This window comes from Nonomuraea basaltis (genome assembly GCF_005893125.1).
Classification (GTDB): Bacteria; Actinomycetota; Actinomycetes; order Streptosporangiales; family Streptosporangiaceae; genus Nonomuraea; species Nonomuraea basaltis.
In genome coordinates this window covers 1-56,812 of the sequence record NZ_VCJS01000017.1, presented here as the reverse complement: position 1 = coordinate 56,812, position 56,812 = coordinate 1, and the positions used below count along the sequence as shown (strand labels likewise).

The 56,812-nt window shown below is 68.1% G+C and carries 54 protein-coding genes, 1 tRNA gene and 1 pseudogene (1 of these 56 cut by a window edge); 30 read left to right on the top strand and 26 right to left on the bottom strand.

Annotated features, from left to right (window positions below; all coding sequences use genetic code 11):
• Positions 1-317, top strand: the final stretch of a protein-coding gene (locus EJK15_RS10815; RefSeq protein ID WP_171074227.1) for a maltokinase N-terminal cap-like domain-containing protein. It extends 388 nt beyond the left edge of the window; only the last 317 of its 705 coding nucleotides appear in the window; its start codon lies off the left edge, out of view; the stop codon is at positions 315-317.
• A 593-nt stretch (positions 318-910) separates the two neighbouring features.
• Here EJK15_RS10815 and EJK15_RS10805 read toward each other — a convergent pair.
• Positions 911-1,606, bottom strand: coding sequence for a class I SAM-dependent methyltransferase (locus EJK15_RS10805; RefSeq protein ID WP_138710237.1), 696 nt, complete (start codon positions 1,604-1,606; stop codon positions 911-913).
• Positions 1,607-1,914: 308 nt separating this feature from the next.
• Between EJK15_RS10805 and EJK15_RS10800 the strand changes: the two genes are divergently transcribed.
• The 4 genes from EJK15_RS10800 to EJK15_RS10785 all read left to right on the top strand — a co-directional run bounded on the left by EJK15_RS10800 (position 1,915) and on the right by EJK15_RS10785 (position 5,856).
• A complete protein-coding gene (locus EJK15_RS10800; protein ID WP_171074226.1) occupies positions 1,915-2,304 on the top strand; it encodes a PPOX class F420-dependent oxidoreductase in 390 nt (129 codons plus the stop codon).
• Between the two features lie 190 nt (positions 2,305-2,494).
• Positions 2,495-3,094: a GNAT family N-acetyltransferase gene (locus EJK15_RS10795; RefSeq protein ID WP_206060781.1), complete on the top strand. Its 600-nt coding sequence runs from the start codon at positions 2,495-2,497 to the stop codon at positions 3,092-3,094.
• Between the two features lie 732 nt (positions 3,095-3,826).
• Positions 3,827-4,849, top strand: a complete 1,023-nt coding sequence (locus tag EJK15_RS10790; RefSeq protein ID WP_206060780.1) for a zinc-dependent alcohol dehydrogenase family protein — start codon at positions 3,827-3,829, stop codon at positions 4,847-4,849.
• Between the two features lie 86 nt (positions 4,850-4,935).
• Positions 4,936-5,856, top strand: coding sequence for a helix-turn-helix domain-containing protein (locus tag EJK15_RS10785; protein ID WP_138710236.1), 921 nt, complete (start codon positions 4,936-4,938; stop codon positions 5,854-5,856).
• Between the two features lie 288 nt (positions 5,857-6,144).
• On the opposite strand, the gene EJK15_RS70410 is transcribed toward EJK15_RS10785, so the two are convergent.
• Positions 6,145-6,486: a hypothetical protein gene (locus EJK15_RS70410; protein ID WP_171074225.1), complete on the bottom strand. Its 342-nt coding sequence runs from the start codon at positions 6,484-6,486 to the stop codon at positions 6,145-6,147.
• Positions 6,487-6,936: 450 nt separating this feature from the next.
• Between EJK15_RS70410 and EJK15_RS10775 the strand changes: the two genes are divergently transcribed.
• Genes EJK15_RS10775 through EJK15_RS10750 form a run of 6 tightly spaced genes read left to right on the top strand, consistent with a single transcriptional unit; the run spans position 6,937 to position 12,314 of the window.
• On the top strand, positions 6,937-8,499 hold the full coding sequence (locus EJK15_RS10775) for an ATP-binding protein (RefSeq protein WP_138710234.1): 1,563 nt from the start codon (positions 6,937-6,939) through the stop codon (positions 8,497-8,499).
• Between the two features lie 55 nt (positions 8,500-8,554).
• Positions 8,555-8,962, top strand: a complete 408-nt coding sequence (locus EJK15_RS10770) for a roadblock/LC7 domain-containing protein (RefSeq protein WP_206060779.1) — start codon at positions 8,555-8,557, stop codon at positions 8,960-8,962.
• Complete coding sequence (locus EJK15_RS10765; protein WP_138710232.1) at positions 8,959-9,309, top strand: DUF742 domain-containing protein; 351 nt, start codon at positions 8,959-8,961, stop codon at positions 9,307-9,309. The genes EJK15_RS10770 and EJK15_RS10765 overlap by 4 nt, the downstream gene beginning before the upstream one ends.
• Positions 9,290-9,868 (top strand): GTP-binding protein, encoded by a 579-nt coding sequence (locus EJK15_RS10760; protein WP_206060778.1) that lies wholly within the window; start codon positions 9,290-9,292, stop codon positions 9,866-9,868. The genes EJK15_RS10765 and EJK15_RS10760 overlap by 20 nt, the downstream gene beginning before the upstream one ends.
• A complete protein-coding gene (locus tag EJK15_RS10755) occupies positions 9,865-11,190 on the top strand; it encodes a cytochrome P450 family protein (protein WP_206060777.1) in 1,326 nt (441 codons plus the stop codon). Before EJK15_RS10760 ends, EJK15_RS10755 begins: the two co-directional genes overlap by 4 nt.
• Complete coding sequence (locus EJK15_RS10750) at positions 11,094-12,314, top strand: cytochrome P450 family protein (RefSeq protein WP_138710231.1); 1,221 nt, start codon at positions 11,094-11,096, stop codon at positions 12,312-12,314. The genes EJK15_RS10755 and EJK15_RS10750 overlap by 97 nt, the downstream gene beginning before the upstream one ends.
• A gap of 243 nt (positions 12,315-12,557) precedes the next feature.
• Here EJK15_RS10750 and EJK15_RS10745 read toward each other — a convergent pair whose 3' ends face one another.
• Entirely contained in the window at positions 12,558-13,034 is a 477-nt protein-coding gene (locus tag EJK15_RS10745; protein ID WP_206060776.1) for a DUF488 domain-containing protein, read from the bottom strand.
• A gap of 77 nt (positions 13,035-13,111) precedes the next feature.
• On the bottom strand, positions 13,112-13,507 hold the full coding sequence (locus EJK15_RS10740) for a RidA family protein (RefSeq protein ID WP_138710276.1): 396 nt from the start codon (positions 13,505-13,507) through the stop codon (positions 13,112-13,114).
• Positions 13,508-13,643: 136 nt separating this feature from the next.
• Here EJK15_RS10740 and EJK15_RS10735 point away from each other — a divergent pair, with 136 nt between their 5' ends.
• Positions 13,644-14,618 carry a helix-turn-helix transcriptional regulator gene (locus tag EJK15_RS10735; RefSeq protein ID WP_138710229.1) on the top strand — a complete coding sequence of 325 codons (975 nt, stop codon included), beginning with the start codon at positions 13,644-13,646 and terminating at the stop codon, positions 14,616-14,618.
• 297 nt (positions 14,619-14,915) lie between these two features.
• On the opposite strand, the gene EJK15_RS10730 is transcribed toward EJK15_RS10735, so the two are convergent.
• Complete coding sequence (locus EJK15_RS10730) at positions 14,916-15,500, bottom strand: TetR/AcrR family transcriptional regulator (protein ID WP_206060775.1); 585 nt, start codon at positions 15,498-15,500, stop codon at positions 14,916-14,918.
• Between the two features lie 183 nt (positions 15,501-15,683).
• On the opposite strand from EJK15_RS10730, the gene EJK15_RS10725 reads away from it, so the two are divergent.
• The 4 genes from EJK15_RS10725 to EJK15_RS10710 all read left to right on the top strand — a co-directional run bounded on the left by EJK15_RS10725 (position 15,684) and on the right by EJK15_RS10710 (position 18,309).
• Positions 15,684-16,025 (top strand): hypothetical protein, encoded by a 342-nt coding sequence (locus EJK15_RS10725; protein WP_206060774.1) that lies wholly within the window; start codon positions 15,684-15,686, stop codon positions 16,023-16,025.
• Positions 16,026-16,130: 105 nt separating this feature from the next.
• Complete coding sequence (locus tag EJK15_RS10720; protein WP_138710228.1) at positions 16,131-17,132, top strand: NADP-dependent oxidoreductase; 1,002 nt, start codon at positions 16,131-16,133, stop codon at positions 17,130-17,132.
• Between the two features lie 100 nt (positions 17,133-17,232).
• Complete coding sequence (locus EJK15_RS10715) at positions 17,233-17,376, top strand: hypothetical protein (protein WP_206060773.1); 144 nt, start codon at positions 17,233-17,235, stop codon at positions 17,374-17,376.
• Between the two features lie 234 nt (positions 17,377-17,610).
• On the top strand, positions 17,611-18,309 hold the full coding sequence (locus EJK15_RS10710) for an SDR family oxidoreductase (RefSeq protein ID WP_138710227.1): 699 nt from the start codon (positions 17,611-17,613) through the stop codon (positions 18,307-18,309).
• Positions 18,310-18,517: 208 nt separating this feature from the next.
• On the opposite strand, the gene EJK15_RS10705 is transcribed toward EJK15_RS10710, so the two are convergent.
• Positions 18,518-18,919, bottom strand: a complete 402-nt coding sequence (locus EJK15_RS10705) for a hypothetical protein (protein ID WP_138710226.1) — start codon at positions 18,917-18,919, stop codon at positions 18,518-18,520.
• A 68-nt stretch (positions 18,920-18,987) separates the two neighbouring features.
• Here EJK15_RS10705 and EJK15_RS10700 point away from each other — a divergent pair, with 68 nt between their 5' ends.
• Complete coding sequence (locus tag EJK15_RS10700) at positions 18,988-20,970, top strand: WD40 repeat domain-containing protein (RefSeq protein WP_420847036.1); 1,983 nt, start codon at positions 18,988-18,990, stop codon at positions 20,968-20,970.
• A 702-nt stretch (positions 20,971-21,672) separates the two neighbouring features.
• On the opposite strand, the gene EJK15_RS10695 is transcribed toward EJK15_RS10700, so the two are convergent.
• From EJK15_RS10695 to EJK15_RS10685, 4 genes are all read right to left on the bottom strand, one after another.
• Positions 21,673-22,272 carry a TetR/AcrR family transcriptional regulator gene (locus EJK15_RS10695; protein ID WP_138710224.1) on the bottom strand — a complete coding sequence of 200 codons (600 nt, stop codon included), beginning with the start codon at positions 22,270-22,272 and terminating at the stop codon, positions 21,673-21,675.
• A complete protein-coding gene (locus EJK15_RS10690) occupies positions 22,242-23,759 on the bottom strand; it encodes an FAD-dependent monooxygenase (RefSeq protein ID WP_138710223.1) in 1,518 nt (505 codons plus the stop codon). The genes EJK15_RS10695 and EJK15_RS10690 overlap by 31 nt, the downstream gene beginning before the upstream one ends.
• Positions 23,760-23,911: 152 nt before the next feature.
• A complete protein-coding gene (locus EJK15_RS72690) occupies positions 23,912-24,133 on the bottom strand; it encodes a BLUF domain-containing protein (protein WP_206060772.1) in 222 nt (73 codons plus the stop codon).
• A gap of 121 nt (positions 24,134-24,254) precedes the next feature.
• Positions 24,255-24,899, bottom strand: a complete 645-nt coding sequence (locus EJK15_RS10685) for a tyrosine-type recombinase/integrase (RefSeq protein ID WP_206060771.1) — start codon at positions 24,897-24,899, stop codon at positions 24,255-24,257.
• Between the two features lie 88 nt (positions 24,900-24,987).
• On the opposite strand from EJK15_RS10685, the gene EJK15_RS10680 reads away from it, so the two are divergent.
• The gene (locus tag EJK15_RS10680; RefSeq protein ID WP_138710222.1) at positions 24,988-25,236 is read left to right on the top strand and encodes a hypothetical protein; all 249 of its coding nucleotides are present in this window, start codon (positions 24,988-24,990) and stop codon (positions 25,234-25,236) included.
• A 70-nt stretch (positions 25,237-25,306) separates the two neighbouring features.
• On the opposite strand, the gene EJK15_RS10675 is transcribed toward EJK15_RS10680, so the two are convergent.
• On the bottom strand, positions 25,307-25,492 hold the full coding sequence (locus tag EJK15_RS10675; RefSeq protein WP_338089859.1) for an AAA family ATPase: 186 nt from the start codon (positions 25,490-25,492) through the stop codon (positions 25,307-25,309).
• Positions 25,493-26,578: 1,086 nt separating this feature from the next.
• Between EJK15_RS10675 and EJK15_RS10670 the strand changes: the two genes are divergently transcribed.
• Genes EJK15_RS10670 through EJK15_RS10660 form a run of 3 tightly spaced genes read left to right on the top strand, consistent with a single transcriptional unit; the run spans position 26,579 to position 29,515 of the window.
• Positions 26,579-27,112: a hypothetical protein gene (locus tag EJK15_RS10670; protein ID WP_138710221.1), complete on the top strand. Its 534-nt coding sequence runs from the start codon at positions 26,579-26,581 to the stop codon at positions 27,110-27,112.
• A gap of 27 nt (positions 27,113-27,139) precedes the next feature.
• Positions 27,140-28,159 carry a hypothetical protein gene (locus EJK15_RS10665; RefSeq protein WP_138710220.1) on the top strand — a complete coding sequence of 340 codons (1,020 nt, stop codon included), beginning with the start codon at positions 27,140-27,142 and terminating at the stop codon, positions 28,157-28,159.
• Positions 28,160-28,180: 21 nt separating this feature from the next.
• Positions 28,181-29,515 (top strand): Dyp-type peroxidase, encoded by a 1,335-nt coding sequence (locus tag EJK15_RS10660; RefSeq protein WP_138710219.1) that lies wholly within the window; start codon positions 28,181-28,183, stop codon positions 29,513-29,515.
• Between the two features lie 94 nt (positions 29,516-29,609).
• Here the strand turns inward: EJK15_RS10660 and EJK15_RS10655 are convergent, their stop codons facing one another.
• The 5 genes from EJK15_RS10655 to EJK15_RS10635 all read right to left on the bottom strand — a co-directional run bounded on the left by EJK15_RS10655 (position 29,610) and on the right by EJK15_RS10635 (position 35,065).
• Complete coding sequence (locus EJK15_RS10655; RefSeq protein WP_138710218.1) at positions 29,610-31,292, bottom strand: SulP family inorganic anion transporter; 1,683 nt, start codon at positions 31,290-31,292, stop codon at positions 29,610-29,612.
• Between the two features lie 274 nt (positions 31,293-31,566).
• On the bottom strand, positions 31,567-32,580 hold the full coding sequence (locus EJK15_RS10650) for a zinc-dependent alcohol dehydrogenase (protein WP_138710217.1): 1,014 nt from the start codon (positions 32,578-32,580) through the stop codon (positions 31,567-31,569).
• On the bottom strand, positions 32,581-33,429 hold the full coding sequence (locus EJK15_RS10645; protein ID WP_138710216.1) for a fumarylacetoacetate hydrolase family protein: 849 nt from the start codon (positions 33,427-33,429) through the stop codon (positions 32,581-32,583). It lies immediately after the preceding gene.
• Between the two features lie 11 nt (positions 33,430-33,440).
• Positions 33,441-34,298 carry an SMP-30/gluconolactonase/LRE family protein gene (locus EJK15_RS10640; protein ID WP_138710215.1) on the bottom strand — a complete coding sequence of 286 codons (858 nt, stop codon included), beginning with the start codon at positions 34,296-34,298 and terminating at the stop codon, positions 33,441-33,443.
• Positions 34,295-35,065: an IclR family transcriptional regulator gene (locus EJK15_RS10635; protein ID WP_138710214.1), complete on the bottom strand. Its 771-nt coding sequence runs from the start codon at positions 35,063-35,065 to the stop codon at positions 34,295-34,297. The genes EJK15_RS10640 and EJK15_RS10635 overlap by 4 nt, the downstream gene beginning before the upstream one ends.
• A 121-nt stretch (positions 35,066-35,186) precedes the next feature.
• Here EJK15_RS10635 and EJK15_RS10630 point away from each other — a divergent pair, with 121 nt between their 5' ends.
• From EJK15_RS10630 to EJK15_RS72685, 6 genes are all read left to right on the top strand, one after another.
• Entirely contained in the window at positions 35,187-36,920 is a 1,734-nt protein-coding gene (locus tag EJK15_RS10630) for an IlvD/Edd family dehydratase (protein WP_240776888.1), read from the top strand.
• A gap of 10 nt (positions 36,921-36,930) precedes the next feature.
• Positions 36,931-37,614 (top strand): SDR family oxidoreductase, encoded by a 684-nt coding sequence (locus tag EJK15_RS10625; protein ID WP_138710213.1) that lies wholly within the window; start codon positions 36,931-36,933, stop codon positions 37,612-37,614.
• A gap of 94 nt (positions 37,615-37,708) precedes the next feature.
• Positions 37,709-38,059: a hypothetical protein gene (locus EJK15_RS10620; protein WP_138710212.1), complete on the top strand. Its 351-nt coding sequence runs from the start codon at positions 37,709-37,711 to the stop codon at positions 38,057-38,059.
• Between the two features lie 4 nt (positions 38,060-38,063).
• Positions 38,064-38,225 (top strand): hypothetical protein, encoded by a 162-nt coding sequence (locus tag EJK15_RS70405; protein ID WP_171074221.1) that lies wholly within the window; start codon positions 38,064-38,066, stop codon positions 38,223-38,225.
• A gap of 17 nt (positions 38,226-38,242) precedes the next feature.
• Positions 38,243-38,827, top strand: a complete 585-nt coding sequence (locus EJK15_RS10615) for a hypothetical protein (RefSeq protein WP_138710211.1) — start codon at positions 38,243-38,245, stop codon at positions 38,825-38,827.
• Positions 38,828-38,932: 105 nt separating this feature from the next.
• Positions 38,933-39,346: a DUF3703 domain-containing protein gene (locus EJK15_RS72685; protein ID WP_240776887.1), complete on the top strand. Its 414-nt coding sequence runs from the start codon at positions 38,933-38,935 to the stop codon at positions 39,344-39,346.
• 108 nt (positions 39,347-39,454) lie between these two features.
• Here EJK15_RS72685 and EJK15_RS10605 read toward each other — a convergent pair whose 3' ends face one another.
• Positions 39,455-42,487, bottom strand: a complete 3,033-nt coding sequence (locus EJK15_RS10605) for a WD40 repeat domain-containing protein (protein ID WP_138710210.1) — start codon at positions 42,485-42,487, stop codon at positions 39,455-39,457.
• Between the two features lie 561 nt (positions 42,488-43,048).
• On the opposite strand from EJK15_RS10605, the gene EJK15_RS10600 reads away from it, so the two are divergent.
• Positions 43,049-43,774, top strand: a complete 726-nt coding sequence (locus tag EJK15_RS10600; RefSeq protein ID WP_138710209.1) for a VOC family protein — start codon at positions 43,049-43,051, stop codon at positions 43,772-43,774.
• Positions 43,775-43,832: 58 nt separating this feature from the next.
• Here EJK15_RS10600 and EJK15_RS10595 read toward each other — a convergent pair whose 3' ends face one another.
• Complete coding sequence (locus EJK15_RS10595) at positions 43,833-44,630, bottom strand: hypothetical protein (protein WP_171074220.1); 798 nt, start codon at positions 44,628-44,630, stop codon at positions 43,833-43,835.
• Positions 44,631-45,445: 815 nt separating this feature from the next.
• Positions 45,446-45,527 (bottom strand) — tRNA-Tyr (locus EJK15_RS10585).
• Positions 45,528-45,843: 316 nt separating this feature from the next.
• Here EJK15_RS10585 and EJK15_RS10580 point away from each other — a divergent pair.
• Together EJK15_RS10580 and EJK15_RS10575 are read left to right on the top strand one after the other, a co-directional pair.
• Positions 45,844-46,335 (top strand): YajQ family cyclic di-GMP-binding protein, encoded by a 492-nt coding sequence (locus tag EJK15_RS10580; RefSeq protein WP_138710207.1) that lies wholly within the window; start codon positions 45,844-45,846, stop codon positions 46,333-46,335.
• 258 nt (positions 46,336-46,593) lie between these two features.
• Positions 46,594-47,064, top strand: a complete 471-nt coding sequence (locus EJK15_RS10575; RefSeq protein ID WP_171074219.1) for an NUDIX hydrolase — start codon at positions 46,594-46,596, stop codon at positions 47,062-47,064.
• Here EJK15_RS10575 and EJK15_RS10570 read toward each other — a convergent pair.
• The 7 genes and pseudogenes from EJK15_RS10570 to EJK15_RS10540 all read right to left on the bottom strand — a co-directional run bounded on the left by EJK15_RS10570 (position 47,039) and on the right by EJK15_RS10540 (position 56,141).
• A complete protein-coding gene (locus tag EJK15_RS10570; RefSeq protein ID WP_240776886.1) occupies positions 47,039-48,358 on the bottom strand; it encodes a hypothetical protein in 1,320 nt (439 codons plus the stop codon). The two genes, EJK15_RS10575 and EJK15_RS10570, sit on opposite strands and share 26 nt — an antisense overlap.
• A 180-nt stretch (positions 48,359-48,538) precedes the next feature.
• Positions 48,539-49,390: a zinc metalloprotease HtpX gene (htpX, locus tag EJK15_RS10565; RefSeq protein ID WP_138710204.1), complete on the bottom strand. Its 852-nt coding sequence runs from the start codon at positions 49,388-49,390 to the stop codon at positions 48,539-48,541.
• A 111-nt stretch (positions 49,391-49,501) separates the two neighbouring features.
• A complete protein-coding gene (locus EJK15_RS10560; RefSeq protein WP_138710203.1) occupies positions 49,502-51,058 on the bottom strand; it encodes an NADH-quinone oxidoreductase subunit N in 1,557 nt (518 codons plus the stop codon).
• A complete protein-coding gene (locus EJK15_RS10555; protein WP_138710273.1) occupies positions 51,055-52,803 on the bottom strand; it encodes a complex I subunit 4 family protein in 1,749 nt (582 codons plus the stop codon). The genes EJK15_RS10560 and EJK15_RS10555 overlap by 4 nt, the downstream gene beginning before the upstream one ends.
• A gap of 76 nt (positions 52,804-52,879) precedes the next feature.
• Positions 52,880-54,898 (bottom strand): NADH-quinone oxidoreductase subunit 5 family protein, encoded by a 2,019-nt coding sequence (locus tag EJK15_RS10550; RefSeq protein WP_240776885.1) that lies wholly within the window; start codon positions 54,896-54,898, stop codon positions 52,880-52,882.
• Positions 54,899-55,188: 290 nt separating this feature from the next.
• Positions 55,189-55,497 (bottom strand): annotated as a pseudogene (nuoK, locus tag EJK15_RS10545) (NADH-quinone oxidoreductase subunit NuoK); the annotation flags it as partial.
• Positions 55,497-56,141, bottom strand: coding sequence for an NADH-quinone oxidoreductase subunit J family protein (locus EJK15_RS10540; protein ID WP_138710202.1), 645 nt, complete (start codon positions 56,139-56,141; stop codon positions 55,497-55,499). The pseudogene nuoK and the gene EJK15_RS10540, both read right to left, overlap by 1 nt.
• Between the last annotated feature and the right edge of the window lie 671 nt (positions 56,142-56,812).

Here is a 56,812-nt window from a genome sequence, read left to right as displayed (position 1 = left end):
GCGACACCCCCGACCGGGAGGTCACCCGCTCCTACATCGGTGACGGCCTCGCCCCCATGGACTTCACCACCGCCACCGCCACCGACGACCAAGAGGGCACTGAGCTGCCTGCACCGCATGGTACGACCCTCCGCTTGCACCGGGTCCTGCGTCCCGCCCCGGACAACGCGCCTCTCCTTCCACCGGAAGCGATTGGCCACGTCGCCGGCTCCTGGCACATGCCGGATGGCACTCGCGCGCGCGGGGGTTGTTCGTTGTCTTGCACACCGGCCCTCGTGCCTAGATCTCAGCGAGGGGCGAGTCCGTGGACCAGATGATGGACGATCGTACCCTCTGCTCCCAGATGGCCCCTTGATCCATTGGGAACGAACGCATGGGGAAACGATCAACCATAGACGGCTGGTGTCCGCCGTAGACGGCCGGACACAAAGCGAGAGGCCCGTCACCGCGTTTCCGCTGGTGACGGGCCTCTCCCCGCCAAGGAAGATCATCCGTGCATATCCCGTAAGGATTGTTGATCTACTCCGGCGTCCTTACGCGTTCTCGCAGTCGGCGTAGACGGCGATCGTACTGCCCTGCGTATGACCCCTCGGCCTTGTCGACCAACCGGACCCGCGGGTCTGAGAAGTGCTCGTAGAGTTCAGCCTCGAACGGATCACTGTCGTACTCGATCAGTCGGGCCAGAGCCTTGCGGTCCTGTTCAACAGAACCTCGACTCCGAATCTGTTCGCGCCACCTTTCCGCGCTCGCCATGGCCTCGTCCACGCCTCTCATTAGGTGCCGTAGTAGAGCGCGAACCCGACTGCTACAGCAACCCGGCCGGAGCTTTCGGTCAGTGTGGTGTTCCGGAGCCGGAGTCCCGCCGGCGGCGATTGTTTCTATGAGGTGAGATGGAGTTCGTACATTGCGATCAAGGACGTTTCAGCTTTACCGCGAGGAAGGACGGCGCTTGGTGAAGCTTGTTGTAGGCGGCTTCGTCGATCTCCCGGAGGCCGGCCGTGGGGCGCGGTTCGATCAGCTGCTCCAGCACGAACCCTGCGGCCAATAGCTCGCGCAGGAAGGTCTCCAAGGGCATGCGCTGGTAGTGGATCGAGAGCTTGCTGTCTCCGAGGGGCAGGTCTCTCCAGTCGTGGCTGAAGTACGAGCCTCCGAAGTGGCGCCAATCGGCTGTGGGATGGGTGGTCGAGACAAGGAGCCATCCACCTGGTCGCAGGACGCGGCGTAGTTCACCCAGCAGTTGCACACGGTTCCTGACGTGCTCGTATACGAGGGCGCAGACCACCCCGTCGAAGGATGCGTCAGCGGCGAAACCGAGTGGCTCTTCCAGATCATGGAGAAGTAGTTCTGCATGGCCGTTCACGCGTGCTCGCGCGTGGCGAAGTAGTGTGACGCTGCCTTCGATTCCGACCACCTGGGCACCGCGGGCCGAAAGCTCGGCCGCGTAATGGCCTGCTCCACAGCCGACATCCAGGATTCTGGCCCCGGAGACATCGCCCGCGAGTTGAAGCATTGCGGGTCTGTCGGTGTAGGCGTTGTAGGGGCTCGTCTCTGCATGTTCGGCGAAGTGATCGCCGAGTGCGTCATGGTAAGCGGTCGCCTTGTGCATCGGGACATCATGGCGTGGCCGCAAGTCCGTCGCCATTGAGTTCCTCCGAGAGGACGGTGTCCGGAGTCCTGGTGAGTCCCTTGCGCGGCCCGTTGGCGGAGCGACCTTTGCGGCGCTCGGTCGGCGAGCTCGGTAGGTATGGCGCGGTGGTGCAACGGCGACGCCCCGCGCGAGAACGGCCTCCAGGCCGCACACGCAGCGCGGCGGCGCTGGCGCGGGGCGTACGGCGGTGCGGCGCGCCGCACCGGGTTGGTGAGCTGCACCCGTGCGTTTGACCGCGCAGGTGTCAAGGTTCCATGCTGGCTCGCATGATCTTCACCCAGGCCGAACTTGACTATCTGACCAGCCAGCACCTCGGTCGCCTGGCCACCATCTCTCCGGCTGGCCAGGTGCAGAACAACCCCGTGAATTTCTTTGTGGACGCCGCCGCCGGCACGATCACGATCGGTGGGGGCGCGCTGGGAGCCTCCAAGAAGTTCAGGAACGTCCAGGAGGGCAGCACCGTGTCGCTCGTCGTGGACGACCTTGCCTCGGTGGACCCGTGGGTGCCGCGCGGCATCGAGATCCGGGGTTCGGCTGTGGCTCTGACGGATCACGAGCCGCCGCTGCCGGGCTTGTCTCGGCAGATCATCACGATCACACCCAGCCAGATCATTTCTTGGGGGCTGGGCGGGCCCAGGGCGAGCCGCAAGGTGTGAAAGCGCGTGGCCCTTCACGAGAGGAGTCGTCTCGTGAAGGGCCACGAACGTTCCGGGTGCGATCGTGCGCCGACCACGAACGTTCGCCGGGTCTGGTGACACCGTACGGCGTGTCCCCGACCCTGCGGACCTAACGACCTGGTGCGTAATTGCCTCGCGCACGAGCCGCCCCGCGATCTACCCTCGCGGCATGACGTCACACGATGCGCCTGAAGGCTCCCGGATCGCTCCCGATGGTGCCGGGCTGGTGATCCGGCAAGAGACCGCTGACGATCACCGAGATGTGCGCGAGGTTCATACGCGCGCCTTCGGTGACAGCGAGCGGGTTCCCGGGCTCGTGGAGGCACTTCGCGTTGCGGAGGCTGCGTTGGCGCCGATGTCCTTCGTCGCTACCGTTGATGACCGGGTTGTGGGGCATGTCCTGCTGAGCGCGACGCGGGTGGACGCTCCGCGCCGGATCGTGGACGTCCTGTCCCTGTCACCGCTGGGCGTGGTGCCGGAGTTCCAGCGTCAGGGGATCGGTACTCAGCTCATCGCGTACGCCCTCGAGGCGGCCGACAGCCAGGGTGTGCCGTTGGTATTCCTGGAGGGTTCGCCACGTTACTACGGCACGCGCGGCTTCGAGGGTGCCAGCGCGGTGGGCTTCCGTTCGCCGTCGCTGCGTATCCCTGAAGCCGCGTTCCAGGTCGCCCGGTTGTCCGCTCACGAGCCGTGGATGACGGGCACCTTCGTCTACTCAGAGGCCTTTTGGGCCTTTGACTGCGTCGGCCTGCGCGACCCCGAGGACTGAGGGGCTACCCGACTGGACCTGATCCCCAGGACTATCACAGTGGCGATGTCCAGCTCGTCGTCGGTTGCGTGCGATCAGCGAGGCGTCGGGCCGTAACGTGAATAGGGCCGTAGGGTTCATTGGATGTCGTCTCAATGGGCGCTTGGTCAGCTCAACGGGAGTCACTCCGTGCGTCCCGCCGGTCCATTGAGGAAAGCTTAGAAAGAGACGTTGGGCTGCGATGTTCCGCAGGCCCGCTCGTCTCCGCCCTACTCTGGAGACACTGTGCCGCTCTTGCCCGAACGTGCGGCGTGGCGAGAGGCACGGTCCGTCAGGCAATCGCCACAGCGGACGAGTTCGGCGTGTCGAAGGGAACCGTCCGCCAGGCATTCCTCATCCTGGCAGCCGCACATCTGATTGCTCGCAACCCTGCGAGAGGCCTGCCGGATGACAGGGCTGGCCAGCCAGGACGCCCGCCTGTCGATTGATCGTGTGCAGCGGCCGGAACAGGTGGGATCGGGCCACAGAAAAGCTTTCTCCTGTCCTCAAGCTGCCTGTGACGGTCCGTGGCGGGGGCAGGAGTGACGTAGCCGACCTGGGTAGTTGGTCCCAGCTGGGGGGTGCTGTCAGACCCTCCCAGTGAGCGCGTTCACCGGGTTCGATGAATCGCGAAAGGCGCGAATGACGCGCCATTGGACGAAGTCGTTGTCGGCCTGCGCGAGTGCCGATGCAAGAGCAGCAAGGAGAACATTCATGCGGGGAGTGGTGATGCACACCGCCGGCGACGTGCGCGTGGAGGAGCGCGAGGATCCGAGGATCATCGAGCCGACGGACGCGATCATCCGGTTGACGGCGACGTGTATCTGCGGGTCGGACCTGTGGCCTTACCGTGGTGTCGAACCGGCCGACCACCAGGTGATGGGGCACGAGTACGTCGGCGTCGTTGAGGAGATCGGCGCGGACGTGAAGAACGTCAAGGTCGGCGATTTCGTGGTCGGGTCGTTCGTCATCTCCGACGACACGTGCGAGATCTGCCGGTCCGGCTACCAGTCCAAGTGCGTGCACGCCTCCTTCGTGGCGCAGACGATCGGTACCCAGTCCGAGAGGGCCCGCATCCCCTACGCGGACGGCACGCTGGTTCCCACACCGGGGCAGCCAGACCCGGAGCTGATCCCGTCGCTGCTGGCCGCGTCCGACGTGCTAGGCACCGGCTGGTTCGGTGCCGTCGCCGCCGAGGCCGGCCCCGGCAAGACTGTTGCGGTCGTGGGTGACGGGGCGGTCGGCCTGATGGGTGTCCTGGCCGCTAAGCAGCTCGGCGCGGAGCGGATCATCGCGATGTCGCGCCACCCCGAACGGCAGGAGCTGGCCCGCTTCTACGGCGCGACCGACATCGTCACCGAGCGGGGCGACGAAGGCGTAGCGAAGATCAAGGAGTTGACGAACGGGCTCGGCGCCCACAGTGTGATCGAGGCGGTCGGCACTCAGGAGTCCACCATGCAGGCGATCGGTGCGACTCGGCCCGGCGGGCACATGGGCTTCGTCGGCGTGAACTACGACGTCGCGATCCCTGGCATCGACTTGTTCTTCGCCGGCATCCACGTCCACGGCGGCCCTGCCCCGGTTCGCCGGTTCCTGCCTGAGCTGATCCAGCTCATCTGGGACCGCAAGATCGATCCCGGCAAGGTCTTCGACCTCACCCTCCCGCTGGAGGACGCCGCGGAGGGCTACAAGGCGATGGACGAGCGTCGCGCTGTCAAGGTCTTGCTGACCGTCTGACGCACCCGCCCCCGCCGCGAGGCGCGGCCGTGGCGGACAGCACCGGAGCGCTGATCAGGTCATCTGGCAGATTTACGGTGGAGGATATGAGCAGGAAGGACGAGGTGCGGGAGTTCTTGATCTCCCGCCGGGCGCACGTGACCCCCGAACAGGCGGGACTACCCGACTTCGGCGGCGAACGGCGCGTGCCCGGCCTACGCCGGGAAGAGGTCGCCATGCTCGCCGGCGTCAGCGTCGACTACTACACCCAGCTCGAACGCGGCAAGATCCGCGGCGCCTCCGAGAGCGTGCTCAATGCCATCGCGCGAGCGCTGCAACTCAACGACGTCGAACGCGAATACCTGTTCGAGCTGGCCCGCACCACCCCGGCGACACCGGCCGCGCGCAGTCGGCGGCGGGCCAAGCCGTCGGTGCGGGTCTCGGTGCAACGGGTCCTGGACAACATGGCCGTGCCTGCTGTCGTGGTCAACGCGCAGCAGGACCTCATCGCCGCGAACCTCATGGGCCGCGCGCTGTTCGCCCCGCACTTCGAGGCCGATAAGCCGAACCTGGCCCGGTTCATCTTCCTCGACCCCCGCGCTCGAGACTTCTACGTCGACTGGCCCCTTGCTCGCAGCATGACCGCCGCGATGCTGCGGCTCGAAGCCGGACGCGACCCGCTCAACAAGGACCTCACCGCACTCATCGGAGAGCTCTCCACGCTCAGCCCACAGTTCCGCACGGATTGGGGCGAGCAGGACGTGCACGAGCACCGCACCGGCCAGAAGGTCTACCGCCACCCCGAAGTCGGCGAGATCGACGTCACCTTCGACGTGTTCGAACTGCCCGGCGAACCAGGCCTGTCCATATGCACATTCAGCGTCGAAGAAGGCTCACCTTCCGCCGACAGGTTCGCCCTCCTCGCCAGCTGGGCAGCCACCCGAGAATTCGGGAGCCGGCATCGCGGCAATGTAGCCCACGGTGAGGAACCAGCAGACAGCGCCCCGCCCACCACGGAAAGCAACTAACACCCGCCCCCGGGCCGCCGCGCATTCCCGAGGCACGCGGTGAGACGATCTTCGCGAAAGTCAGGAGTACTCTGTCCCTGTGTGCACATACGCGGAGGTCACCTACAAGGTCCACTACGTATGCGTTTCCTGCCGTCAGAGCCACAAACTGGCCTGGGACAGCGCAGAGCACCTTTGCACGCGCTGCCGCCGCCCGATGCTCTTCGCCGGCCATGACTTCGCCGCACCACGCAAGACCAAGGACCGCAATTGGGCGGCTGTCGCGGCCGTTCTGGGAGCGGGGCTTCGCTACGAAGGCTTCGAGACCTGCGGCTGCGGGAGGGATCCGAAATACCGTCCGCACACGAGCGCGCAGGTGCGGGTACGGCGCAGGATCGCAGCGCGCAAAGGGCTGACCGATGCCGAAGCACTCGCGCTATGCGACCCTGCCGACGGGTAGCGCCCTTGCAGGCACTCGCACCTACGGTCATCGCGCGCCTCCTCTCGCACGACGCCCATCCGCGTCTGAAAGTCCCGCTTATCGAGATGCGCGCCGTTGCACACCTCGTTCAGCGCGTTGTTGATCGTGCCCGCGCCATCAGGACCAAGCCTGACGGTGATCTGGTCGGCAGTGACCTCGATGATCTCCACAACGAACATTTTTCACGTGGAAACGCATGTGACGCTGAGGTCGTCGATGTGGCGGCGGCCGACGCGGCCTGGAACGAGCAAATATGGGTTCGCAGACAGGACCGGAGATCCCTCAGAGGGTCCATCGATCCGGACAAATCTGACCATATGTTAAGGCCGAACGCACTGACGACCTTACACACAGTTGACTATCGTGACCAAAGGGGAATACTGGGTTTCCCGTTTGGCCGTCGCTCCTTTCCACTGAGACCGAGGATGCCCATGTCGCTTGGCCTCGCCATGCCTCAGGCAGAACCGCAGCAGGCACACAACCGTACCGACGTCGCGGCAGGGCGTGTGCCACGCCGACGTGGTCTTCGCCAGCCGCCGTGCGAGACCGACACGTGCCGTTAGCGGGCTCTTCGGCGGTCGACATCTCCCCGCCAGCTCTTCTCGACACCCAGGACTGTCATGCCGCCAGACTCCTTCATGGTCCCGATAGTGATCGGCGCCGCCGTTCTCGCCCTCGCCCTCGCGGGCGTCCTGATCCTCCACTTCCGCGTACGCAACGACCTCGCCCGAGCCCGTGGGCAGCTGGTTCAGGCCCGTCAGGCGCAGGAGCACCTGACGCGCGAGACCAGCGCCAGGGACCAGCGCCAGGTGCAGGCGGAGCGCCAGGCCCAGGAGAGCGAGGCACTGCTGCGCGAGGTGCGCGCCCAGCAGGACCTCGTGCGCGCCGAGACCGAGCACCTGACCTCGAAGCGGATTCCCGCCCTGCTGTCCCACCTGCGCGCGCCGCATGTGATCGTCCCCGGCGTGCACAACCCGGCGCTCGCCGGCACGGACGTCGACAGGCAGCACCGCGCCATCCTCGACGCGCTCACCCGCGGCGTCCGCGCGGAAGGGGAGCGCATCGACGAGGCGGCCCAGTCGATCATCAGGGGCGCGATGTCCCGCGTGCAGACCCAGGCACTGCGCGCCCAGGACCTGCTCGCCGGCGTGCAGCAGCGCTACATCGGCGACGAGCACACGGCGCTGCTGCGCGAGGTGCTGGGACTCGACATGTTCAACGAACTGATCATCCGTCGTGCGCAGGTCACCGGCATCGCTTGTGGCGCCACGCCCGGCCTGTCGCGTGACGACACCTATCTGGTGGACCTGATGGTGGGCGCGATCTCCCGGGTGGAGAACTTCGAGCAGCGCATCGAGGGCCCGGCCAACCACCTGCGCCGCCGGATCGGGGTCGCCGCCCGCGCCGCCGAGTCGATCCTGTTCATCACCGCCGAGCTGCTGGCCAACGCGGTCCACCACTCCCATGGCACGCTCAAGGTGACCATTGCCGTGCACGAGACCAACAACGGCGCCGCCATCGTCATCGACGACGCCGGTGTCGGCCTCAACGAGGACCAGTACGCCCGCGCGAGCCGCCTGCTGAGTGGCACCCACCCGGTCCGCCTGGTCGATTTGGGCAACCCGCCGCACACCGGCTGGGCCGCGATCGGCCGTCAGGTCGCACACTACGGCATGCAGGTCACGGTCAAGAAGAGCGCATTCGGCGGCGTCCAGGCCGTGCTGAGCATTCCCACCGCCCTGCTGGTGGAGATGCCGGAGGACAGCCGACCGTCGGTGCTGGCACCCGAGCCGGTCCGCGCCACTGTCCCGGCCGCAGCCATAGGCATCCGGCCGGAGCCTGTGGCCGCCGTACCAGCCTCCACCACAGCCATCCACTCGGAGCCTGCGGCAGCGCTCCGTCCGGAACCCGCGACGGCGCCCGAGCAACGGCGTACCTCTGCGGAGCATCTGGCGCCGCTACCGCAGCGCCGCCGCCAGTCGTCGCCTGCCGGGTCCGGCTCTGGGCCCACCGGCGGACCGAGCGGCTCTGGCGGTTCTGGCGGTTCTGCCGACTCGGACGGCAGGTTGCTCACCACCCCGGAGGAGGCCCGGAAGCGGTGGGGAGATTTCCAGGTCGGAGCCGAAGCGGGCCGCCGCGAAGCGCTCCCCCCGCAGCAGCATGACATCACCGAAGGGAATTGACCGCTCCATGGACACTCACAGCGCTTCCGGCCGTGTTCAGGCCAAGGGTCGCCCGTTGTCCCTCGACGTGTCCTGGGTCCTGTCGCCCCTCCTGGCACTGCCTGGTGTCGCCCGCGGCGTGGTGTTGAGCCGTGACGGGCTCATCCTCGGCGGCTCGGCCGACGTGACCGCCGAGAGCGGCGAGCGCGCCGCCGCCATGACGAGCTCCGTGCTGGGGGCCGCCCGCGCCCTGTGTGACGGTCTCAGCAACGGCGTCGACGGCGAGGTGGTGGACATTGTCATCTCCGCCGGCAGCGGCTACTACTACATCGCCCCGGCCGGCGACCGCGCCGCCATCGTCGTCGCCGCCACCGGGGCGGTCAACATCGGCTCGCTGGCCTACGAGGTGCAGCTCCAGGTGCAGAAGCTGATCAAAGCTCTCGACGAGGCCAGTGCGGCCAGGGTGCCGGGCGTCCGGGCATGACCTCCGGACGGCAGCGGCGGCGCGTCGTCCCGGATTACATGGCCGCCGCGAGGTTGACCGTGCCCGAGAACATCAGCGTCGAGCGCACGACCCTGGTCTACATCGCGCCCGACGCCGCCACCAACGGGCTGGACCCTCCGGGATCGTATCTGCTGGCCCTGCTGCGGGATGGGCCATTGTCGGTGTATGAGTGCGCCGCGCACCTGGGCCTGCCGTACTGCGTGGTGCGGTTGCTGGTCGCCGGGCTGGTCGGTGGCGGAACGCTGCTGACCCGCGATCCGCCGGCCGCCGACCTGCCCGACATCGAGATCTTGGAGTTGGTACTCAGTGGCCTCCGCGCTCTCTGACCGCCGTATCAGTACCGAACACATCCCGGTCAAGCTGGTCATCGCCGGGCCGTTCGGCGTGGGCAAGACGACCATCGTGGGCGCGCTCTCGGAGATCAAGCCCCTCAACACCGAGGAGGTGCTCACCCAGGCGGGCACGCTAGTGGACGACCTCACCGGCGTGAACGAGAAGACGACCACGACCACCGCGATCGACTTCGGCCGCCTCACCCTGCCAGGCGTGGTGCTCTACCTGTTCGGAGCGCCGGGCCAGACCCGGTTCCAGGTCCTGTGGAACGAGCTGGTCCGCGGCGCGCTGGGAGTCCTGGTGCTGGCCGACACCCGCCGCATCGACGACAGCTTCGCCGTCCTCGACCTGGTGGAGAACAGCGGCATCCGCTACGCGGTGGCCGTCAACCACTTCCCCGACTCGCCGGATTACCCGCCGGATGCCCTGCGCAAGGCGTTCGACCTGGACCCGCGCACGCCGCTGGTGGTGTGCGACGCCCGCGACCCCGTCTCCGCCCGCACCTCGCTGATCGCGCTGGTGGAGCACATCAGAGAGCTGGTGCTGTCATGACCCTGCGCTATATGCCCGACTCCGGGCGCCTGTACGGGCCGGAGTACGCCAGGGACCCGCAGGCGGTCTATGCGGAGCTGCGCCGTCGGCACGGCGCGGTCGCGCCCGTCGAGATCGCCCCGGGCATCGAGGCCCACCTGGTGATCGCCTACCAGGCCGCCGTGGACGTGCTCACGAACGCCGGCGGCGTCTGGAGCAAGAACCCCACCGCCTGGCAGACGCGGCTCCCCGACACCCCGGAGGCCGCGGGGATGATCGCCATGCTCGGCTACCGGCCCAACGCGCTGTTCTCCGACGGGGCCGAGCACGCCCGCTACCGGAAGGTGATCTCCGACTGCTTCCAGCTGGTCCAGCCGCACAAGCTGCGCCAGATGGTGATCGAGGTGTGCGACTCGCTCATCAGCCAGTTCGCCGCGAAGGGCGAGGCCGACCTGGTCGCCGATTTCGCCAGGGCCATCCCGGCGCGCGTCTTCAACCTGCTCTTCGGGCGGCCCGACTCCGACAGCGCCGGCCTGGCCAAGGCCCTGTCGGACATGATGGAGGCGGACGGCGAGACGGGCGCGCGGGGCAGCGACGCGTTCAGCCGCTACATCGGCGAGCTGATCCAGGGCAAGTACACCCAGCGGGGCGATGACCTGACCTCCTGGTTCATCGACCATCCGGCCGGGTTGGGGAGCGACGAGCTGGCGCAGACCATCGTGCTTGTGGTGGCCGCCAGCTACGAGCCCACGGCCAACCTGATCTCCAATACGATCTCCCGGATGGTCAGCGACGACCGCTACTACAGCTCGCTCAGCAATGGAGCGCTCAGCACGTACGACGCCCTGATGGAAGCCCTGCGCGCCGAGCCCGCCATGGCGAACTACGGCCCGTACTTCGTGCGCCAGCCCGTGCACTTCCACGGCACCTGGATCCAGCCGGCCGAGCTGGTCCTCGTCTCCTATGCCGCGGCCAACACCGAGCCCAGCAACATGCCCGAGGAGATGCGCTCCGACGGCGGCGCGTACCTGGGCTTCGGCGCCGGTCCACACCGCTGCCCGGCCAGCGACCCGGCCGTGCTCATCGCCATGACCGCGATCGAGCGCCTGACCTCTCACCTGTGCGACCTCGAACTGACCGTGCCGCGCGATGGACTGCTGTGGCGGCCCGGCCCGTTCCACCGTGCGCTGGCGCACCTGCCAGTGCGCTTCACCCCCATCCGCCCCGATCAGCCGGGAGAATCCCCTTGGGCAGTACAACCCCCGTCGTCCTCGATCCCTTCGGAGCCGACCTTCCCGGCGAGGTCCGCCGGTTACGTGACCTCGGCCCCCTGGTCCTCGTAGAGCTCGCGGGAGGCATCCCGGCCTGGGCCGTCACCCGGCACGACCTGCTCAAGCAGCTCATCCTCGATCCGCTGGTGAGCAAGGACAAGCGGCACTGGCGGCTGCTGCCTCAGGTGGCCGACAAGCCCGGCTGGACCTGGATCATGACCTGGATCGGCGTGTCCAACATGCTCAGCGCCTACGGCGAGGAGCACCGGCGACTGCGGAAGCTGATCGCCCCGAGCTTCACCGCGCGCCGTACCAAGGCCATGCAGCCGATCGTCGAGGGTCTCGTCGCGGAACTGCTGGACGCCATGACTGCGCTGCCGCCGGGCCAGGTCATCGATCTGCGCAGCGCCTACGCCCACCCGCTGCCGATGCGGGTGATCTGCGAGCTGTTCGGCGTTCCCGAGGACATGCGGGTGGAGATGGCCCAGATGATGGAGGCCATCATGGACACCACCGCCACCCCGGAGCAGGCAACGGCCACGGCGGTCCAGATCGGCACCGTACTGCCCGCCTTGGTCACCTACAAGCGCGAGCACCCGGGCGATGATCTGACCACGGAGCTGATCAACGTCCGCGACAGCGGCGACTCGCTCAGCGACGACGAGCTGCGCGACACCCTGCTCCTCCTTATCGCGGCCGGACACGAGACCACCGTCAACCTGATCGGCAACGCCGTGCACGCCCTGCTCACCCATCCGCACTACCTCCGGCGTGTCCTGCTGGGAGAGATCTCCTGGGAGGCGGTGATCGAGGAGACGCTGCGCTGGGCACCGTCGATCGCCAACCTGCCACTGCGGTTCGCCATCGAGCCGATCGAGATCGGCGGCGTACGCATCGAGGCGGGCGACGCGATCATCGCGAGCTACTTGGCGGCCGGGCACGACCCCGACCAGCACGGCCCGGACGCCGACCGGTTCGACCCGACCAAGGAACGCGACGAGCACCTGGCCTTCGGCATCGGCGTGCACCGCTGCATCGGCGCTCCACTCGCCCGCCAGGAGGCGCTCACCGCCTTGCCTGCGCTGTTCGCCCGGTTCCCGGACCTGCGGCTGGCAGAGGACGAGACCGAGCTGGCGCACGTCCCATCCTTCATCGCGCACGGCTGGAGCAGCCTGCCGCTCCTACTGCACCGCTGACCCTCACCGGCGCCACGCGTTTCCCCGTGAGGGGATGTGGAGGAGGTTCCGGTCGGTGCCGTCACGGCTGACCACAGGGTCGGCATGGCCGCCCGGCCGGACTGGATAGTCCCAGCCGCGGCCCTGACCTCGTAGCAAAACACCAGCTCACAGCACGAAACCGAGTTTGCGAGCGGGACAGGGTGCCCGGTGTGACGATCCGATGCGCCCGAAGCCGGCGTTGAAGAGCTAGGAATTCACGCGTCACAACGGGCGCAGGTGCTCGATCGTGACGTGGTGCTGCTCCGTCAGCCGCTGGGCGATCAACGAGCGGTGGCAGGCCTCGGGGGCGCGCTCGACACAGAGCAGCGCTGCGGTCCCACTGCTCGGCAGCGCCGACACGATCGGCGCGAGGTCGGCGCGGTCGAGGATCTCGGTGGTGTAGCGGCGGGTGTACTCGGCAGCGAGTTCGCGGCGCGAGCGCTTGCCGACCCCTTGGCGGTCATCCTCGGCGTACTGGAGCCGGCGCAACTCGGTGGTTGGGGCGAGCTCACGGTGGTGCTCGTAGGCGATCCCGGCATGGGCGAGGGCCGCCTGCAGCCGGCGTGAGTTCGCCCAGGCGTACTCGGGTCCGCGGACACCGCGGCGCTGGCGTACGTCGAGCAGCAGACGAACGTCCGCGTGCCGCAGTCGTTGCAGGAAGGACTCGCCGCCGAAACCATAGACGCCGATTGTCGCCATCCTGAGCACCGGAAATCACCCACCCGCCTCCTACTCGTGCCGCCTCCGGCAGCCCTGCCGGAGGCGGCGAGGTCGCATCACGCGACGGCGGTCCCCTCAAGCTCGACCATCAGGTCGGGGATCGCCAGCCGTGTCACCCCGAGCATCGTGGTGGACGGTGCCACCCCGGCGGCGCCCAACCGCGACGCCAGCACGCCGTAGTGCTGGAAAAGCAGATCGACGTCGGTGGTGTAGACGTTGAGCCGGACGAGGTTCGCGAGGGACATGCCGGCCTCGCCGAGCACGGCCTCCAGGTTGTCGAGGCTCAGCGCCAACTGCGCCGCCATGTCATCGGTATGCTGGGGCTTGCCGTCGCCGCTCATCGCGGTCTGCCCGGCGCAGTACATGGTCCGGGTGTGCCCGGAGACGATCTCACCCTGGTTGTACCCCATCTCCACCGACCACGCCCACGGGTTGACCGCCGTTCGCTCCATTGCCACATCAGCTCCATTCAATTCGTCGACATCACGTACGTCGATCGGCTCGGTAGCCGCCATCTTTTTGGTCGCGTTGATGAGCCTCCCAACAAATCACGACATCCTGTGTCGTGTATTTCGGTAAAGTTCTCGTATGCGCGCCGACCGGTTGGTCTCGCTGGTGCTGCTGCTGCGGCAGCACGGTCGGCTGTCCGCGGCCGCGCTGGCCCGCGAGTTGGAGGTATCCACCCGCACCGTGCTGCGCGACATCGAGGCGCTGTCCGCAGCCGGCGTCCCGGTCTACGCCGAACGCGGCCGGCACGGCGGTTTCGCGTTGTTGCCCGGTTTCCGGACCGAGCTCACCGGACTCAACCCCGACGAGGCCCTTGCCCTGCTGGTCGCCGGATCGCGGCGCGGCGCGCAGGCATTCGGCCTCGGCTCGGCGCTCGCTTCGGCGATGCTCAAGGTGGTTGACGCGCTACCCGAAAGCTATCGGGACACCGCGGCCGGCGCGGCCGAGCGATTGCTCATCGACCCGGAGACCGACCTGCTCTCGCGTCGGCTGGCCGCTGAGGAGGTGCCTGACGCCATAGCGGCCGAGGTCCTGCGCGCGGTGTTCGCCGGACACAAGCTGCAGATCCACTACGCGGCTGTGGACCAGACCCCGAAGTGGCGCACGGTGGACCCGATCGGCCTGGTCACCATACGTGACCGGGGCTACTTGCTGGCCACGAGGTCTGGCGCGGACCGCACCTACCGGCTGTCCCGGATCTTGGCCGCCAAGGAACTCGCCGAACCCGCACAGCGACCAGACCGGGTCGATCTGGACCGGGCCTGGCAGGAACGCAGCACCCGGTTTCGGACCGGCGGCGACCAAGTCACCGTGCTGGTACGGATGGACCCGGCGCGGCGGGAAGACCTGGTGGGCACCGCGCTGGCCGTCCTCGCCGAAGAAGCCGACTCAGACGGCTGGCTGCGGCTGGAGGTGACCTTCCAAGATCCGAGACACGCCGAATGGGCGCTGTGGCAGCTCACCACGAACGCGGAAGCCCTGGCCCCGCAGTGGTTGCGCAACTCCCTGCGCAACCGCGCCACCGCCATCGCCGCCCGCTACGAAACGTCATCCTGAGAGTTGTCGCCTTCTGCGGGCCACCGCCGACGCGATTCGGACCGCTCCATACTGGTAGGTGCCAAGCGGCGCCGAACGACGCGTGCGCAACGCGCGGCGCTGCCTTGTAGCAGACGGTCATAGTCCATTCGTCCGTCGGCAGCCTTGATCGAGTGGAGCACGTCGAACTTGCCGGCGAGATTGCGCCGGCGACTCTACCCGCCGCGGACGGCGCGGCGGAGCTTCGCGAGGCGCTCGTGCAGGGTGCGTTCCCCGCTGCGGTTCCTCAGGCGTGTCACCGTCTGGTGATGCGGCACGTCAGCTCTGAGGTGTGGCGTCCAGTAGCGTGAGGGCGTTCTGGATGCCCTGCTCGAGGACGGCGTCGGCGAGTTGCCGGTCGGCCAGGGCGCGGGAGAGTTGCATTGTCCCGACCATCCCGGCGTAGATGCTGAGCGTCCTGACGCGCGCCGACTGCGGATCGTGCGGCGCCAGACGCGCGGTGAAGTCGTCGATGATGGCCAGCACGCCGTCGGTGTAGGCCTGCCTGGTCGCGTCCGTGCAGCGGCCGATCTCATCGAGCAGGGCGGCCGACGGGCAGCCTTCGCCGGAGTTGTCGCGGTGCTCGGGCGACAAGTATGCACGCACGATCTGCTCGACTCCGGCGCGGCCGGGCGCCACCTCGCTGAGGTTTTCGCGCTGTTCGCGGAGCTGGTCGGCGACCGTGGTGGCGACCAGCTCCTCCTTGGATGCGAAGTGGGCGTAGAAGGCGCCATTGGTCAGTCCCGCGTCCGCCATGAGCGTGGCAACTCCGGAGCCGTCGATGCCGTCCTTCTTCAGCCGGCGGCCGGCCGTCTCGATGATCCGCTGCCTCGTCGCCTGCTTGTGCTCCTTGCTGTACCGCACCACGCGCTCCTCCTCCCGACGGGGAGGACCCACGTGCCCTCCCCCACACCCCATCTTCATACGATCATAATCTAAATTCAGCGGAACCCTTGCGCCCGGACGGCGTCTCATCCTATGGTCGTATGGTCATAATCTAAAGGCGGTGCACGAGACGCGTGCACCGCACCGAGCAGGGGTGTCACCATGGGCATCAGTCCGCAGGCGCAGCAGTCCGCACAGTTCCTGGGAAGCGTGAGCGCGAAGTCGTCGGCGCCGGGCCTCGATCTGGCGATCGTGCGCGACCTCGTCGAGACGCACCATCTCGCGTCGACCGAGCCGGAAGGCGTCACCTACGCCGAGGTGAACGCAGACGGCGTCCCCGGCATCTGGTGCATCCCCGAGGGCGCCGACCCCGACCGAGCGTTGCTCCACTTCCACTTCGGTGGGTCGGTCACCGCCTCGATGCACTCCGACCGCAAGGCCGCCGGCCACATCGCGAAGGCGGCAGGAGTCCGCTCGCTGGTCGTGGACTTCCGACTGGTCTGACCCGAGGCCCGCTGGCGCATACAAGACTCCCTGCCGCGTCTCGGCACTTGCCTCGGACTCTTCCTTTCATTCTCGTTGAGCAACAAATTGGAGAGAGAAAATATCATGAAAGCATTCATCCTCGACCGTTATGGAAACAACGACAGCGTACGTGCGGGCGTAATGCCGGAGCCTGAGGTACGGGAGAATGACGTACTGGTCCAGATCCACGCCGCAGGTGTGAACCTTCTCGATTCCAAGATCAGGGACGGAGAGTTCAAACTCATTCTGCCCTATCACCTGCCGGTCGTTCTGGGTAATGATGTGGCCGGCGTCGTGGTCCGAGTCGGGTCTCGAGTGCGGCGATTCAAGCCCGGCGACGAGGTCTACGCACGACCAGACCAAGATCGAATCGGTGCTTTCGCGGAACTCATCTCGATAAAAGAAGACGACCTGGCACTGAAGCCAACACAACTCACCATGGAAGAAGCGGCCTCCATCCCACTGGTCGGCTTGACCGCTTGGCAAGCGTTGATCGAAACAGCGAAGCTGAAGAAAGGACAGAAAGTCCTCATCCAAGCAGGTTCCGGCGGCGTAGGTACATTTGCCATCCAGTTGGCCAAGCATGTCGGGGCGACCGTGGCGACCACAACCAGCACGACGAACATCGATCTGGTGAAGCACCTCGGCGCAGATGTCGTGATCGACTACAGGAAAGACGACTTCGAAAAAATCCTGCATGGCTACGATGTGGTCTTGCACAGCCTGGACGACGAGACGCTCAAAAAATCTCTACGAGTGCTGAAACCCGGCGGAAAGCTCATCTCGATCTCAGGCCCACCTGATCCCAATTTCGCAAAAGAGATCGGATCGCCGTGGATCTTGAGGCCGGTAATGCGCGTTTTGAGCTATCGAACCAGGAGAGCGGCAAAACGTCATCACGTCAGCTATTCATTTCTTTTCATGAGAGCAAGTGGAGATCAACTGCGCGAGATCAGCTCTCTCATCGATTCGGGGATAATACGCCCAGTCGTGGACCGGGTCTTTCCGTTCGAGTCAACCAATGAGGCCATGGCTTACCTCGAAACGGGACGCGCAAAAGGCAAGGTCGTCGTCAAGGTGAGATGAATATCCGGTCGCGGCGATTGGGGTCGGTCCGCGGCGATGAAGGACGGCGACGATCCCGCCGCCGTCGCCAAGGTGACCGGCGCGGCAGCCGCCGGTCCGGATGCTCCCCGCACACGCTTCCTACGTCGCGGTCCAGCACCTCGACTCGGCCGCCCTCATCCTCTACAGCGACGCCGGCCACGCTTTCCTGTTCCAGCACGCCAAGAAGTTCGCCACCGAGGTGACCAACTTCCTCGCCGCCTGACCTCGCCTACGCCACCGCCGCCATCACCGACCTCGCCGGCAGGCCCTCCGGCCGAACGCCGACAGCAACCGAGGGGGATCTCGCCCCTCGGTGACCAACAGCCCCCGCGCACCGGTCACCACCCTGCCCGCCCACGGAACCGGACCGGCCACCTGACCCGCGGCCTGACACGAAACCCCGGCTAGCCCACCAAATGCGATCAACGTGCCTTTCTCATTTCTTCAGGAGCTTTCCATGGACCTGTCCACCAGCACCGTTCTTGTCACCGGAGCCAACCGGGGGTTTGGCCGCGCGCTCGCTGCCGAGTTGCTCAGCCGCGGCGCCACCGTCTACGCCGGTGCCCGCAACCCCGACCAGGTCGACCTGCCGGGCGCCACGCCGATCGCGCTCGACGTCACCGACCCCGCCTCCGTGGCAGCCGCCGCCCAGGCCACCGGTGACGTGACGGTCCTGATCAACAACGCCGGCTCAGCCACCGGCAGCGACCTGCTCGCAGGCGACCTGGACGACATCCGCCTGGAGATGAACACCCACTATTTCGGCACCCTCTCGGTGGTCCGCAGCTTCGTACCCCAGATCGCGGCCAACGGCGGCGGCGCGATCCTGAACATCCTGTCCGGCCTGTCCTGGGTCAGCTTCCCGGAGGTCGGCGCCTACTGCGCCGCCAAGTCCGCACAGTGGTCGCTCACCAACGCCCTGCGCGTGCAACTCGCCGACCAGGGCATCCGAGTGGCCGGACTGCACGTCGGCTACATGGACACCGACATGGTACGGACGGTCACCGCGGCCAAGTCCGACCCCGCCGACATCGCCCGGATCGCCGTCGACGGCATCGCCGCCGGCGCCTACGAAATCCTCGCGGACGACGCCAGCCGCCAGGCACAGGCCGCGCTGGCCGCAGGCGTCACGGCGCTCTACCCGCAGTTGGCCTGAGGACCAGTCCACGTCGAGCACCTGCATCCATGAACTCCTCGCCACCCTCCCCGGGCAGTGGCCGAGCGCGAGGCACCTCGTGACGGTCCTTCTGGTTCGGCTCGTGAAGAGATCGAAGACCTTCCTGACTTCAACCTGTTCGTGGCCAGGTTCCGCGCCAGGGGAATCCGAACCGACTGAACGTGCGGGCGTAGGGCCTGCCGCGACGTCAGGCGCGGGACTCGCTGAACCAGCGCCCAGCCGAGGGCAGGAGGAGCAGGACGATGACGGTCCAGGTGAGTATGTGAGCGCCGAACACCGCATTCCAGGTCACGGTCGAGAAGAGGGCCAGGTCGAGGATGGTTGCGCTGATCGTCAGCAGGTGCACGGCGATGATTGCCCAGCGTAAGAACGTTCGGCGGCTCGACCATCGGCTCAGCAGCCACCCGAGAAGGGCAGTGCTTCCTGCGGCGTAGGCCAGGGCAGGCAGGATGCCCCATTCGAAGGTTGAGAAGAAGCCGGCCAGCGTGATCGCTAGACCCACCAGGCCAAATGCTACTTCGAGCGTGATGACGAATTGAGCCACTTTAAGGGTGCCCGGCATGGGGGACGCCTTGACGGTGTTCGTCACAGTTCCATTGTGGTGGACAGACGACCACCCGGGTTTCTTGGAGACGCGTCCCGGTGCCAGCAACTACTATGCGCGGCATGTCGTCACTGCCCCGCCATGAGGTCCCGGTTGTTCGTCCTGCTGCCTGGCGTGTGCAGCAGGCTTGGACCAGTCTGCTGCCGAAGGGCGTGACGTCATGCCCGCCGTTGGGCACCACCGACGGTCACACCAATTGGGTGGCGGCGGTGACGACCGCGGTCTTCGACGGCCGTGCCGTAGCGGTCACCGCAGGCGGCGACAACACCGTACGGGTCTGGGATCTGTCAACCGGCGAGCGGGCCGGCGCCCCATGGGCTGGTCACACGAACGCGGTGCGGGCGCTGGCGATGTCAGTTCTGGACGGTCGCCCTGTTGTGGTCAGCGGTGGTGACGACGACACCGTACGGGTGTGGGAACTCGCGTCCGGTAGGCCGGTGGGTGAGCCGTTCCACCTTCAGGCTGACAGTGCGGAGGCCCTCGCGATCGCGGAACGCCATGGCCGCCGGGTGGTGGTCGCCGGTTGCTACGACACGACGGTACGGGTGTGGGATCTGGAAACGCGGCAGGAGGTGATGGCGCCGATCCGCGGCCACACCGGCCCGGTGTACGCGGTGGCGACCGCCGTGCTGGACGGCCGCTGGGTGGCTGTCACGGGCGGCGACCGAACGGTCCGGGTATGGGACCTGGATACCGGTGATCCGGTGGGTAGCCCGTTCACTGGCCATAGTGGACACGTGGGCGCGGTTGCGGTCGCGGAGCTGGCTGCCGGCCATCTGGTGGTCGTCTCTGGTAGCTATCAGACGACCACACGCGTGTCGGACCTGGCCACCGGACTTCCGGTCGGTGACCTCCCCCGATCTGCGGACCTAGAGGCCGTGACGACCACGGTTGTGCACGGCCGGCTGGTGGCGATCACCTGCAACTCCAACGAGCCGACCATCCAGGTGTGGGACCTGAAAACGGCCGAGCTGGTCGGTGAGCTGTTCCCTCAGCATCCCCGCACAGTGCATGCGGTGGCGACGGCAGTGGTGGATGGCCGGCAGGTGGTGGTGTCGAGTTGCGACGGCGGGTCGGTCCGGGTGTCCGATCTGGTCGTCGGCGAACCGGCCGACAAACCAGTTCGCCACGACGCCGCGATCACGGCGGTGGCCACCACTTCAGTGGCTGGCCGACCGGTGGCGGTCACCGGCAGCGATGACGAAACCGTACGAGTATGGGATCTGGACACCGGCGATCAGGTCTGCCAGCCACTCACGGACCACACCGGCGCCGTCACTGCCGTGGCCGCGACCCAAGTGGACGGTCGCGCGGTGGCGATCACCGGAGGCAAGGACGGCAATGTCCAACTCTGGGACCTCACACTGGGGAAAGCGGCCGGAGCACCGTTGACCACCCACAGCCGCCCGATAACCGCCGTCGCGGCCGACAACACAGGCGACCCACCCCGGGCCATCACCGCCGGCGACGACAAGACCATCCGGGTATGGGATCTCCGCACCGGCGAAGAGACCGGCAACCCCCGCAAGAGCGACCATCGATGGGTACACGACCTCGCCACCACCACGCTCGACGACCAGCCCGTCGCCCTACTCGGACGGTGGGGCGGCGGCTTCCGGGTCCGTGACCTCACCACCAACCGCGACACCGGACTCCAGACCACCGGAAGCAACGGCAAACCGGTACGCCTCGTGGCCGCCACCATCGTGGACGGACGACCCATCGCCATCACCACGAACGATGACTGGCGCGACCCGCCGATGAAGGTATGGGACGTCGCCACCGCTCAGCAGATCGGCCAACTTTCCACGGGAACCGTGGGCGCACTCGCCGCCACCACGGTCAACGGCCACCCCATCGCAGTTGCCGCCAGCTACAGCACGGTAGCGGCATGGAGCCTCACCACCTTCGACAAGATCAGCCCTGACATCGAATTCCCCGGCCCAGTCAACGCCGTCGCTGCCACCCCACAAGGCCACATCATCGTCTGCTTCGACCGTGACATCGCCGTACTCACCGCAACCCGATCGAGCTGACCATGGCATGGTTCGACAGGACTGCAGAGAACCGGCAGCCACCATCCTGAGAAGGTAAAGATCAACCACAGGTCCCATCAAGGATGGGATCATGTCTGCCACACGCGGAACCGCGACCTTGGCCGTCACGCGCGGATCGCTCGATCTCCTCGCGATCCACGGATGAGCGTCAGCGTGTCGAGGCAAGGCCCACAAGCCGGAACACCGCGGGCCCGGCTCGGCGTCCCAGGACTCCAGCCGCACGGCCGCGACGAAGTGGTAGACCTCGTCGGTGGGGAGCTCCACTCCGGCAGGTCGGTGCCGTCCAGCCCGAACGTGTTGTACTCGACGTAGACCTCGTCGTCGAGCCTCCGCAGCACTGTGCCATGTCAACGCCTTCGCCTTGTTGGTGATCATCCTGGCTTGGCGGAGTATGGCCCACCGCACTGACAATCCGAGCCGCGCCGCACACATCTTGATCTTGAACGCTTCAGGCCGCGGAAAATGATCGCCCATGAATCGCCCGATACGAGGAAGCCTCGGGACGGCCCTCACCGGCTCCGACGCATCCCATTCCCGCTTCGACCCTGACCTCTGCGAACGACCCAGCATCGCCGAGCTCGACAACGGCTGCCAGTGGCACGTTATTGCGAATATGAGGTAACGATCTCTGGGCGATGCTGCACCGGTAGGTGATCGCCCGCTGTTCCTAACCTAAGAAAATCAAGACCGGTATCCGATGTGGCGCAACAGATTCCGCAGTCGGTGCTCGATCTGTAGGGCTGTCACGTCTTCCGTGTGCTGGAGCAGGACGGATCCGATCGAGCTGGCCAGGATGTCCTGGATGACGCTCGGGTCGGTGTCCGGTGGGAGGTGACCGGCGTCGATGGCTTGCTGGGCGATCTGCGCCATGGCGTTCAGTCGTGGCTGCAGGTAGCGCTTGGTGTAGGCGGTCACCAGTTTCGGGTAGTCGACTGAGGCGCCGATGACGCGTGCCATCAGTACGCGGAAGCGGGGGCGGCTGAGGAGTTCGGCAATGGATGAGATCAGTTCGTCGATCGACTGCCCTGCCGGGGCAGCGTCCATGTCGGGGGCGCGGGCGTGCTCCAATGCGGCCATCAGGAGGTCGTCTTTGGCTCGCCAGCGCCGGTAGACGGTCAGTTTTGCCACGCCGGCGCGTTGGGCGACCGCTTCGATGCTGGTGCCCGCCGCGCCGCGTTCGATCAGCAGGTCCAACGCCGCGTCCAAGATGGCGGCGTCGTTTCCTGGGTCGCGTGGGCGGCCGTGGCGTTCTACGCCGGCCACAGCACCTGGTTCAGCCATGCCGTCAGTTTGTCGGGTGCCGGATGGTCACGCCAACCGATGTGCCCGTCGGGGCGGATCAGCACCACATCGTGCGAGTGCGGCTCTACCGGTGTGAGCGCGACGATCAGGTCGGCGCCCAGTTGTGCCGCGGCGGCCTCGGCGTGGCGGGCGGCGACGTGCTGATCGTTGGCGAGCACCACCCAGCGTCCGGAGATCGTGGCGTGCAGCGTGGTCTGGCTGCCGTCGAGATGTCGGCAGGCGAGGTCGGGCATCCGGTCGCCGGGACGCGGGCCGCGCATCCATCGATGCGAGGTCGGGGCCAGTGGTCCGCCCCGGTAGCTGATGCCGAGTTGGGAGGCGGCCAGCCACAATCGGCGCTGCACTGCGGGCAGGCGGACGACCGGCAGGACGACCTTGTCGCGCAGCAGGCGTTTCCACGGGTCGTGCGGCAGCATGATGTCCACGGCGGTGCTGGTGGCGCGCAGGACCTTGCGGGCCAGCGACCGTCGCTCGCCCTCGTAGGTGTCGAGCAGGCGCTGGTCGGCGCGGCCGCGGGCGACCAGCACCAGCTTCCAGGCCAGGTTTTCCGCGTCGCCCAGCCCGGTGTTCTGCCCCTGGCCGCCGGTGGGACTCTGGATGTGTGCCGCGTCGCCGGCCAGCAGGATCCGGCCGCGCCGGTAGGCGTCGGCGAGCCGGCGGTGGATGCGGAACTCCGAGGCCCAGCGGATGTCCGTGACCGTGTCGAGTGCGACGCCGCTGCGGCGGGAGAACTCGCTCAGCACCCGCTCGCTGATCTCGCGTTCGGACAGCTGGTCCGGTAGATCCGCTGGTGGTTCGGTGAACACGCGCCAGGTGTCGTCGGGCAGCGCGGTGACCGACAACATGTGACCGGCGTCCATCCAGGTCGTGCTGCCGTTCTTGTCCAGCGGCCATTGGGCCCGCACGTCGACCATCAGCAGGCGTTCGAGGAGTTTGCGGCCGGGGAAGCCGATTGCGGCGAGTTTGCGTACGGTGCTGTGTGCGCCGTCGCAGCCGATCAGCCAGTGGGTCTCGATGTGGTGCTCGGTGCCATCGGCCGTCTGGACGGTGGCGATGACGCTCATGTCGTCCTGCCTGGCCGTGACCAGCCGGGTGTCCCATTCGACGTGGCCGCCTAGTTCGGCCAGGCGTTGCCGCATGGTGCCCTCGACGTCGGCCTGTGAGATCAGCAGTGCCTGTTTCGGCTGGTCGGCGACGGCTTGGCCGACGTGGAGGCGTAGTACGGTGCGCGATCCCTCGTTGTAGGACATGTTGAGCGAGGACTGGGAGCGCTGTGGCAGGTCGCCGAGCGCGCCGATGCGTTCCAGGACCTCGACGCCGCGTGGTTGCAGGCCGAGGGCGCGGGAGGTGGTGGCGGGGCTGGCGGCGGCGTCGATGACGCGCACGGGGATGTCGTGTAATGCCAGGTGGATGGCCAGGGCCAGCCCGGTGGGGCCAGCGCCCGCGATGAGTACGGTGTCAGTCACTTAGTAAACGATACGGTACCGATTACTAAGTCGGAATGACGGACATGTGTGATCACAATCACCGAGCGCCGGTCGGAGGCTGCTCGTTAGTACCGTGGAAATCACGTGACTCCCTTGATCGACTCAGCCGAGGCGCAGTACCAGGAGATGTGTTACGTTTCGCTTCTCGGTAGGCTGTTGCGTAGAACCGTGAGCGGGATAAACGCAGGTTGGGTGCCGAGCTCTCCCGGCGTGGGGCCGGCCGGGGTAGGCATGTCGACGAGGCGTTCGGCGAGCGCGGTGACCGCGTCCCGGTCTCCTTCCAGCACTTGGCGCTCTTCGTCGGTGAGATCGAGTTGTTCGAGCATGCCCTCGATGCCGTCCTTGACGGCCAACAGCTGTCCAGCATGGGACTGTTTGGGCAGGTAGAAGGGGGCATCGGGCGCAGGCCAGGCGGTGCGGGCACTGGGCGAAGAAGTCGTAGGTGCAGTAGCCGTCGCCCAGGTCGTAGTACTTTCAGGGCTGTCCGTCGGCGGCGGCGCCGTTGCGGATTCTGTCGCGGTCGATGAGGACTTCGATGGTGCGGACGTTGCGGGCGAAGTAGTCGGCCTTCTTGTAGGCGGCGGTCAGGGTGCGCTGCAGGATCGCGGCGTAGTGGCGGGTGCTGGAGGGGGGTTTGTGGCCGAGCCATTGCTGCAGGTCGGCCAGGGTGAGGGGCTCGCGGGCGTTGAGGAGCTGGGTGGCGATGGTGGCTCGGGCGCGGTGGCTGGTGAGGGCACCGCGCGAGTCGCGCATGGGGATGCCGGCCTTGGCGCAGGGCGCCGGGATGATGTGGTCGTTGAGGTAGCCGCCGCCGACCAGTTGTCCGCGGTGGGTGAACAGGTGCTGGCGGCGTTGCCGGGTCTTGCGGTCGGTGATGTCGGGTTGCGGGGCTCGCACGAGCTTCCACGCCTCGATGAGCTGTCCAACGACCGAGTCGACGGGCTTGGTGAACGGCCCGCAGGTCTTGTTGGCCGGGACCCGCAGCAGGCAGACCGGATAGGCCTCGCCGCTCTGCTCGTCGTGGCCTTCATCCCAGGTGACGCAGTCAAGCTCCAGGCGGCGGATCTCATCGACGCGGCAGCCGGCGAACAGCCAGACGCCGACCAGCGCCCGGACCATTTCGAGCGAGCCGTACGTTGACGAAAGCCCCGTCGACCCGGAGGAGGGCGAGGAGGCTCTGTCCGGGTACACCAGTCACGGCAAGACGGTGGCGGACGTACGGTCCGAGCTGAGCCGGCGCGGGCTGAAGGCCGGCTACCGGCTGGTGTGGCAGTACCAGGACGGTGGGTGGTCCGACGAAGCCGTGCCAGCGAGCCGGGTCAAGGACAACTGGACCGTGGCGTCCACCCGCTTCCACAGCTCCGACACCGTCGACCTCTACGTGACCGCCGGCAAGGACGCGGGCCCCGCTCCCAGCTCGCGTCCCGAACCCCAGTGGTACGACATGCCGGACTGAGACCGCGGCAGGGGGCGGCGCCCGGTTCCAGCCAGGGCGTTGCCCCTTTCCGGCACGGCTGCGTTGTTCCTCACGTCACAGCAGCCCACGCGGAGTCGAGAGCGCGGGTGATCATGCAGGGCACCGCACCGACGGTGCCCGCGCGGACGTCGGCCATGACCTCGTCGAACCCGACGATCACCGTGTTCGACTTCGGCGCCATGGCCAGATGCACGGTGGCCTGCGCCAGGGCGAGGCGGGGCTCGGGCATCCCAATCAGCTGGACAGTAACGAGTGAGAAACCCAGAAGCTACGGCTTATTCAGCGGCAAGCCCTTAAAAACCGGCATTGCCCCTAGCCCATATCGTTAGGGACCGTTGCGTGCCGGCCCACTTTCACGCTTCGCCGGGCAGATAGGCGCGGCAGAGATCGGTGCCCGCTGTGACCGGGCGCCGGCTCTACCCCGGTGTGTTGGTGCAGTTTGGAGGACAGAGACCTCCCACCGCTCCAGTCGACTGACCAATAGCTCTCCATGATCTGCCGGATTTGATCGTTTGGGAACGCATAGGGAACGATCAGCCGTAGTCGGCTGGTGTCGGCCGTAGATGGCCGGACACAACGCGAGAGGCCCGTCACCGCGTTTCCGCTGGTCACGGGCCTCTTCTAGCTGGTATGGCAGGTGCAAGGTTCGAACTTGCGTAGGCTGAGCCGACGGTTTTACAGTCCCGTCGCGATCAAGCTCTGACCTGGGCGTATACCTATGACCATCTCAGCTTGGCCGCGTATTGGCCGTGGTCAAGCTCTGGACGGAGCTGGGCGAGTTGCCTGGTTAACCGACAACCGAGGCATCGTGTGGATGTCTACAGCGCCAGTGCGAGCGGGCGGCCGACCAAGTACCTCTGTCTTCGATGCGGATGCTCTGCACGATGACCGTCCACACCGGACATACCGGAGTGCTCTCCAAGCACATCATTTTCAGCGGCGCCAGCCCCTCAAGGGCTGTGGCGATGGGCGGACGGTGCGACAACGCACGGTGGACCACAGCGCCCGTAGCCATGAAATGTCAGGCGGCGGACCGGCGTGGCTGGCCATGCTGATGAGGTCGATCCACTCCGATGTGGGCGCCGCTGGCGCACCGCCCTGGGCGATGTCCAGGGCGGGCAGTTCCGGCGGGCAGGCGTGGCGCTGGCGCTGCTCACACGGCTGACCGTGAGAGCGCGCGGGGCAGACACGCACAGCACAGGGTCGGTCAGCCGTCGGTGATGAGACCTGCAAATATCGATATATCCACGCTCATTACTCACCTTTACACTGCTCGCCAATTACACAGTCAGATAGCGTTATCTGGAGAGAGGGGGCAAATATGGAGATCTCGCCACAAGCAGTCGTCATCCCCAAGGATACCGATCATCTTGAGCAGGGAAAATACGGCCCCATATTCCCGAGGACCCCGGCATGCTACGGGTTCACCATCATCGCGAACGTCAAGCCCGGCCGCGCCGAAGCGATCCGCGACTACGGCCACACGCTGGCCAAGGCGCTGCAAAGCGATCCGCAACTCCTCGCGCCGCTCAAGCTGCACTATCTGCGCTGGGTGCTCTTCGACGACGACACGCGCTTCATGTACCAGGGGATCTTCGACACCGACTTCGACAAGTACACCGAAGACGCCATCGCACTGTTCACCCGAGCGGGAGTGAGCACGGCCTTCGAGAATCTCGAGGGATTTCCCGAGGACTGGAAGACCAACCCCGAGGCATTCGTCAGGTTCGTTCGCGAGCACCATTGCCCGAGCTTCATCGAGTACGGCGAGTATCCGTACTTCACCGCAGACGAGATCAAGAAAGCTTTGCGGATAAAGAGCGCCTTGTCGGAGATGCTCGACCAGTTGCAGTGACATCCGCAGACGTTATCCGGAGACGACATGAGCGAGTTCAGGACCGCGCGCACGTACAACCAGAATCACGTGCCGCGCCCGTACACCCCCGGCCGGCGGCGGCTGAGCATCTACGTCGCGTGGAGCTATCCGGCCGAGGCCGGCAGGAACCCGGCCGACCTCGACAACCGGTTCTCCACCATGACCGAAGTACGCCGCATGACGTGGCCGGCCTACGAGGATCCGAAATGGTCGGATCCCCTGCGCTTCCAACAGGGCGTCGCCGGTTCGCTGGAGCTGTTCTTCTGGGGCTGGCTGCCTTTCCAGCAGTTCGTCGAGGAGACCACCGGATTCGCCGTGCCCGTGTACCAGCGCGTCGATCAGGCGGGTTTCCATACGCCGCTGGACGAGCGGGTGCTGGCAGACACCGACACCCTGTTCGTGTGGGGGCTGGACCACGTGATCACCGGGCAGGAGGCCGCACCTGAGGAGATCGAGGTCGTACGGAACTTCCTCACCCGGGAAGGGACCTGCTTGGCTGTGGGGCCGCACCATGACGTCGGGGCATCGGACGACATGTCGGTGCGTGACATGGAGTATTACCACCACGGCGATCCTCTGGTGCCCCGCCAGCAACGGTTCGGCAGGTACACCCGATCGTTGATGGCAGGTCTCGGAGTGCCTGTCGAGAACCGCTACGGGCTACGCCCTGCGGTGACGGAAGCGAACCAGAGCGCCCCTCTGTCCATTGCCAGGGATCTGGACACCAAGGGGTGGCTGGAAGGCGTTAGCAGGTTCAACTTCCACATGCACCTCCCGCACTACGCCGTGACCACCAACGACCCGAACGTCATCCATGTGCTGGGCAGGCAGCCGATCGACATGTCCAGGCCGCCGCACCCGTTCACAGAGGCAGGCAACACCGAGTTCAACATGTTCCTGTGGATGCCGCCCAGCGGTGATCGGGCCGGAGACGTGATCCTGGCCGACACCACGATCTTCAGCTCGTTGTTCGGCGTGGACGAGAGCCTGCGCACGTTCTGGAACAACATCGTCTCGGCGAAATAGCACCGCAGGGAGGCGGGTTCGATGAGCGAACACACGCAGGTCGCCCTCGAACTCCACGACATCCAGCGCGGGGTGCTCAGCCCTCGGCCGACGCCGTACGCGGCCACGTACATCCTGCTCCGCATCGACGACCGCGCGCACGGGCGGGAACTCATGCGCCGCTTGAGCGGGGCGGTGACCTCGGCGGCCGACACGGCGAGCCCGCTGGGCGAGACCTGGGTGAGCGTCGCGGTCACCTATCACGGACTCAGGGCGCTCGGTGTGCCACAGGATTCGCTGGACACGTTCTGCTGGGAGTTCCGGCAGGGAATGGCCGCACGAGCCAAGGCGCTGGGCGACATCGGCGAGAGCGGCCCTGAGCACTGGGAACCACCGCTCGGCACGCCCGACGTCCACGTGGTGCTCGTGGCACTCGCACCCGACAGCGCGCAACTGGACGTCGCCATCGATCGCGCCCGTCCCGCCTACGAGGCTCTTCCCGGCGTGACGGCGATCTGGCGGCAGAACTGCCATGCGCTGCCCACCGAGACCGAGCCCTTCGGTTACCGCGACGGCATCAGCCATCCGGCCGTCGAGGGCAGCGGCATCGCCGGCTCGAACCGCTTGGAGACGCCGCTCAAGGCAGGCGAGTTCGTGCTCGGCTATCGCGACGAGCTTGGCGGCGTCCAGACCCCACAACCGGAGGTCCTGGGGCGTAACGGCACCTACGTGGTCTTCCGCAAGCTCCACCAGCGTGTGGCCCTGTTCCGGCAGTACCTGAAGGACAATGCCACCAGCCCCGAGGACGAAGAGCTGCTGGCGGCGAAGATCATGGGTCGCTGGCGTAGCGGCGCGCCGCTGGCGCTCAGCCCGCTGCACGACGACCCGGACCTGGGCGCCGACCGAAGCCGCAACAACACTTTCCTGTTCGAGCAGGAGGATCCGGCCGGCTTCACGACTCCCGGCGGCTGCCACATGCGCCGGGGCAATCCTCGTGATGCGTCGGTGGCTGGAGTGCCGAGGCTGCACCGCATGATCAGACGTGGCACCGCGTACGGTCCGCCACTGCCCGAGGGTGTCCTTGAAGACGACGGGGCCGATCGCGGGCTGATGTTCGCCTTCGTCGGAGCTCACCTCGGGCGGCAGTTCGAGTTCGTCCAGTCCGAATGGATGAACGACGGCGTCTTCTTCGGCGCCGGTGACGCGAGGGACCCCGTCTCCGGCTCCAACGACGGCTCCGGCGACTTCACGATCCCCCGGCGTCCCGTACGGCGCCGCCTGCAGACGCTGCCCAGGTTCGTCGTCACACGCGGTGGCGAGTACTGCTTCATGCCTGGCCTGACCGCCCTGCGCTGGCTGGGTGATCTCCAAGACTGAGGCACGGCGAAGCCGGGTGAGGTCACAGGACACGCTGCAGCTTCTGCTCAACGCGGTCACCGTGATCTTCATCGCGGCCACCATGTCGCCGCGTTCACCGTTTTCGCATGGCCGTAAATGCCTCGCGGACCGTGGGATAGGCAGGCAGCTGGCGTGTAGCGCCGTCGCGGTAGGGATTGGCGCGCAGCACCGCCAGGACGGAGGCATGGACGTCGGCCAGGGCCAGCCTGCATTCCAGCGCCCGCAGGTCCACGGTGAGCTGGGCCAGGGCGTCCGCGGCGGTGGCATCCACGTAGAACACCGCCTCCGTATCCAGGATCACGCTGCCGGGACGCGGCTGGCGGGCCGCCACCAAGGACAGCACACGCTGGCGGACCCGCTGGGCGTTCGCGAAGAACAGCGGCGCGTCCACGCGATAGATGAGGATATCGGGGTGGGGTGAGTCGGCTTCGGCGATCTCGCGTGGCTCCCGTTCGCCGACGGTGACGGCCAGCACAGCGTCGTGTGGGCGGGCGGCTCGGCGGACCAACTGAACGATGGACAGGGCCACGGCAATGAGCAGTCCTCGCAGCACGCCGAGGGCCAGCACGCCGGCCATGCTGACGAGCGCGATCGCACCCTCGGCGCGCCAGCCGCGCCAGAGCCGGGCGAAGCCGGTGATGTCGAGGAGCCTGGGAGCGTTGACGATGACGATGGCGGCCAGCACCGCGTACGGGAGCAGCCCGTACAGCGGCCCGCCGGTGTACAGGACGAACAGGACACAGCCGGCGGCGATGAGTTGGAAGGCCTGACAGTGTGCTCCGGCGCCGCGGGCCGACAGCGTACGCGGCGTGCTGGCCATCGGCGCGAAGCCGCCCAGCGCGCCGGAGACCAGACTCGCGACGCCGAGCGCGGCCGTCTCCCGGTCCAGGGAGGTCCTCTCGCCGACGTTGATCGCGGCATGGCGGACGGCGCTCACGGTCTCGATCAAGGCGATCAAGGCCAGGCCCAGCGATGGCAGCAGCAGCGCCCACACCTCGTCGGCCGTCAGGTCGATCCGCACGAAATCGGGCGGCCCGCCGGATACCGGACCGATCACCGCGACCCCACGGTCGGCCAGCCCGGCCACGGCGGACAGCGCGATTGCGCCCAGGCAGATCACCAGCGCACCGGGCCAGCCCGGCAGATAGCGCCGGAGCAGCACGAGTGCGGCCAGGGCGCCAAGGCCCATCGCCGCGCTCAGCGGTTGGATCTGATCCAGATGGGTGATCACCTGCCACAGCTTGCGGAGGGGATCGGATCCGTATGTCGCGATCCCCAGCAGCGGTCCCACCTGGCTGGCGATGAGTTCCACAGCCACACCGGCCAGGTATCCAAGCAGCACCGGCGCGGACAGGAAATCTGCGAGGCCCTGCAGCCGCAGCGCCGCCCCTAGCAGGCACCAGACCCCCATCATGACAGCCAGCCCCGCCGCCAGCACCGTCGCCCGGGCGGCGTCGTCACCCGCCAGCTCGTGCACCGTGGCGAACGTCAAGAGTGCCATGGTGGAGGCGGGCCCCACCGCCACGAAACGCGTGCCGGTCAGCAGAGCGAAGACCGTCGCGGCCCCCAGCGCGGTGTACAACCCGGCGACGGCGGGCAGACCTGCCAGCGTGCCGAAGGCCAGCGCCTGAGGCAGCAGGCTGACGGCACTCACGAGCCCGGCGATGGCGTCCGCACGCGCCCGTCGGGCCGAGTGGTGATGAAGCTGTCCGATCAGCGGCACCACCCTGGCCACAGACCAGGGACCCCCATCCATTCCCTCATCATCTGCCGATAACGGTCATCGCGTTCCAGGCGCGTCTGCTGGCGTCGTAAAGCTTGGGTCCTCCTCGGAGCCGGCGGAGCAGGCCGAGCAGGCTGCACTACCAGCGGCGCAGCGAGCCACCGCTTGACATACAGCACCACCCACGGCACATCGCACACCGCACGGACCGCCAGTCGCTCACGCGCGTTCTGGTGATTCCCGGAACGGCGGCTTCCACCGCGGCGAGGAGAGCCGGGTCCCCCATATCGATCACGTTCGTACTCTCTTATCGGCGTGGGTCGATGTGGATCTTCGGGCCCGGCCCAGCGCCGGTCGGCCGGCGTCCGGCCAGGACGTCCGCGGTCTCGGCGAGGCCGACCGTGGCGGCCACGAGGGGGCGGGCGTCGACCGAGGCTTCGGCGTAGGCGGCGATGGCTCCCGCCAGGCCGGCCGAGCCGCCCAGGATGCCGACTGCGGTGACGTCCTTGAGCGCCAGGTCGCGGGTGTCGATCGTGGACGGGGTACCGGCCAGGCCGATGTAGACGATACGCCGGCCGGGTTCGACGAGGTCGAGCGCGAGGGCGGGCAACTCGGGTGCGTTGGACGCGTCGATGACGGCATCCCAGGGCAGGCAAGGCAGTGACCCACGGGTCCAGGCATCGGTGAAGCCCAGGCTCTCCGCCAGACGGAGGCCGTCGCTGTCGCGCCCCAGCAAGTGGACCTCGGCTCCGTCGGCGCGAGCGAACAGCGCCGTGAGGAGGCCGATCGTGCCGGTGCCCAGGACCAAAAGCCGATCATCGGCCGCCAACCCCGCCGCGCGGACGGCCCGCAGAGCATTGCCCCCTGGTTCGACGAGAGCGCCGAGCGTGGGATCCACGGTGTCCGGTAGGTGGTGCAGGGCCGTGGCGGGCACCGCGAGTTGCTCGGCCAGCGCGCCCGGGCGGCCCCGGCTGATGCCGATCTCTGCCGAATCGGCGCAGACGTGATGGCGGCCGGCCCGGCAGCGGTCGCAGTGACCGCAGCCGAGCATGGTGTCACCGGTGACTCGCTGCCCGAGCCATGAAGGGCTCACGCCCTCGCTCACCGCGCTGACGCGCCCGCACCACTCGTGGCCGGGGCGGAGCGGGTAGCAGGAGCGGCCGGTGTGCAGGTAGCTCATCTCGCCGGTGAACAGCTCGACGTCCGTGCCGCACACGCCGACCCGCTCGATGTCCACGACCACTTCACCTGGCGCGGCGACGGGCGCTTGGACCTCCTGGACCTCGGCTTTACCAGGGCCGGTCAAAACCAGGGCACGCATCTATCGGGGTCCCACGACATGCTGGCGCTGCGTGCCGAGGCCGTCGATGCCGAGCTCCATGACGTCGCCGGGCTGCAGCCAGATGGGCGGGTTGTGGCCCATGCCGACGCCGGGCGGGGTGCCGGTGTTGATGAGGTCGCCGGGCTCCAGGACCATGAACTGGCTCAGGTGGTGCACGATGACGTACGGGTCGAAGATCATCGTCTTGGTGGTGCCGGTCTGGCGGCGCACGCCGTTGACGTCCAGCCACATGCCGAGGTTCGTCACGTCGGCGATCTCGTCCCGGGTGACGAGCCAGGGGCCGGCAGGGTTGAAGGTCTCGGCGGACTTACCCTTGCTCCACTGGCCGCCGCGCTCCATCTGGAAGGCGCGCTCGCTGACGTCGTTGACCACGCAGTAGCCGGCGATGCAGTCCGCGGCCTCCTCCACCGAGTCGAGGTAGGAGGTGCGGCGGCCGATGACGATGCCGAGCTCCACCTCCCAGTCGGTCTTGGTGGCGCCGCGCGGGATGCGCACGTCGTCGTAGGGGCCGACGAGCGTGTTGGGCGACTTGGTGAACAGGATCGGCTCGGCCGGGACCGCCTGGCCGGTCTCGGCGGCGTGGTCGCTGTAGTTGAGGCCGATGCACAGGATCTGGTGCGGCCGGGCGATCGGCGCGCCGATCCGCTCACCGGCGAACTCCCGGGGCCGGCCGGTGGCGACCCGATCGGCGAGCAGCGCGACGCCGCCCGTCGCGAAGAACTTCTCATCGAAGTCGGGGGTGAGGTCGGAGACGTCGATGTAGTGCGTCTCGTCGATGCGGACGACGGGCTTCTCGGCGCCGGGCGCGCCGATGCGCATGAGGTACACGGGTGTCTCTCTCAGAAGGGGTTCCAGTAGGGCGTGGGCAGGCCGCGGACGCCGACCTTGGCCGTGTACAGACGGCCGTCGCCGGGACCGGGCTCGTCCAGGTCTTGGGTGGCGGTGGTGATGACGAGGACGTCGAGGTCGGGGCCGGCGAAGGCGGCGCTGGAGGTGTGCGGCGCGCCGGTTTCGACGGTGGCCAGCAGTTCCCCGGTGGGGGTGCGGCATTCGACGCGGCCGAGCCCCCAGTTGGCAATCCACAGGTTGCCGTCGGCGTCGGCGCACATTCCGTCGGGCAGGCCCTCGGTGACGGTGAACGCCTCCCGCCGCGGCCCGGTCTTGCCGGTGTCCGCATCGTAGTCGCGTACCCACACCGTGCCGGGCATGGTGTCCACGCTGTAGAGCCGGTCGCCGACCCAGGCCAGGCCGTTGGACAGCACCAGGTCGGTGTCGAGGAAGGTGATCCCGGTCTCGTCCAAACGGGCCAAGACCTCCTGCGCCTCACGGTCGTCGTGGGCCAGGCTGCCGACCAGAAACCGGCCGGCCGGATCTACGGCGCCGTCGTTCAGTCTGCTGCGCACACCAGGCTCAAGCACCTGAGCCACCTCGGTGCGGCTCCCGTCAGTGCCGAGGCGGGTGAGGGTGGCCCGCTCAGCGACAATCAGATCGCCGTCCGCCGAAGCGGCGACCGCGCCCACCGTGGAGTCGAAGGCATGCCGTCCGGTGGCGGTCACCATGCCGTTGTCGAGCCGCCCCTCATGCACAGCCCCCGCGACGATGTCCACCCACAGCAGACGCTGCCTGGCGGCATCCCAGACCGGGCCCTCGCCCAGGGCGTATACGTCGGCCGAGGCCGGGGTCGCGGTGAACTTCACGAGGGTTCCTCTCCCGTGACGATGGCTTGGATGGCGGCCACGTCGTCGATGAGCGTCTGCAACGGGGTCCGGTAGGCCAGGCCGCTGACGCTGATGGCGCCGCTGGGCATCGTGGGAGAGTTCAGGTACGCCGGCACCGCCAGGCAGTTGACGCCCGGTTCGCTCTCCTGATCGTCGGTGGCGTAGCCCTGCTCGCGGATGCGCTCCAGTTCGGCGTGCAGGCCCTCGACGGTGGTGATGGAGCGCTCGGTGCGGCACTCCAGTGCCCGATCGCCCACCCACGCGCGAACCGCGTCCTCGTCCGGCAGGCCATGGGCCAGCAGGAGCTTGCCGACGGCCGTGCAATGCGCGGGGTTGCGCCCGCCGACGACCGAGGTGAGCCGGACCGCGCCGGCGGCCGGGTCCAGCTTGGAGCGGTAGACCACCGCGTCGCCGTCCAGCACCGCGTAGTGCACCGTCTCGCCGTATCGGTCGCACAGCGCCTTGAGGACTGGGATGACGCGCACATGGTCGGGCCGGGCCTCGTGATGGGCGAAGGCCATCCGCAGGAACTCATCTCCCAGCACGTACCGGCCATGACCGTTCTGCGCGGCGAACCCGGCGCGGCGCAGCGCGGCCAGCGCCCGGTGCACGGTCGGCTTCGGGCTGGCGACCGCGCGGGCCATCTCCTCCAGCCCGATCCCGTCGGGATGGCGAGCCAGCTCGGCCAGCACCGCCAGCACGCGGTCGGACCCGACGAGCCTGGGCTCGTCGATAAGCTCGGACATATTCCGAACGTTAGACCACCGTTCCAGGAAACGGAAGTTGCCTGGAACGGGAGTTCCGCTGCGGTGGCCCATGGTCTAATCTTCCCCCTGGGTTTCATGAATTGAATCAAGGTTCCAATAATTGGAAGATTGGTGGATCACGGCGAGGAGCCGGAGCGCTCAGTGGTACGCGGGGAGCGACCGCAACGCCTACATCCATCGCGCGTGGATGCGGCGCGGCCTGCCGTCCGACGCCTTCGACGGCCGGCCGCACATCGCGATCGCCAACACCGCCTCCGACCTCACTCCCTGCAACATGCACCTCAACGAGGTCGCCGAGCATGTCAAGCGAGGCGTGTGGGAGGCGGGCGGCGTCCCGCTGAACCTGCCGGTGGTCTCCCTCGGCGAGACGAACGTCCGCCCCACCGCAATGCTCTGGCGCAACATGGCCGCGATGGCCATCGAGGAGATGCTGCGGGCCAACCCGATCGACGGCGTGGTGCTGCTCGGCGGCTGCGACAAGACCATTCCCGCCCTGCTCGTGGCCGCCGCCTCGGTCGATCTGCCCGCGGTCGTCGTTCCGGGTGGGCCGATGATCACCGGAACCTTCCGCGGCGCCACGCTCGGCTGTGGGACCGATGTGTGGAAACTGAGCGAGGAAGTCCGTGCCGGCACGCTCAGTGGCGAGGCGTTCCTGCACTCGGAGTCGTCGATGATCCGCAGCAAGGGCCACTGCAACACGATGGGCACCGCCTCCACCATGGGGCTGCTCGCCGAGGTGCTCGGCATGACCCTGCCCGGTCTGGCCGGCACCCCCGCCCCCGACAGCCGCCTGCTGGAGGGCGCGCACGAGACCGGCCGTCTGATCGTCGAGATGATCGCCGCCGGACGCCGCCCCTCGGAGGTCATGACGCGCGGCTCGTTCCTCAACGCCATCGTCGCCCTGGCCGCGCTCGGCGGCTCCACCAACGCCGTCGTGCACCTGCTGGCCATCGCCGGCCGGCTCGGCGTCGAGCTGTCCCAGGACGACTTCGACCGCACCGGCTCCGGCGTCCCCCTGCTGGTGGACCTGCAGCCCGCCGGCCGCTACCTGATGGACGACCTCTACCGGGCAGGCGGCCTGCACGCTGTCCTCAACGAGCTCGGCGACCTGCTCGACCCCAAGGCGATCACCGTCACCGGCCGCCCTTTGGTCGATCACCTCGCCGACGCGAAGGTCTACGACCGTGAGGTCATCCGGCCGCGCGACGCGCCTCTGCAGCCGGAGGCCGGGATCGCCGTCCTCTACGGCAACCTCGCCCCCGACGGCGCCGTCATCAAGCCCGCCGCCGCCTCGCCCCACCTGCTCCAGCACCGCGGGCCCGCCGTCGTGTTCGACTCCGTCGAGGACCTGCACGCCCGCCTCGACGACCCGGATCTGCAGGTCACCGCCGACTCGGTGCTGATCCTGCGCGGCTGCGGTCCCAAGGGCTACCCCGGCATGCCCGAAGTGTCCAACATGCCGGTGCCGCCCAAGCTGCTCGCCCAGGGCGTGCGCGACATGGTGCGCATCTGCGACGGCCGGATGAGCGGCACCGCCTACGGCACCGTCGTCCTGCACGTCGCCCCCGAAGCCGCCGCCGGCGGACCCCTTGGGCTGGTGCGCACCGGCGACATGGTCATTCTGGACGTCGAGAACCGCCGCCTCGACGTCGACCTCCCTGCCGAAGAACTCGCCGCCCGCCGGCCGTCCCCGACGATGGCCGAAGCGTTCGCCCGTCCGGCCCGCGGCTGGCAACGCCTTTACGTCGAGACCGTCCAGCAGGCCAACACCGGCGCCGACCTCGACTTTCTCGTCGGCTCCAGCGGTGACCACGTGCCGCGCGAATCCCACTGAAAGGAGCCCTATGACCTCCGCTCGCACCGCCCTCATCACCGGCGGCGTCAGCGGCCTGGGCAAGGCCGCCGCCATCCGCCTCGAAGCAGACGGCGTCAAGGTGATAACTCTGGACGTGGCCGACGGCGCCGACCTGGTCGTGGACGTCACCGACGCCGCCGCCGTCCAGGCCGCCGCCGAACAGGTGGGTCCGGTGGACATCCTGGTCAACTCCGCCGGGATCGTCGGCCCGAACGCCCCGCTCTGGGAGATCCCGCTCGACGGCTGGCAGCGCACCTTCGACGTCAACGTCAACGGCACCTTCCACACCTGCCGGGCGTTCGTGCCCGGCATGCGTGAACGCGGCTGGGGCCGCATCGTCAACCTCGCCAGCATGGCCGGAAAAGACGGCAACCCGAACATGGCGCCGTACTCCGCCTCCAAGGCTGCCGTCATCGCGCTCACCAAGTCTCTCGGCAAGGAACTGGCCACCAGCGGCGTGCTGGTCAACGCCATCACCCCCGCCGTGATCGAGACTCCGATGAACGCCGACACCAGGCCCGAGGCCCTCGCCCACATCACCAGCCTCATCCCCATGCGCCGCGTCGGGAAGGCGGAAGAAGTCGCCGAGCTCATTGCTTGGCTGGCCTCCGACAAGGTCAGCTTCTCCACCGGAGCCGTCTACGACATCAGCGGCGGACGCGCCACCTACTGACGGCCTCGACGCGGGTTGCGCGGCGTGCGGGCGCAGCTCGGCCAGCCGGTGCACGGCGATCGCCGGGCCGTCGCCCCCTCGCGAGAGAAGGTCGGTGACGGCGAACCCGCCGAGCTGCGCCACCTTCTGCTCCAGCGTGAGCCGGGAGTACCGGCCGCTGGCCGCCGCGCCCAGCCCCCGCCAACGCCGCGCCCTGGAGGACCTGGTCCTGGTGGAGGAGGGCCGCCGGGCCTCCAAGCTGGACCGGCTGCGGCGCAGCCCCACCGACGTCAGCGGCGCCGGGGTGGCCAAGGTCGTCGACCGGCATCTGAACCTGCGCGCCCTGGGCGCCACCACCTGGGACCTGTCGGCGGTCCCGTCGGGCCGCATCGCCGCGCTGGCCCGCTTCGCTGTTCAGGCGTGGCGACCCGATCTGGGGGTACAGCTACCGCCCGGAGACCGGTGAACTGGTGCACGTATGGGTGCATGACCCGTGGGAGGACACGGGCGGGGTATACGAGGGCATGGAGGACACTCCCATCATGTGGGTCGCATGGGAGACGCTCTTCGGCGGTTACCCGGGCGGCCCGAACGGCACCTGGAACAGGACCTTCAAGACTCGGCGCAACTAGCCTCAGGGAGCTTCGCAATGCCGTTGAACACGCCTGAACCTCCGGGACGGATTCGCGACGAAACGCGCTCCCATCTCGGCCAAATCGCCAGAGCCAGCGGAGACGGCCCGAAACTGCTGGGCGAGATCGGCCCGGATGACGTGGAGGTGTCCGCCCCACACCGGGTGTTCGCACTGCTCGTCCGAGACATCGAGGCCAACGGTGGCCTGGAAATGGCGCAGCCGGTGGGCTGGCGATTCCTGCTGGAGTCCGGCGGCGATGTGCTCGCCGGCGCCGAAATCTCCGAAACGCCGGAACGCACCTTCCCGCCAACGTTCTACAAAAGCTCATCCGTTGGAGCCACCGCGACCGCGGTCAAAGCCGCACGAGCCCTGCCGCAGCTCCAAATGGCCGGGTTCGACCTCCGACTCCTGCGGATCCCCGAGCTCTACCAGATTGCCCTGTGGTTGCACTCACCCAACACCGACCTGCTCATACCGCTGGCACCCTCCCCGATCGGGCGCGAGGGCCAGGTCACACCACCACCGGTGTTCTTCCGAGAACTCACCGCCCGTGCCCAGGAGTACAGAGCCCGCCAGCCCCGCGACCGGGAGCCGGCCTAACGTCATCCGCTCGCCTTCCTGGAGGTGATCGCAAAAGACCGCCGGTCGGCGTGAGCTGCACGGGGAAGCGGGGGCGACTTCATCGCCCCCGCTCCCAAGGCCGTGGTGCCCGCACACATCATTTCCCAGCCCTGGCCCTGGCCGCACACCGCCAACCACCTGGCCATGTTCGCCCTCGCGGTACGCCGGCGCGACCGGCGTGAAGCGATCGGCCAGGTGGTGCGGATCATCGTCGCGGCGCCCGGATCGGCGCTGGGCCGCTATCCCGAGGGCAACATGGGCCTCGAGCGGGTCCGTTCGGCCCAGCCCATGCCCGTGCCCGCCGACCTGGCCGCACCGCCTCGCCGAGCTCGCCCGTCAGCTGGAGGACGGCGGGACACTCACCCGCGAGCACTAGAACCACCGCAGCTGTACGCCGCTCTCGTGGACGCCGTCGCGCTGGGCCACGCGCACCCCGGAGGCTTCGACCGGCTCGCGCTGTCCCTTCCGGATAAAGTTGACGGAAGGGACACGTGTTGAACTGCGGCACGACACCTTGGTCTGGACGGTTTCGAGTGGAGTTGTTCAGGTCTTCCTGTCGGCGAGAATGCATCCCTCAAGGCCGATGATCGCGACCGGGCCACGGGATCACCACACGTCGACGTCCACGCCGATCGCGATGGTCCGCAGGGCGCTGAGCGCGACCCAGGTGCGGTCGTCGCTGCCCAGCCCGTAATTGCCGGGTTCCTCCGTCCCGGGTAGCAGGTCGAGCACGGCGCTGACGTGGCCGCACTCCGCCGCGTTCCGGGCCGCGTGCGCGGACTCGCGCCGCTTCGTCGCCTTGGGCAGCTTCGCGAGCCCGGCGTGCTGGGCGGCGAGATCGGTCACCTGGTCGGCGGTTGGGCCGGTGGGCCTGCCCTCGGCTGCGATCCGTTCGGCGACCGGCAGGTCGCGCCGCACCGAGGCCCAGTTGATGTCGCCCCACAGTCGGAGCAGATCCGGCTGCCCGTAGACAGTGAGCGCGCGGGCCGCCGCCCAGTCGTCGAACCAGCGCACGCCGAAGGCGTGCCGCTTGTTCGGGTCGTTCGGCTCGCTGCGCTCCCCGATCAGCTCGCGCACCAGCTCGGTCTCGCCCCGCCGCAGCAGGTACACCAGCCAGGGAACGCCGTGGTACCGGCCCACCGGAGTGCCCACGCCCTCGTCCAGCACGACGCGGGCCTCCTGCTCCCGGCCGCACTCGGTCAGCGCCCAGACCAGCGGCAGGCGGACTTCCCAGTTCGAACGGTCGGCGTCGGCGGCCTCACGCGCGCAGGCGAACCACCGCTCGGAACGTTCACGATGCCCCAGGACCGCGCAGGCCCCGGCGACCGCAGCCATGTCCGCCGCATCGCTCACGTCCCGGAGATCATCGTCGGCATAGGGGAAGACGGCGGCGGCTTCGGCGTCGAAACCGGCCGCGCCGAGCACGAGCGCGATCCGCGCGAGCTGTCCGAGACGTCGCCGGTGTTCCGGGATCGCGAGGGCCAGCTCACGGGCTTCCGCGGCATCGCCTCGCCGGACGCAGATCATCGCGAGCTGCTGGAGCGTGTCGACGGTCCACTCGCCGTAGACAAACGAGTCCGGCCGCGTCAGGTCGACGAGCGTGCCCCGGACCACCGTGATCAGATCGGAGACGGTGGCGGTATCGGGTGGCGGCCACGTCCCCCTCGTCTCCGCCGTGCTGCCACGTCCCCGGAACGGCGCCAACAGCCGCTCGGTCTCCGGTGAGGCCGCCCCCACTCCCGCGTGGGCGGGGTCGGGGAAGATGCTCTGCTCTCCCCAGCGGAACGGCCAGGCGAAGCGGCGAGCGACGGACCAGCAGAGCCGGCCGTCGAGATCGTCGTCCCGCCCGGGCGGCGCGATGACCGTGCCGTCCTCGAAAGCCACCGTCCAGGTGTCCTCGTCCAGCGCGAACGTCGGGCTGAGCCGGAGCTGGTCGCCGAGGTCACGGCCGGCGAACAAGAGCGGGCGACGGGCGACCGGAGCGTGGTGGAAGGGGTGGTCGGCCACGATCTCGCCGGTCTCGGGGCGCAGGAAGCGCACCGCGTGCGAGCCGATCGCGATCAGCACGTCGTCGGCGGGCCATTCCAAACCGAACCCGTGATCCCACTGGCCGATGGTGCGCCGGATACCGTCCAGGACGCGCAGCCGTTCGGGGCGTTCACGGAGCGACCAGATCTCGATCCGTCCCTCGCCGATGACACAGGCCGCCTGCTCGCCGTCCGGCGACCAGGCCCACGACCGGGCGTCCCAGCCGCGCGGGTTGGACGTGTCCGTCTGAACGTGCAGGTCGTACCGGTGCTCACCGGTCGTCCCGTCGATGATCCCGACGATCCCGCCCGCCGGGTCCACCACCGCCAGCCGACCGCCCGGCCCCCAGCACAGGACATCGGCGCCCGGGTAGCCCGCAAGCTCCGCCGCCGTCTCACCCGTCAACGCGTCGGTGATGATGAGCTTTCCGCCACGCTGGTAGGCCAGGAACCGTTCATCCAAGCTCCACTCGGGCGGAGCCGCATCCTGATCCTCTTCCAGACCCAGAATCCAGGAGATCTGCCGTTTCTCCACGTCGAGCGAGATCGCCGCGTACTCGTCCCCCGCCTGTCCGTAGACACGGGAGCCGTCGCGCGACCAGAACGCCCGGCCAAGGATGAGCTCGGGCTCGTCGCCCCAGGTTTCCCGGAACTCCTCCGGCAACGGTCCGCTGAACTCGATCGGCTCCGTTCCCTCCGGATGGGCGTCCGGTGGCCCGGCGACCGAGCCCTCGTGCATCGCCACGATGACGTTGCGCAGGAAGTCCGACCCGCCTCCGTAGACGAGCGCGCGCCTGCCATCGGGGGCGAAGGCCATGCCCAACGGCCTGCCGGAGGCGAGGAAGAACGCATCAGCGATCGGCTCGCGGGCGGTGCCGAACGGGTCCCACACCCCGGTCGCGTTGGTGTTGTACTCCAGCGCGATCCGCGTACCGTCCGCCGACCACTGGAGGCTGCGCGCGTAGTCCGGGAAGCCGATGCCGCCCATGATGCCGTCGATCGCGTGGACGCAGCGGCCGGTGGCGACCTCGAAGACCTGCAGGACACCGCCCCGATCGTAGTCGTCGCCGGTCCCGCTTCCGACCGCGAGGTGGCGACCGTCCGGGCTGAGCGCGTGGCCGTTCAACTCGCCGTGGTGCACGTCGAAGTGGCGCAGCAGCGCGCCCGCGTCGCGCAACCGGGCGGTCGCGAGGCGATGCGCGTCGGTGACCCCGTGGGCGCGCTCCAGAGCCTGGAGGGCATCTCGCAGCGGCACGGTGTCGCGCTCCGGGCAGAACGCGGACCAGTCGGCGTTCTTGAGGGTGTCGAAGGCCTCGTCGGGGCCCATCCGCTCGTCCGGGACGCCAGTGAACAGCGGGGACGGCGGCGCAGTGCCGGGCTCCCGGCCTTCGAGCACGGCCGCCAGCGCGTCCTCGTCGTAGATCGGAACGCCGCGCACCGCAGCCGGACCCGCCTTGATCCCCGACTTCGCCCCGGCGAAGACCAGGTCCGTCTTCGCCGAGACCGACGCGGTCACCTTCGCGCCCAACGCCTCCAGGCCGCGCTTGGCCTCATCCTTCGAAAGCCGCCCGAACCGCCCGGCCAGCACGACCGTACTGCCACTGATGATCATGCCAAGCGACCGTAGCGGAGATGACCGACACATCACCTCTTGTTCGGCGATCAGCTGGTCTTTCGAGTTCCGGTTCTCGCGTTCGGTGCGTTCGGTGCAAACCGGCTGCGCCCTGGACGTTGTGAACAGCGACGTCGGGCCTTTGCAGGTTTGCTCACGATCCGGTTTCAACTGCCCACAAGCTGTCGCCAGCCCGCTGTCGTCCGACAGGAACCCGTTCAGGCGGCGCCACCGAGATCGAAATCGAAGGCGACATCCGACAACTCAACCTGAACACCGACACGAGCACTGAAACAACACGCGAACACCGACAGCTTCATCTGCAACCGACAATCTCTCTTCCTCTTTGTCTCTTCCGAATGAAGTTGACGGCCTGGACAGGTCCTGACCTGCGGCACGACACCTTGGTTCGGACGGTTTCCAGCGGAGTTGCGCAACTCTTTCTGTCGGCGAGAGGAAATCAAGGTCCCGGAGGGTGGACTGCCCCGGTTGGACAGTGCGATGGGTGCTGTGGCCATGATCGCTTGACTCTCGGGTAGCCCGAGACGGGATGCTGTCTGGGTGAGCAGCGACAATTTCCTGAGTATCGGTGTCTTCGCCCTGGTCAGTGGCCTGTCGATCCATGCCTTGCGGCACTACGACGAACTCGGCCTGCTGCGACCGGCGATCGTCGATCCGGTCACTGGATATCGCCGCTATCGCCCTGAGCAGGTTCGGCAAGCCCGGCTGATCTGCGCGCTGCGGCGCGTCGATGTGCCGATCGACTCCGTTCGCGTCGTCCTGGATGACCAGGACGGCGAGTCGCTGCGCACCGTGCTGTATCAGCACCGAAAGCGGCTGGTGGATCGCGCCCAGGTCCTTTCTCGCATGGTTCGCACGGTGGACCACTACATCGAACACGGAGTGGCTATGCCCGACCTGAAGACACCGCGTATCGTCCAGGTGACCATCAATGTCACGGACCTCGCCGAGTCGATCTCCTTCTACCAAGCCGCATTTGACGCGGTGTTCAACGAGGAAATCTCCTCCTTCCAGTTCGGTACCTGGCCGAGTGAGGAGTTCTTCCTGCTGACGGTCGCGCATGAGCCCAACGAGCATGGCAAGCACGAAGGTCCAGCCGGGGTGTCCCGGTTCGGCCTGCTCGTCGATGACGTGGACGCCGCGCACCATCGCGCCGTTGATGCCGGGGCCATCGAGGTCTTCCCGCCGGCGGACAAGCCGTGGAAGCCGCGGTCTTCGTGCGTGACGGACCCCAGCGGGAATCGCATCGATCTCTATCAGGCGTGAGTGCCTTGTGACCGCGCGCGCGGCGTCGTAGCAGAGTTGACCGATTCGCCGTAGCAACCTAGGTCGCCGCTCTGAACCGGTCTGTAGTGCGCTGGCTCTGCCAGATCGCGCCGGCGAACTGTTCCATCGGGGTGCTCCACTCGCGAATGACGACCGGGTGGACCGTGCGATGGTGCAGGATCACCTGACCGGGACGTCGCTTTCGGGAGAACCACAAAACGGCCTTGTCGTGGCGCTCGCGGTTGGCCCGGGTGACAGTCGTGTCCAGGTGGCCAGGCCGGCGATGCCCCGGAGCGGCGGCGAACGTGGTCGGCGGCGCGCTGGGCGGCCTCCAACAGTCCTGCTCGATCCAGTGAGCGATCGGGTCGCGTTCACCGCGCGGCTGGTAGAAGGGGTCGCCCAGCCGCCAGCCGATCGCCGCGGTGAAGCGGCTGAGCTGCTCATCATCTCCGGCGGCCAGGCGACGCCAGGCCGGCGAGCCGAGGAGGACCGCGATGCTGATCGCCTCGGGATAGATGGCGGCAAACAGCCTGGACGCGCTGAAGGTCTCCCGCTCGGCGTTCTTCGGGATGAAGACGAACGAGCGGACGTTCCAGACAGCCTGGTTGAGAGCCATGCCGGGGTTGTCGTCGGGGTCCTGTTCCCAGAGATGGGCGCAGATCATGAAGGCGGTCAGGACGGCGTCGTAGGCGGCGGCCCAGCCGTGGCGGCGGACCAGGCGAAGGTGCCGCCGTTGGGCGGCGACGATGTCAGGGAAGATCTCCAGGTGTGGCCCGAGATGGTTGATGTCGGGCGGTCCGATCCAGTACTGGTGCCGGGTGCAGACGTAGCGATGGTGCGGGAAGATCCGAAACACCGGGCCGCCGGGGTAGCGGGCGTCGCAGCGGGGGCAGCCGAGCTGCGGGATGTGACGGAACGCTTCCCAGGTTGGGGGCGGGTCGCGGAGCTCGAGTAACGCGCCGGCCAGATGGCCGGGCGGGCGGGCGGTGAGCGCGGACAGCTGGTGGATGTCGATGGTTCGCCGGGCAGGGCGTGGGGACGCTGACTCGTTTCCAGAGTTCGTCGCCGTCCAGGCCGTGCAGCGCGGCCAGACGAGCCAGGTAGGAGGCGACGGTTTCGTGCCGTGCCAGTGGGACCGCGATCGGCAGCGCGCGTGGTCGCATCAGCTCGCGGCGTCGGCGGCAGCGCGGACGGCGCGAGCGCGCGCGGGGATGTGCGGCTGGGACGCGGCGCGTTCGGCGGCGTAGTCGACGGGACGACGTCCAGGAGCTCCTGGGTGATGCGCTCGGTGCCGGTCTCGATGGCCAATATGGCTGCTCCGCGCACCAGCTGCGACAGACTTCCGATCATTCCGCCGCTGCGCCGATAGAGATGTTCGGCGAAGGCGACCAGGGCCGCGCCGAAAAGCAGGGCAACAGCTGGTATGGACCAAGGTATCTGCGAAAAGCCCACGGGAGGGCCAGGGCCACGACGCCGGCTGAGACCGGCGCCAGCCGATCTAGATCACCATCTCAGCTCTGACCCCTCCACACGGCTACGGCGTCTTGATCGTTTGGGAACGTATAGGGAACGATCAACCGTAGTTTGCCGGTGTCAGCCGTAGACAGCCGGACACAAAGCGAGAGGCCCGTCACCGCGTTTCCGCTGGTGACGGGCCTCTTCCCGCTGGTGTGGCAGGTGCAAGGTTCGAACTTGCGTAGGCTGAGCCGACGGTTTTACAGACCGCTCCCTTTGGCCACTCGGGCAACCTGCCGTGCCATCCGCTCTCGCGGCGACAGACAGAAGAATAGCGGACTTCGGAGGTGTACGTGACACCGGTTTGTCCCGAGCCGGATCCCGGCGACATGCTCAGCCGTAACACGGCCCCCGTCCGTCCCCCGCATCCGGGGCGACGTCGGTCAACGGCCTCCGAGCGCGAACGGCGCAAAGTGTGATCATCGGTGTACAGGGATCGGTGTCCTGCACGGCGCGCCGATGCTGGCTAGGCTCGTTCGCTGGGTACGCGCGTTTTCGCGTACGCCGGGGAAGCAGGATCCGCATAGTGCTTCGCAGCTGAGAGGGTGGGTGTTTTGGCCGATTCATCTTTCGACATCGTCAGCAAGATCGACCATCAGGAGGTCGACAACGCTCTGAACCAGACGGTCAAGGAGATCGGGCACCGGTTCGACTTCAAGGGCACCGGGGCGAGCATCAGCTGGTCCGGGCAGGACAACATCGAGATCAAGGCGAACAGCGAGGAGCGGGCCAATGCCGCGCTCGACGTGTTCAAGGAGAAGGTAATCAAGCGAGGGCTTTCGCTGAAGATCCTCGATGCGGGCGAGCCGAAGCTGTCCGGCAGGGAATACCGCATGCTGGTCAGCCTCAAGGAGGGCATCGACCAGGAGAACGCCAAGAAGATCTCCAAGCTGATCCGCGACGAGGGCCCCAAGGGGATCAAGGCGCAGATCCAGGGTGAGGAGCTGCGGGTCAGCTCGAAGAAGAAGGACGACCTGCAGGACGTCATCTCGCTTCTCAAGGGCAAGGATCTGGACATCGCGCTGCAGTTCGTGAACTACCGGTAGTCAGCAGCCGGCGGGCATGGAACTGGGCGGCTCCGGGGATCGTGGAGGGTGGGCGGGCAGGCAGGCATATTCGGGCACATGGCCGGGCGCTTTGTGCGTGCGGGCGGTCATGTGCCTTCTGCTGGGCCCGCGGGCTTGGCCCTCACGTGCGGTTCGCGGGCTCGGTCCTCACGTGCGTTTCACGAGATCTGTGGGTGCTTGGGAGTAGGTTGCACGCGGGGTTCTGCTGATCGATCCTCGGTCGTAAGCTCGGTGGACGTGACGAAGATCCCCGTGCGCCGGTTCACGGCACGCGCCCTGCCCATTGATGACCAAGACCGGGTGCTCCTGCTTCAAGGCTTCGATCCCGAGCAGCCCGGCCTGCCGTTCTGGTTCACCATCGGTGGTGGGATGGAGGACGGTGAGACGCTGCGGGAGGCTGCCGCGCGGGAGTTGTACGAGGAGGTCGGGATTCGGGCGGGTGCGGAGGAGTTCAGCGGGCCGTACGGGACCAACACGATCGAGTTCTGCTGGGCTGGGTACGCCATCACGCAGGATCAGACCTTCTTCGCGGTGCGCGTGGCCGACGCGGTCGTGTCGTTCGAGCACATGGAGCAGATCGAGAAGGACACGACGACCGCCTACCGGTGGTGGAGCGTGGCGGAGCTCGAGAGCACCGAGGAGGTCTTCTTTCCAGAGGATCTCGCGGCGATCCTGCGGAAGATCACTGCGGGCGGAGAATCCGCGTAGCCCCCGCGATCAGCGCCGTCGCCAGGATCCAGCCTGAGACGATCAGTCCGTACGCCAGCCACTGCGTCCACCCGCCCGGATCGAAAAGCTCTCGTTGCCCGAATGCGGGCAGCGGGAGCAGCAGGTCGAAGCTGTAGGCGAACGAGTTGAAATCGGGGCTCTCGGCGGGCTTGAGAGCCCTGGGCGGGTTGAGGCCGAAGACGACCGTTCCGACCGCCAGCAGCAGCGTGAACCACATGCCCGCCAGCCAGGGGCGGTAGCCGTACCCGACCGCGACGTCGAGCAGCCGGCCCCACATCCGGCCCCCGAGTCCCTGGGTCTGCCGCCGGGCGCGGAGCTTGGCGAGCTGGGCGCGACGGGCAAGCATGTCGTTGCCGTCGCTGAGGTACCAAGCGGCCAGTTGCTCGTACGGCTGCGGCCTGAACCCCTCCGGATCCCGCGTGACCCACTCGATCCTCCGGTTGACGCTGTGGCCGCGCAGGCGGTCGTAGGTCAGTCCGTTGAGGCGCAGCTTCTCCGGCCAGGTGTCGGGGTCGTCGTGCAGCGTGCCGAGCTTGGAGTGCGCGAGAGTGACGACGCCGTCGATGGGCTCGGCGGGCTTGAGGTAGAGCTCACGGGCCTCCATGTGGCTCATGTGGAGGGCGTAGCGGGTGTCGGGGCTCCGTACGGTGCCGTTGAGCGAGAACGTCCCGTTGATCCGGGCGCCGCGGAGCCGTACGCAGCCGTCTGCCTGGAATCCGTCGGTGCAGCGCATGATGTTCTCGACGACCATGTTGTCGGCGGTGAGCGCCTCGTTGCCGGGATTGCGGAGGATCGCGCCTTCGAGGAGGAATCCGCCGTTGAGGCGGGCGCCGACCAGGCCGACGCCGCCGGTGAAGTCGCCGTTGCGTAGGTGCATGCCCGAGTCGACGACGGCGCCGTTCGCGTACAGCGCCCACTCGCCGTCGTCGCCCACGACCTTCGTGCCGGCGAGCCACAGGCCGCTCTCGAACTGGGCCCGGCCCACGCGTACGGTGCCGGTGATGTTGGAGCCGGACAGGCTGAGGTGGCCGCCGACCCGCATGCCGCCACCGCTGAGGCCGGGGAAGGCGCAATCGGTCAGGCGGATGGTGCGGGTGGTGCAGCCGGTGAGCCGGATGGGTTCGTCGAGATGGCAGCCGCGAAGCACCAGTTCGTGCTCGATGGTCCCGCCGAGGATCGCGAGCTGGCCGGTGATCCGGGCGCCGGACAGGCGGACCGCGGCGACCGCGCCGGCGCCCGCGTCGCGGGCGCCGAGCAGGAGAGAGGAGATCACCTTGGCTCTGATCGTACGCTCAGGGCCCCAGGTGTCGCCGTCCTTGGGCGCGTTCACTCCGGACGCGGCGCCGACGCGGCACGTGACCGGGCCCAGCTCGACGAAGTCGCCCGTGGGGAAGGCATTCCACAGCTTGCGCTCTGCCTCGGTTAATCGGGGGGATCGGCCCATGAGATCAACTTAGCGGCGGTAGCCGGCCATGCGCTCGAGGCGGGCGACGCGCTCGGAGGTGGGCGGGTGGGTGGAGAACAGGCGGCCGAAGCCCGAGCCGCTGAACGGGTTCGCGATCATCATGTGGGAGGCCGAGGTGAGCCGGCTGTTCTCGGGGAGCGGAAGCCTGCGGGCGCCCATCTCGATCTTGCGGAGGGCCGAGGCCAGCGCGAGCGGATCGCCGGTGAGCCTGGCACCCGACTCGTCGGCCTGGTATTCCCTCGTACGGGAGATCGCCATCTGCACCATCCCGGCCGCTACCGGCCCGAGCACCATCATCAGCAGCGCGCCCAGGAAGCCCGGCCCCTCGTCGTCGTCGGAACCGCCGAAGAAGACGGTCACGTAGCTGAGCCAGGTGATCATCGTGGCCAGTGCGCCGGCCACGGACGAGACGAGGATGTCCCGGTTGTGGACGTGTGACAGCTCGTGCCCGATCACGCCGCGCAGCTCGGCCTCGTCGAGGAGCTGGGTCAGTCCGTACGTCACGCACACCGCGGCCCGGCGCGGGGTCCGGCCCGTCGCGAACGCGTTCGGCTGCGCCGTCGGCGAGATGTACAGGCGTGGCATCGGCTGACGGGCCTCGGTGGAGAGCTCTCGCACGATCCGGTAGAGCGTCGGCTGCTCGACCTCGCTGACCGGCCTGGCTCGCATGGCCGACAGCGCGATCCGATCGGAGAAGAAGTAGGCGGCGCCGTTGCTCACCAGGGCGAGCACGAGCGCGATCTGCACACCGGTGCCGCCGCCCAACCACGCGCCCACCGCGACGATCAGCGCCGACAGGCCGCCGAGCAGGACGGCTGTGCGCAGGCCGTTGTGGTGCAAGGTTCCCCCCTCCGTGGTCTGGGTTCACCCCGTCCAACGACGATGACCCGGCTCTTCGTTCCCCGGTGTGCTCAGCTGAGGGCGGAGCGCGACTTTCTGCGGTGCGCCGCGTTACCCGAAGGCCGACAGCGACGTCACGTCCAAGACCAGCTGGGGCGCGACCGAGAACAGGACCGCCACAGCCACGGCCAGGCCGATCGCCGGCCAGATCGCCGGAGGCGGGCGGCGCGTGGCGAGCGCTTGTCCCGCCGCGGGGGCGAACAGGCGGGCCGTCCAGATCGCGTAGTAGTAGAGGCCGATCACGGTGTTGACGGCCATGACCAGCGCCAGCCAGGCGGTGCCGCCTTCGACGATCTCACGGAAGACGAAGACCTTGGCGAAGAGCCCGGCCAGGCCCGGCGGCAGCCCGGCCAGGCAGACCAGGCAGAACGCGAGCCCGATGCCCGCCGCCGGGCTGCGGAAGACCAGGCCCCGGTAGTCGTCGAGCTCGTTGCGGGCGGCGGTCCTTGAGACGAGCATGACGACCGCGAACGCCCCGAGGTTCATGGCCGCGTAGATGACGAGGTACGCGGCAGACGCGCTGATCGCTCCCGACGCGGTGGCGGGCGCCGGCTGGGCCGTGACGACCGCGAGCGGGGCCAGGATGTAGCCGGACTGGGCGACCGAGGACCACGCCAGCAGGCGTACGGCGGAGCGCTGGCGCATGGCGAGCAGGTTGCCCGCGGTCATGGTCAGCGCGGAGATGATCGCGACGATCGGGACCCAGGTGGCCGCCTGTCCGGAGAGTGCGGTGACCAGTACGAGGATCAGCCCGGCGAACCCGGTCGCCTTGGAGATGACCGAGAGCAGGGCTGCCACCGGGATGGGGGCACCCTGGTAGACGTCGGCCGCCCAGGAGTGGAACGGCACAGCGGCGATCTTGAAGGCGAAGCCCGCGACGACGAGGACGACGCCGACCGTGACGACGGCGGGCAGGCTCTGGTCGACGCCCGGTGCCACGCCCGGTGCCGGGAGCCGGCCGCTGAAGACGGCGGCCAGGCGGGTGAGGTAGACCGAGCCGGCGATGCCGTACAGGAGGGAGACGCCGAACAGCATGATCGCCGTGGACACGACCGACACGACGAACAGCTTCACGGCGGCCTCGGAGGAGCGGCCGTCGTAGCGCTTCATCGCGGTGAGGGCGAACACCGGGAGCGAGACCAGCTCGAGCGCCACGACGAGCATGATCAGATCTCGGGAGGCGGGCAGGGTCACCGCGCCGACGAGAGTGCAGAGGAGGAGGAAATACCACTCGCCCACCGGGATTTCGCCGGCCGCCAGCTCCGTCATCGACATCAGGACCACGACCACGGCGGCCACGAGCACCAAGCCCGCGAAGACCAGCGTGAACCCGTCCACCACGAAGGAGCAGAGCGCACCCTGCTGCTGGGGCTCCGTGGCGAGGTTGGGTGGGACGCAGAAGGTCCGCAGCGCCACGCCGCCGCCCCTGGCCGTCTGGGCGACGACGAAGCCCAGAGCCGCCAGGACGCCCGCCAGCGTGATCAGTCCCAGCGCGGTCTTCGTCCGCGGGCGGGCCGGGAGGAACGCGTCGAGCAGCAGCACCAGGCCCGCCACGAGTGCGAGCACCAAAGGGGGTGCGATCGCGAAATAGTCGATCTGCTGGATCATGAGAGGGCTCCCAGCAGGGTCTGCACGGCGGGCGTGGTGAGGGAGAGCAGGAGGCCGGGCCAGAGGCCGAAGAGCAGGATCAGGACCACGAGGGGGGTCCACGCCAGCAGCTCGTAGTCCCTGATGTCATCGGTTGCCGTCGGCTCGAAGGCGTCGGGTGTCGTGGTCGCCGGGCTCGGTTCCAGGGTGGCTGTCGCCGCGGTCTGCCCGGGCGCACCGAGGGGCACGACGGGGCGTTCGTCCGGGGTTTCACGGACCAGGCGATCGTCGAGGGGCGCGGCGTCCTCCAGAGATTCGCCGGGCGGTGCCGGGATGCCCCCTTCGTCTTCGGCTGGGAGGCCCGTTTCGTCGTGCTCTGCGGCCCCGGTGGCGGCGGTGCCCAGGGGGCGGCCGTGGGTGACGCGGGAGAGCATGACCAGGAAGTACGCGGCCGTCAGGACCGCCCCCAGGCCGCCGATCACCATGTAGGTGAGGAACAGGCCGCGCGGCAGGCCGTTCGCCGGCTGGAACGCCCCGAACAGCGCCAGCATCTCCCCCCAGAACCCGGCCAGCCCCGGCAGCCCGAGCGAGGCGATCGACGCGAACGTGAGCACCGAGCCCAGCCGCGGCAGCGTGGCCAGCATGCCGCCGCCCAGCGCAGGCATGTCGACGGTGTGGTGGCGCTCCTTGACCGCTCCGGCCAGGAAGAACAGCAGGCCGGTGATCAGGCCGTGGGCGACGTTCGCGAAGAGCGCGCCGTTGATGCCCACCGGGGTCAGCGTGGCGAAGCCCAGCAGGACGAAGCCCATGTGGCCGACGGAGGAGTAGGCGATCATGCGTTTGAGGTCGCGCTGGGCGAGGCACGCCAGGGCGCCGTACACGATGCCGACGACGGCGAACGCCCCCAGCCACGGCGCCACCGCCACCGCCCCCTCGGGGAGGATGGGGATGGCGATCCTGGCGAAGCCGTACGTGCCCATCTTCAGCAGCACCCCGGCCAGCAGCACCGAGCCCACGGTGGGGGCCTCGGTGTGGGCGTCGGGCAGCCAGGTGTGCAGGGGCCACATGGGGGTCTTGACCGCCAGCCCCACGCCGATCGCCACGAACGCCAGGATCTGCACGGATCTGGTCATGCCGCTGCCATGGGCCGCGCTCAGCGCCTCGATGTCGAGCGTGCCGGTCTGGGCCCAGACGAGCAGCAGGCCGAGGAGCATCACCACCGAGCCGAGCAGGGTGTAGAGGATGAACTTGATCGACGCCGCCCGGCGGCCCGCGCCGCCCCAGACGCCGATCAGGAAGTACATCGGGATGAGGACGATCTCGAAGAACACGAAGAAGAGCAGGAGGTCGAGGGCGAGGAACGTGCCGATCATGCCGACCTCGAGCACGAGCAGCGTGAACACCAGCGCCCTCGGCCTGGACCGCATGAACTGCCCGCGGGCCCGGGCGCTGCCCCAGGCCAGGTAGACGAAGCACAGGAACGTCAGCAGGGCCGTCAGCGCGATCAGCGGCAGCGAGATCCCGTCGACGCCGAGGTGGAGGCGGAGCCCGAGCCCCGGAATCCACGGCACGTCGACCTCGAACTGCAGCCGCGCGGCCTGGCTGTAGTCGAACGTCGCCACCATCAATACGGCCAGGGCCAGTGTCAGGCCCGAAAGGATCAGCCCGTACGAGCGCAGCGCCGGGCGGAGCGCGTACGGCGAGACGATCAGCGCGAGCGCGCCGAGCAGCGGCACGGCCAGCAGCACGACGGGAAGCCAGCCCATCATGTGGACATCACCGCCCCGGCGTTCACCGGCGCTGTCACGACAGCCTGGCGAGGCCGCCCGGCCAGATGCCCGGTCATGTGAACATCACCGCCCCCACCGTGATCAGCAGGACCCCGGCCAGCAAGCCGCTCACGTAGAGCTGGACGTTGCCGTTTTGGGCCAGTCGCAACATTCCGGACAATCCGCGCGCCGATCTGCCGGAGCCGCGCACCGCCCCGTCCACGACCACGTCGTCCGTCTTGACGACGAGCCTGGCCAGGGCCAGCATCGGGCGAACGAACAGCGCGGCGTAGAGGCCGTCCACATAGAACGCCCGCTCGCAGGGCACCCTCAGCGGGCCCAGCAGGCGGGCCGGATCGGCGATGGGGTCGGGGCGCCAGAACGCGTACACCGCCCCTGCTCCGAGCAGCGCGAGCACGACGCTGATGGCCGCCACGCCCGCATCCAGGTGCAGCTCGCCGGCGAAGCCCAGCAGCAGGGCTGGGACGGCGAGGAGGATGAGGGGCACGAGCATCGTCCGCGGGGCCTCCGAGACGTCCACGACGTGGGCCGTGCCGGGCTCGGGCTCGGGCAGCGCCACCGCCCTCGCTTCGCCGAAGAACGTGCGTAGCCAGGCTCTTGTGGCGTACGCGCCGGTGACGGCCACGGTCGCGAGCGCGCAGCCGTACAGCAGGAGGGCGGCCGCGTCCGTCAGCGTGCCGGTCGCCAGGGCGTCGTCCATGGCCGCCAGGATGCTGTCCTTGCTGAAGAAGCCGCTCGCCGGAGGGAGGCCCATCAGGGCGGCGAAACCGATCGTCATCGTCACGAACGTGACCGGCAGCTCGCGGCGCAGGCCGCCCATCTGGGTCATCAGGTTGGAGCCGACGTGGTGGATCACCGCTCCCGCGCAGAGGAACAGCAGCGCCTTGAACGCGCCGTGCGTCAGCAGGTGGAAGATGGCCGACGTGTTCGAGCCCGCGGCCAGGCCGCCGGCCATGTAGGCGAGCTGGCTGACCGTGGAGTAGGCCAGGACGCGTTTCAGGTCGTCCTGTGCCAGGGCGGCCAGGGCGGCGCCGAGCATGCCGAGCGCGGCCACGACGGCCAGCACGTCCAGCGTGGGCGGGGCGGCGCGGAACACGTCGAAGAGCCTGGCGACGATGAAGATGCCGGCGGCGACCATGGTGGCGGCGTGGATCAGCGCGCTGATCGGCGTCGGGCCGGCCATGGCGTCGGGGAGCCAGGTGTGCAGGGGGACCTGGGCGCTCTTGCCCGCCACGCCGCCCAGCAGGAGCATCGTGGCGGTCACCAGGGTGGCCGTGGACATCTCCGGCACCTTCGCCAGCACGTCGGCGATCCGGAAGCTGCCCGCCCCCATGCCCAGCACGAAGATGCCGAAGAGGAAGCCGACGTCGCCCAGGCGGGTGACGAGGAAGGCCTTCACCGCGGCGCGTGAATTGCCACGGTCCTCCCACCAGTGGCCGATGAGCAGGTAGGAGCAGAGGCCCATGATCTCCCAGCCCACGTAGAGGACCAGGAGGTCGCCCGCGTACACGACCAGGAGCATGGCGCTGGTGAACAGGCTGATGAACGCGCTGTAGGAGGGGTAGCGCGGGTCGTCCTTGAGGTAACCGACCGAATAGACCTGTACGGAGAGGGCTACGAGGGTTACCAGGACGCCGAGGATGCCGGACAGGTCGTCGGCCTGGAGGGTGAGCGAGATCGGGATGCCGCCGGTGGTCACCGTGCCGTAGGTCTGGCCGGTGAGCTGGGGTGATGTGGTGGCGCCGGAGAGGAAGGAGAAGCCTGGGGCCCAGGCTAGCCAGGTGGCCAGCACTGCTGAGGCGGCTGTGGGGAGGATCGCCAGCCAGGCTGCTCGAGTGTTCGCTCGCTTCCCTGCCGCGATATGGGTTTCCCGCGGGGATGCTGCGCTGTCCCCGGTGAGTTGTGGGGTGGGGCTTCCGCCTGCTCCGAGGTGGGGTGCGGCGTCGCGTTCCGTCCCCTTGGTTTCGTTGGGGGTTCGGACGGATCGTTGATGCGGCCAGCGTGAGAGGAGGAGGCCCGCGAAGGCGGCGATGAAGGGCAGGAGCACGGCCAGCAGTGGGAACGTCGTCATAGCGTGCCACCTCGCTTGACGGGCTGCTCGCCGCGGCGGCCGCCTTCGGCCTCGGCTTGGGCGTCTTCGTCGTCGTTCGGTTCGGCCGCGTCGCGGGGACGGTCGTCGCCAGGATGGGGTGCGCTGTGGAGCGCCGTGCCGGCCTCGGAGGCCACTCCGGACGTGGGCGCGGCCGCGGACATGCTGTCCGTACGCTCACTTTGAGCTCGTACCGGTGTCGTCGGGGTGTCGGCCTTGATGGCTTGGGCCGGCGGGGCTGTGGAGACGGTGAGACGCACCGGATGGTCGTCGGCCGGTTCGGCGAGGTCGCGGAGGTGGTCGATGTCGACGGTGCGGCGGTTGCGGTAGAGGGCCAGCACGATGGCGAGGCCCAGGCCCACTTCGGCGGCCGCGATGACGATGACGAAGAGGGTGAGCACCTGGCCGCTGTGCAGGCGGTCGCGCAGCCACACGTCGAACGCCACCAGGTTGAGGTTGACGGCGTTGAGCATCAACTCGACCGACATCAACACGAGGATCGTGTTGCGCCGGGCGAGCACGCCGTAGACGCCGATGGAGAAAAGGAGCGCGGAGACGACCGCCGGGTAGACGATATGCACTAATGACTCCCGGTTTGATCGGGTGCCGAGGTACCGCTGGTCCGGTGAGGTGCCGGGTTGTCCCCAGGATGATCCGCCGGCGCGGAACCACGCGTTTGATCAGGTGGTGAACCGCCGGGGATGTCCGTGCGGGACAGCACGATGGCGCCGATCAGCGCGGCGAGCAGCAGCACGGACAGCGCCTCGAAGGGCAGCACCCAGGTGGCGAACACGCTGGCGCCCAGCTCCTTCGCGGCCCCCCGACCGGGAATGAGCGGTGTGTACGCCGTGCGGAACCCGTCGATCACCACCGTGACCAGGAGGGCCGCCGTCGCCAGCGCCACCACGGCCGAGACGATGCGGTTGCCGCTGTCGAGGTCTGCGGAACGGCCGATCGGGGCGCGGGTGAGCATGATGCCGAACAGCAGCAGAACGACCACCGCGCCCACGTAGATCAGCACTTGGACCCAGGCCACGAACTCGGCCGTCAGCACCAGGTAGCAGCCCGCCAAGGCGCCGAAGGAGACCACGAGCCAGAGAGCGGCGTGGACCAGTTGTCTGGTCGTGACGACAAGCAGCGCAGATCCAACCGCTACCGCGCCCAGCAGCAAGAAGACGATCTCTTGCCCGGTGGGTGACAGGTAGGAGGGCACCGCCTCGGTCACGAATCCTCCTCGGACTCCCTTGTCTCGTCAGGGCTGAGCCGTCCGGGCGGGCGGATGGACCGTGGATCGGCCATCCTGCGCCTGCGGGGGCTCGGGGCAGAAGTTTGCTCCTCCTGCTCGGGCCGCGGTTGCGGCTCGCCCGAAGCTGTGGACAACTTTTCTGAGGGCGGCTCGCCTGTGGATGAAGCCGGTCCCTGGGGCCGCTGCTCTGTGGACGGGGCTTCGGTGCCGGGTCCGCCCGCTGTCATGGCGGAGGGCCGCGCCTCACTCGTCGCCCCGGAGGTCGGCTCGTTGCTCTCCCTTGTCGTCGCCCCGGAACTGGGCTCAGTGCCCTCCGTCGTCGTCCCAGAGGTCGACTCGGCCCCCTCCGCCGTCCCAGAGGTCGGCTCGGCCCCCTCCGCCGTACCGGAAGCGGGCTCACCGCTCTTCGCACCTTCCGGTCTTGCGGCGCGAGCGGGGCCCTTCGGGCTTGGGGTGCTGGTGGCGATTTCCGGTCCTGGGGTGCTCGCCGGAGATTCGGGGCCTGTGGTCCCTGACGTGGGGGTGGCCGGCGTGGTCGCTTGCGCCGTGCCCGTTTCGCCGGCCGGCCGCGTGTCCGCCGCGTCAGAGGGCGGCGGGGCTGCTGGACGGGAGGCGCGTTCGGTCGCTGCACGAGCGGGTCGTCCGGGGGC

Bases quoted from the DNA above. Each gene is read 5' to 3' on its own strand.
- EJK15_RS10805 (WP_138710237.1), bottom strand. From the start codon at position 1,606: ATGCACAAGGCGACCGCTTACCATGACGCACTCGGCGATCACTTCGCC.
- EJK15_RS10800 (WP_171074226.1), top strand. From the start codon at position 1,915: ATGATCTTCACCCAGGCCGAACTTGACTATCTGACCAGCCAGCACCTC.
- EJK15_RS10795 (WP_206060781.1), top strand. From the start codon at position 2,495: ATGACGTCACACGATGCGCCTGAAGGCTCCCGGATCGCTCCCGATGGT.
- EJK15_RS10790 (WP_206060780.1), top strand. From the start codon at position 3,827: ATGCGGGGAGTGGTGATGCACACCGCCGGCGACGTGCGCGTGGAGGAG.
- EJK15_RS10785 (WP_138710236.1), top strand. From the start codon at position 4,936: ATGAGCAGGAAGGACGAGGTGCGGGAGTTCTTGATCTCCCGCCGGGCG.
- EJK15_RS10775 (WP_138710234.1), top strand. From the start codon at position 6,937: ATGCCGCCAGACTCCTTCATGGTCCCGATAGTGATCGGCGCCGCCGTT.
- EJK15_RS10765 (WP_138710232.1), top strand. From the start codon at position 8,959: ATGACCTCCGGACGGCAGCGGCGGCGCGTCGTCCCGGATTACATGGCC.
- EJK15_RS10755 (WP_206060777.1), top strand. From the start codon at position 9,865: ATGACCCTGCGCTATATGCCCGACTCCGGGCGCCTGTACGGGCCGGAG.
- EJK15_RS10745 (WP_206060776.1), bottom strand. From the start codon at position 13,034: ATGGCGACAATCGGCGTCTATGGTTTCGGCGGCGAGTCCTTCCTGCAA.
- EJK15_RS10740 (WP_138710276.1), bottom strand. From the start codon at position 13,507: ATGGAGCGAACGGCGGTCAACCCGTGGGCGTGGTCGGTGGAGATGGGG.
- EJK15_RS10735 (WP_138710229.1), top strand. From the start codon at position 13,644: ATGCGCGCCGACCGGTTGGTCTCGCTGGTGCTGCTGCTGCGGCAGCAC.
- EJK15_RS10725 (WP_206060774.1), top strand. From the start codon at position 15,684: ATGGGCATCAGTCCGCAGGCGCAGCAGTCCGCACAGTTCCTGGGAAGC.
- EJK15_RS10720 (WP_138710228.1), top strand. From the start codon at position 16,131: ATGAAAGCATTCATCCTCGACCGTTATGGAAACAACGACAGCGTACGT.
- EJK15_RS10715 (WP_206060773.1), top strand. From the start codon at position 17,233: ATGCTCCCCGCACACGCTTCCTACGTCGCGGTCCAGCACCTCGACTCG.
- EJK15_RS10710 (WP_138710227.1), top strand. From the start codon at position 17,611: ATGGACCTGTCCACCAGCACCGTTCTTGTCACCGGAGCCAACCGGGGG.
- EJK15_RS10700 (WP_420847036.1), top strand. From the start codon at position 18,988: ATGCGCGGCATGTCGTCACTGCCCCGCCATGAGGTCCCGGTTGTTCGT.
- EJK15_RS10695 (WP_138710224.1), bottom strand. From the start codon at position 22,272: ATGGCTGAACCAGGTGCTGTGGCCGGCGTAGAACGCCACGGCCGCCCA.
- EJK15_RS10685 (WP_206060771.1), bottom strand. From the start codon at position 24,899: ATGGTCCGGGCGCTGGTCGGCGTCTGGCTGTTCGCCGGCTGCCGCGTC.
- EJK15_RS10670 (WP_138710221.1), top strand. From the start codon at position 26,579: ATGGAGATCTCGCCACAAGCAGTCGTCATCCCCAAGGATACCGATCAT.
- EJK15_RS10665 (WP_138710220.1), top strand. From the start codon at position 27,140: ATGAGCGAGTTCAGGACCGCGCGCACGTACAACCAGAATCACGTGCCG.
- EJK15_RS10660 (WP_138710219.1), top strand. From the start codon at position 28,181: ATGAGCGAACACACGCAGGTCGCCCTCGAACTCCACGACATCCAGCGC.
- EJK15_RS10655 (WP_138710218.1), bottom strand. From the start codon at position 31,292: ATGGATGGGGGTCCCTGGTCTGTGGCCAGGGTGGTGCCGCTGATCGGA.
- EJK15_RS10650 (WP_138710217.1), bottom strand. From the start codon at position 32,580: ATGCGTGCCCTGGTTTTGACCGGCCCTGGTAAAGCCGAGGTCCAGGAG.
- EJK15_RS10635 (WP_138710214.1), bottom strand. From the start codon at position 35,065: ATGTCCGAGCTTATCGACGAGCCCAGGCTCGTCGGGTCCGACCGCGTG.
- EJK15_RS10625 (WP_138710213.1), top strand. From the start codon at position 36,931: ATGACCTCCGCTCGCACCGCCCTCATCACCGGCGGCGTCAGCGGCCTG.
- EJK15_RS10615 (WP_138710211.1), top strand. From the start codon at position 38,243: ATGCCGTTGAACACGCCTGAACCTCCGGGACGGATTCGCGACGAAACG.
- EJK15_RS10605 (WP_138710210.1), bottom strand. From the start codon at position 42,487: ATGATCATCAGTGGCAGTACGGTCGTGCTGGCCGGGCGGTTCGGGCGG.
- EJK15_RS10560 (WP_138710203.1), bottom strand. From the start codon at position 51,058: ATGATCCAGCAGATCGACTATTTCGCGATCGCACCCCCTTTGGTGCTC.
- EJK15_RS10555 (WP_138710273.1), bottom strand. From the start codon at position 52,803: ATGGGCTGGCTTCCCGTCGTGCTGCTGGCCGTGCCGCTGCTCGGCGCG.
- EJK15_RS10550 (WP_240776885.1), bottom strand. From the start codon at position 54,898: ATGACGACGTTCCCACTGCTGGCCGTGCTCCTGCCCTTCATCGCCGCC.